The following is a 45,984-nucleotide window of genomic DNA, read 5'->3' as shown; positions in this document are numbered from 1 at the left end:
CAATTTATTGACGGTGGTGCAGACTTGTCGCCGTCAAGGTAAGTCTGTTGTTGATTTTTTTGCACAAGCTCTAATTGCTGACTCTAATAATTCTCAGTTTCGCCCTTCTTTACTTCCTCAATATTAGACCTGAATCCTTACGCAATGATGGCTAAAGCCAAAGATTATTTAGATGCACAAGTGTTGCGGGTGTGGGTGGTAGACAGTAAAGCTAGAAGTATTACTGTTTTTTTCCCAGATGCAGCACCACAGACATTTATGGGAGATGAAATATTTCAAGATTTCCTATTTCCAGGGCTGGAATTTACAGTTGAGCAGGTATTTCAAAAGGCGAAAATTCCCTTAAATTAATCATATTACAGTCAATAATTACTCGTAAACAACAAGATCCCCGAATTATTAAGAGCAATAAGAAGAAATGGTTAATCACATCAATGATCAGGTAGAGACTGTTATCCTAGTGTATGGATAACATGAAATGAGATAAAACCATAATACTCAAGAATTATTCCATGAAAAGATTCATTTGGTTCCCGATGATAGCTTCTTTATTGATGGGTGTGGGATGCCAATTAGCTTTTTCTCAAAATTCTAATCATGAATCACAAACATTATCTGAGTTAAATACAGTCAATATTGTGGAAGTTGCTGAAGTTACCAGAGAAATTGATGAAAAAACAGCCCTAAATTTAGTCTGGAAGTTGCCATTAGTACGACGCAAAGCCAGGGAAATTGAAAGGCTTTCTAAAGGTACTATCAAAGTGGGCGCAGTAGTTGATGGTTCTCCTAGTCCCCATGAACCTTACTATACAGTTCGCATATTTGAAAACCAACCAAACCATGATTCTACAATTTATTGGTTTCGTGTCTTCAGTACCAGTGGTATAATTGAAGTCCTCGATGTGATTGAAAATAAATATATCAGTTTAGATGAATGGCGAGAGCAATTAAAGCGGTAGAAAGATAATTATCAGGGATTTACAAGTAAAGTATAATTTTAGCGATCGCACTTGTCAGGTATAGTAACAGCAGTCAATCAATGATAAATTTGGACAAGTGCGATCGCATTCTGCAAAGAAAGTATTTATAGCAATCCTAAATTAATAGTAAATAAATGTATTACCTATTCCCTACCTCTAGGAGTAGGTTCATAAATCAAATAGATAGAAGTGCTACATTACTTTTTATTGGCAATTACAGTTTGCTCTTTATCTTCCATCTCTAAAAGTTCTGGAATAGTCACAAAACGGTATCCCTGCTTACGAAATCTATTAATAATTTCTGGTAAAGCTTGTACAGTTCGAGAGCGATTTCCACCGCCATCGTGCATTAGTACAATACCACCAGGTTTAGCCTGTCGAAAGACATTATCAATTAACTTCGGCACAGCAGGTAGGGAATAGTCTACAGAGTCAGATGACCACATAACAATGGCATACTTGGTATTTCTGGCATGGGCAGCTACTCCATTGTGCATAATACCTCCAGGTGGTCGAAACAAATTTGTTTTTATACCTGTAGTCTGATAAATTATTTCTGTTGTATGGTCAATTTCATAGGCGGCTGCTTGTTGATTCATGACATGATACCAGTGATGCCAAGTATGATTCCCGATTACGTGGCCTTCAGCACCTACCCGCTTGAGTAACTCTGGAAAATTCTTGACGTTCTGCCCAACGACAAAAAATGTTGCTTTGATATTATTTTGTTTGAGAATATCCAATACTTGAGCAGTACTTTCAGGCCAAGGGCCATCATCAAAGGTAAGAGCAATTACTTTTTGAGCTTGACTTAGTTTAGCTTCTTTAATTGTGGCTCCTTGAAAGCGTTTAGCTAAAGTATAACCAAGACCTTTAGCTTGTGCTTCTTGTTGCCAGCTTGTGAGCATTGTCGCCTTTAGCCCCTCAATCCGCTTTTGAGTACCAACTTTAGCAACTAAATTATTGTTTATATCTATATTTTGATTGCTTTGAGCTTCCGACGCGTTTGGCCTAAGAAGCATCATTACAGCCACGCTTAATGTAGCACCCAAGGCAAGCAAAGCAATTAATATACCTTGCGGCCACAGTAACGATTTATTTTGTTCCACTTCATAGCTCCTTCAAGGGTCGAACCATTATGGATAGTTCTGACGGTAATTTATAGCACACTTTCTTTTAAAAATTAGATCCCCAAATATTTTCCGATAATCCAGAAAATTTAATTCAGTTTCACAGAAGTTAATATTTTGGTTTTCCTTATATAGCCTAGGTTACGGTATGAGTAATCAAGCTGGGAGCGATCGCTAACTATAGTATAGTTGGCTACTTATAGAGAGCCAACTTTTTTGCAAAATTGCTACTTTCCATGCTGACAAGTAGGAAAATTCTGCCTTCATCTCGATACCAATCAATCTACCTTTGATACCGTTTCACTTTAAGTTTGATACAAGTAGGCCGCAGGGGGGCAGGGGGCAGGGAGCAGGGAGAAAGAATTAAAAACCATTAATTTGTATCAAGATTTTCGTGAATTGGTATGACAAGTCCTCTAGAAAACTTCTGTAAATGAGGAAAACTTCATTACCCACAACATTTTATCTGTAGTTGATTATTGTGTTGAGAGTAGGTTACTGACCTAAAGCATTCCTGATGAACTATGCAGTTTTTATTTAATATTGTATATTTTACTGCCAAAAAATATTTTTTTATTTGTAATAAAATATTAAATTTTTCGTTAAAAATTCGCTTTTCCATGCTTTTCATCAATTCATACTAATGGCAATCAACAAAAGCTAGTTTCTCATTATTAAGGAGTACTAAGTCGTTAATCTATATACTCTTTAGCCATTTAATTTTAAATAATATAAGGAGTTCCTAATTTTAACTATATCTAATAAATTTTTACTAGATAATAGTACACTTCATAGTGTATGTTTAACTTAAATTTTAAAGAAAATTTAATATTGATTAGTTGTATGTGTGTTATTGGAAATAGCAATAATTAGATTTGAACAATTTCTAATGACTTAAGTGAAGTGTACTCAACACATTTAGTTCTTTAGTAGATGAAATGTCACGCACCCTACAAGACCAGGCGATCTTACTTGTTTCAACAATTGCCCTTTCGTTGTAACCGTCAGTTTTACGCCACCTATTGGATATTATACGGAATTTTTCCGTTTTTAATTAAATTGCTTTATGGTAAAAGGTTACGGTTAAATAAAGGATTGAATTACAAGTTAAAGATGTTGATTTTGCTTAAAGTCAAATTTCTGTAAGCGATACTAATACCAATTTGAAGAATGCTCGCTACAGATGTAGGTTGGGTTGAGGGACGAAACCCAACGCCTTAAAACCTTGTAGATGTTGGGTTTCACTTCGTACCCTGCGGGAAGCAAGCTACTACCCAACCTACGCATCTGTCGCATTCTTTTTTTAAATTGGTATAAGTCCTAACAAAGTGTAAAAATTATACATCAACAAAATTTACAAACTAGCTTCTGACTCCTGAATTATGCTGTATTCATTTTGAAAAAAATTCGTCAGCCAGTCTTTCACGCTGCGTGTTGCGTGACAGTCATCTTCGTTATAGCGTTGGATAATTTCTAAGAAACTGCGATCGCCTGTCTCTAACCATTTATCATACCAGTAAATACACTTAGCACCACTAGCTTCTTTGTCGCGCCACTCAAACCCCAACCATCGCGCAATAACTTTGAGGGCGTAACTTTCTACGGGTAAGGTGACGCTTTGGATTAATTGTTCATAGATATCTACAAACCTATTTAGAACGGGATTTACTAAAGAATAAGGAGTGCGGTATAACTTAGCTAATCGTTTGACTGTATCAAATTCGTAAACACAAAAATGATAAATTGGCGCGTTGGGATATTGCCAAACTAAATCGAGAAATTGCTGCCAAACTAATTCTTCATCCGCTGGTGTTTCGGCTAAAAAAGAATAGAACTGTTGTGTATTTTTTTGCCTATCAACAACTAAAACGCCTAAAAGATAATCTAAATCTAAATCTGGCTGGGCTTCAATATCAAAATACAGTTCTACAGGAGCCGTAAATGTAATTTCTGCTTTTGGTAGAGAAGTTGGTAAAATCAAGGGACGTTTTTCGATGACAGATTGGGCTTGGATAACTAACTTGGTTGCTACTATGCTGTCAAAACCAGGTAAATCTTCCAGAGTAGTGGGACTTGTGTTAGCGAGAGATTCGAGTGTTGTTAAAGAAAGGGCTTGGAGTTGGGCGTAGCGGACTGGTGTGACTCCTGGTAATAATGAGAGATGGTTTTGTGATTGCGCGATCGCGTAACATTGACTATGCCAGTGACAAAGATTACACTTTTGCCGAGAAATAAACATCTCTGGTGCATCTGATACTTGCAACGCTTGAATGAACTCTTCCAGAATTTTTAGCATCTGTGGTGTCCATTTCGCTAAATCTACGGGATAACCACTGTCTTTGGTACGCAATAACAACCACGCTGTGTCTGGGGTTACTCCTTGCACGTTTGCTAATACTTGGGCGTGGAATGCAGCGACAGCTTGATATTCCTGCTTGGGACGCTTACCCAGTTCCATACTTGCTGGAACATACATCCAATCACCAAAACAGGACTGTCCTGGCTGTTTGATAAGTAAATCTGGACGGCTGAGGAGAGTGTATTTTTCACTGGCTGTATCTGTCCAATCTTGATAATTGCTTAACAGCACTCCATGATAAATATACTCAACTCCACGCTGCATTAATTCTAAAGTCTCAGCTTCAACGGCTTCTCTATTCCCTGGTGAATATTTTGGTTGTTCATAGGTAAACCCTGCCAAAATACCCCGATGATAGGCAATTTTATCTTGATGCAGTTTAGCCAATAAGTCATTAGGTGCATCTCGTTGGCTTTTGTCAGCATTAATATCTAAAACAGGTCGGCGTTTGCAGCGTTGGTATTGCAGTAGGTGTTCAGCATTAATCAACATTCATTTAAACTAACAATAATTATGGCTTTCTGGGATTCATTGATTTCAATTACACTCTCTCATAGATGGGAAAATAAGAGACTAAAACCGTAACAAGATTGACATTTGGCATTATTTATGACCAGTATTTCTGCTACACAAACAGAGTTGCATCACTATCGGGAAGAATTTCCAGCTTTAATGAATAAGATTTATTTTAACTATGGCGGACAAGGGCCGTTACCCAAAAAGGCAATAAATGCCATCATCGAAGCAGAAACTCATATTCAGCACCTAGGCCCCTTTGGCAATGAAGTTGGTCGTTGGATAGGTTCGCATACTCAAATTATCAAACAAGCGATCGCTTCGGAGTTAAACGCACCTCCAGAAACTATCACCTTGACCGAGAATGTCACAATCGGCTGTAATATTCCCTTGTGGGGTATTGATTGGCATTCTGGCGACCATCTGCTGCTTTCCGACTGCGAACACCAAGGGGTTATCGCCGCAGCGAAAGAAATTGGGCGGCGATTTCATGTAGAAGTTACCACTTGTCCTTTAATGGCAACTTTAAATGAAGGCGACCCCGTGGCGGTTGTTTCCGAAAATTTACGCCCCAATACCCGCTTAGTCATCCTCAGCCATGTCTTATGGAATACTGGTCAAGTTTTGCCCCTTGACAAAATTATAGAAGTATGTAGAAAAAACAATTCCTTAATATTAGTCGATGCTGCCCAGTCTGTGGGTTTATTGCCTTTAAACTTAAGCGAATTGGGTGTGGATTTTTATGCTTTTACCGGACACAAATGGTGGTGTGGCCCTGCTGGTGTAGGTGGTTTGTATGTCCGACCAGAAGCACTAGAAAAAATTGCGCCGACATTTGTGGGTTGGCGTAGCGTGATTAAAGATAGTCAAGGCCAGCCGATAGATTGGTGTCCCGATGGACGGAGATATGAGGTGGGAACATCAGCATATTCATTTTATGCTGGGTTAGTAGAAGCGATCGCACTTCATCAACAATGGGGTACAGCTGAGGAACGCTACCAGCAAATTTGCCACAATAGCGAATATCTCTGGCGCAAGCTATCAGCGTTACCTCAAATTAAATGTTTATGCACTTCCCCACCCGAAAGCGGCTTAGTCTCCTTTCAATTTACCCAGCATCATCCCCAAGCCAGTGTTAAATTAGTCCAGTTTTTGGAATCACAGAGAATATTCACACGCACCATTGCGAACCCCGACTGTATCCGCGCCACCGTTCATTACTTTACTTTAGAGTCAGAAATAGACCTTTTGGTAGAACAAATAGAGAGATTTGAAAATTGAGCTATCCAAAGAATAAATTATTTCCAAAAAATAAAATATAGAAAGCCTTCAATAGTACTCTAAATTAGATTGTGCTGTCGAGGGTTGGCTGATTTCTCTAATTGTCCGATACCTTGAAAGTATACGACATCTTTTTTCAATGGACTATTTTACCACCTCGTCAATGCGTAAGTCCTATATGCTTTTAAGTTCCAATATATTTCTCATAGTATACAAACGGCTTCACAAAGATATACTGTCTACATGATTGTAATTTTAATGGGAGTCGCTGGTTCTGGTAAAACCACGATTGGTCAAGCACTTGCAGCCACAATAGAGTGGGAATTTTGCGATGCAGACTGGTTTCACTCAACCACCGCCAAGGAGAAAATGAACAGAGGCGAACCACTAACTGATGTCGATCGCCAACCTTGGTTACAGTCGTTGCAAACAGCGATCGCTCAATGGTTGCAAGAAAAGAAAAACGTTATCCTGGCTTGTTCGACACTGAAAGCCAGCTATCGCCAGATTCTCTGCAACAATGATCCACAGGTAAAGCTAGTTTACCTACAAGGAAGTTATGAGTTGATTGAGCAAAGATTGCGCGATCGCCTTGGACATTTCATGAATGCCAATCTTTTACAAAGCCAGTTCGATACCCTGGAAGTCCCTACCGCGGGTGAAGCTATTTATATTGATATCTCCCAAGATTTAGAGGCGATCGTTCAAGAAATTAGAAATTTCCTCAGGGTTTAACCGCCTGTAGCAATATTTTTTACCACTATAATTTCCAATTTACAAATCTAGCGTAAATATATGCGATCGCTTCACTGATCACTACTCGCACTCCTTCACTAGAATTCCACCATTTTTTACAGTCATAGTTTTGGGTTTTTGCAGAAATAATTCCGACTTTAATTTTGGGAGCAAATATATTTTTAAATATTAACCAGCTTCTACGAGCATGAGCATCAGTTGTAAACACATTAATTGATTCTATTTGTAAATTCGTTTCTGATATGTGCTGCAATAATGCTATAGCAGAAGCATTAGTTCTATCCTTAACTACATCGGGGGTAGAAATAGCAATCAATTTTTCTTTTGGTATGCCCAATTTAGATAATGTAGTAGCAGCAATTTCGGCAAAATTTTTATATTCAGCTAAATAAAACCCTTGGCCTATTTTTGCTCCTATGGTAAATATTTGGCGATAAGAACCAGTTTTAAATTCGGCTGCTGCTTGTTCTAACGCATAATCTGATATCCAGCCATCAATAACTAACGCATCGGCTGATTTGATTGGAGAAGTTATGGCGAGGAATGGGTATAAATTATTAATTACAAAAAATATGCTAGAAGCCGAAGCCGCTAAAAATATAACCCATCCCTGTGCCGTAAGTGTCCAGATTTCTTGGCGCTTGATTAACCGAATTTCTGGAACTTTATGATCGTGCTGATTTTTTCGCTGCATTAAACCTTAGCTGAACTTTGGGCTTTTATATAAGCAAATACAGATTTATCACCAATATCTGCGGGAATTTCTTGGAAGAGTTTACGCAGAGCAAATACTAAAAAGAAAATTGCCCAAACTCCTAATAAAATCTGTTCTACTTGCATGGGTAAAATCCCTACCAAATGTCCTAATAAAAGCAAGGGAACAATGAAAGTTAAGACTTTAGTTTCTAAACGATCAAAACAAAATGCTTCTTTGAAATAAATTCCAGTTAACGCCGCAAAAGTAAAACCTACTCCTAAAATAGTGAGTGGGTATGTGTATACAGTCACAGAAAAAGGTTTGCTGTCAAAATGAGCGAAAAGAAACGAGGAAATACTACCAATCAGCCAGAAAAGCTGTAAAGTTCGGTGCAGAGGAGCCATATATATATGGATAGTCAGTAAACTAACACCGAGAGCTAGGCTGAAACAACTATACAAAGGGGTAATTGCTTGGATGGTGGTAGGGTTATTGTTGAACAACACCAAAGCACTACCGATTGCAAAGCTGAGTGCCGCTACCATTAAACCGGTGCGATAGATAATTACGCCAGTGCGATCGCTCTGATCAATGGTAAATTCCCCAAACTGGCCTTGATAAACTTCTGATGGAGATATCGTTTGTGTAGCCATAAAAAAAACAGTGATGAGTGAGTAGTAATCTCAGTTTCTAGTCTAATAACATAATGACTTCTAAAGCATCTTGCCAGTTTATCTGTAACTGTAAATGTGCGTTACCTCCGTTGATGGCAATTTCTACCCAGCCATGACTACCTACTAAGGCGATCGCTTCTCCCAGTTTGACATCACTATAAGTTTTGCACCCCGGTATAGTCAACCCAGCAGCTTGCACACACCAAGTTTGGTTCTGTACATAATTCCCTGGAATGTTGCTAATTAAGTTGCCAAAGTGGTCTATATATTGAATGCAGCCTAGTATACCAGTGGTTGTTTCTTTGTAGTTACCGATATCTAGTTGTAGCAAAGAAGCTGGATTGATTTCTGTGCCTAGTTGTTTGACGGAAACACCACTTGCAAGATTAGCTCCCACTGATGCAAATATATCTCTCCCGTGGAAAGTGCTGCTGGGGTGGGGAGTTAGCCAGTAAGCAGAGTTTGTTAGTTCAACGGCTGTTATTGCAGGAGTTTGATTTAACACGCCGCTAAATATACCATTATCCGGGCCTACTAGAAACCCATCTGCGAATTCTACTGCGATCGCCCGTCGTTTACTACCCACACCTGGATCTACCACTGCCACATGGACAGTTCCATCTGGAAAGTAAGGATAAGCATTTATCAAACAAAACCGCGCCGCCGCAATATTTTGTGGTGGAATTTGGTGCGTCAAGTCTACAACCCTGAGCATGGGGTTTATTTTGGCAATTATACCTTTCATTACCCCGACATAAACATCGCGATCGCCAAAATCGCTAAGTAAAGTCAGGAGCGATCGCTGCGTTGTTTGACTCTCTACCATAAGCTATTTATAAACATATGTTGAGACATATTTTTCTGTAGCAACAGCTACAAAATTTGTGTTATGTTAGGATTATTAGACATAAAAAAGCATAAAGAGGTAATTACTATGAGCCAAAATAGACTACAAGATATGAGACAAGCAAAAGAAGTACACAGACAGAACCTGAGAAAAAGCCTGGAACATCGCTTGGAAGTAGCTCAAGCTCAAGGCAATGAAAAGTTGATTCATCAACTAGAAGCAGAAATGAGATACATCGGTTAACGCTGCTCAAGCAAGAGTTGGTTGTTAATAGTTTTGTTGTATGGAAAACCCCGCCTTGGCGGGTTTTTTGTTGTTTACACTGCGATCGCTATGAGCCAGAATCAAAACAATAACATAAAGGGATTGTCTATTCTTAAATTAGACAACCCCTTTTTACTTGGCCTATACTCACTTGCTGTGAGACTTTCGTAATTACGAATTACGAATTAGCCTAACGTCTTTTTTCTCGAATATTTGGATCATCTTGATCGATGTCTAATTCTTCACGGCGAAGAGTTTCTTGAGCCTCGACTGTATCTCTATCAACAACCTTTTTGACTTTGACTTCTTCACGCAGTACTGCTTCTTTACGAATATCAGGCGTTTCCTCATAAACATCCATACGGGTTACTTCCTGATTGCGGAAATCTGCTTCACCTGGTGCAACTGTTCTACCAGCATCTGCTGGAGTAGTACGTTCAATCACTACTTGTTCTTTTTCAATTGGGACTGCGACTTGCGCCGTCTCGGTTTCGACATGTTTACCAACAGCCACCTCACCTGTCTTGATGCGAGATTTATTCGCCACTAACCGTTCTTCGTAAAGCTTGAGATTTTGATGATCTGGCTGGGTTGTACCATACAAATCTGGCTCATGTTCGTAGCTGTAGGTATTGTGATCGTAATTGATATTACGGGTGCGATCGCCACGAGCAGCTGATGTATCTACAGCAGTGTTTGTCATCGGAGTGCGATATACTCCACGTACCCGTTCTTCATAATCATAATCAACCCGTTCTAGCGCATCAAAATCAGGTAAGTTTTCTACCTGTTCTCGCGTCAACCCTTTAGCATAAACACGTCGAGAGGAATAGTTGATTTGAGAACGTCCAATTGGTAGCAATACTTTCTTGCCAAAAATCCAAAAACCAGTATCAACCACTAAATAACGAAAACGACCAGAATCATCTACTAAGATGTGTTTGACACTGCCGATTTTATCATCATCTATGTCTGAATAAACATCAAAATCATAGATGTTGTAGTTACTAAACTCATCATTTTGATAGTCGGCAGCGAACTCTTCTAACTGATAAAGAGCCATGTTATTCTATTGAATTCTACACACTTCTTATCCTAAAAATTGATAGCATTATTTCCTCTTTCTAGCGATTGACCTGTAATTAAAAATATTTAAGACCTATAGGGGATATACTTTTTAAGTATTCTGTTGCAATAAAAATATAATAAAGAGGAATTTTCGATGTTTAATTTATCTCATTTATTTTCCTTGAGTGCAAGTTTATTAACTCTATGATTGGCAGCAAGTACAACTATCCCAGTTAAAGCCCAAATCACCTGCTTTCATACATCAAAGTTTGGTTGCTTTAGACAAAATGGAACCGTATTGAGTTAGGTCGAGGGGGAGTATTATCTCCCCCTCGACCTAACTCAATACCTAATTGATTCATGTTTAGTAAATTATTTAGTTTTGTAGTCAGGTATTTTAAGGTAACGGCAAGGCCTGAGCGTTAGAAAGAATAAAAGTAGCCCTATCACACATCTTACAGTGATGACAAATAAATTTAACCAAATCTTGAGAAAATTCGGAATATTACACAGCAAAATTGTATAAAATCTCAGTATTAATCCTTAGTAACGCAACTATGCCGCCAGACTACTCCGGTCAAAATCTTCGTGGGCGCTCTTTTAAAGGTCAAAATTTGACTGGAGCAAACTTCAGCAAGGCAGATATTAGAGGTGCAAACTTTACCAATGCAATTCTTAAAGAAGCTGATTTTACAGGTGCTAAAGCTGGACTACAGCAACATTGGACAATTGGGTTGCATATAATCTCATGGCTTTTGTCGGGAATATATGGATTTTGGTCGGATTTCTTGGGCATATCGGTACCATCCATTTCAGCAAACAAAGTTACTGAAGACTTCATCTTAGGGATAGCCTTCTCAATAGGAGTGCTTTTGTTTTGTATTATTACCATTCGTAAAAGTTTAACAGCAGCTTTAGGAGCAATAGCCCTAGCTTTTAGCTTACTAATATTAGTAATAATCTTAGCTGTCGGAGCTGGAAGCTTAGTTTTTAAAGCCGAAGCCGGATTTAGCGAATACATTCAAGCTATGGTTTCATTCTTAACCAAAACCACAGCCTTTAACACCATTGCAACCTTTTGTGGAGCTTTAACCTTCGCTGGGGTTGCAGCCTTATTTCTAGCCTTCGCTGGAGCCTTAACCGGAGCTTTAGCCGAATTTAGAGCCTTAGCCGGAATCGTAGCTATAGCTGGAATCCTCGCCGGAGTTAGAGACCTAGCTAATCTCGTAGCTTTAGCTAAAGCTGAAGGGTTAGTCATAGACATCAACATTATGGTCATGATCTTCAGCTTTTTTGCCCTAGACTTAGCTAAAACTGTAGTTGAAGTTGTTGTTTTTACATTGTTTAGCACTTACATTGGCTGGCGTAGTCTAGCCAGAAAAAATGGAAAAGATTCTTGGCTAGGCTCATTCATCATTGCCTTTGCGGCCACAGGTGGAACTAGCTTTCGTGGTGCTGATTTAACTGATGCTGAATTTACAGGTGCAATTCTCAAAAATACAGATTTCAGAAAAGCTAACCTTACACGCACTCGTTTTTATGAAGCCAAAAAACTTGACTTTGCCAGATTAGCTGACACTATACTGATTAACCGAGATATTCTCAATTTGCTTGTCAGCTGCAATGGTAGAGGCAAATCATATCTTGGCGCTAACCTAAAAGGTGCAAATCTCATGGGTGCTGACCTGAAAGAGGCTAATTTTAAATATGCTGATATCACTGAAGCGACCTTTCAAGGAGCTTGTTTAGAGTGGTCAAATTTAACTCTAGCTCAAGCTGTGGGTACTAGTTTTACTAGCGCTCAAATGACTGGTGCTTGTGTAGAGGCATGGAATATTGAAAGTACAACTAAATTAGATAATGTTGATTGCCGCTTTATCTATCTTTTAGAAAATTCTAAGCCTCAAACCGATGATAGAGAACGCCGTCCTAGTAGTGGCGATTTTCAACCAGGAGAATTTACTAAATTATTTGAAGAAGTTTTAAATACTGTAGATTTAATTTTTCGCAACGGTATAGACTGGAAAGCTTTTGTTGCTACATTCAAAAAAGTACAAGAAGACAACGAAGACACAGATTTATCTATTCAGAGTATTGCTAATAAAGGTGACGGTGTAGTTGTCGTGAAAGTTAACGTGCCTGATAGCGCTGATAAAGAAAAGATTCATAGTGATTTCATGCAAAATTATCAAATAGCATTGCAAGCTGTAGAAGAAAAATATAAAGCGCAATTGCAAGCTAAAGATAATGAGATAGTTATCTATCGCCAACAAAGTGCAGATATGAAAGAAATCATTGGCTTGTTAGCCAATAAGCCAGTTAATGTTCAAGTTGATAATAAAGTAGAGAATAAAAATATGCCTAATGGTAATGATTCTAGCCGGAATTTTAATATTGGCAATATCGCTGGAGATTTTAATAATAGCGGCACAATTAATTTAGGTGAAATTAGCGGTACGGTGACAAATACTATTAACCAGTTACCACCTTCACCTGAACCTGACAAACCAGGAATCAGAGAATTATTAGAGCAGTTAAAAGCAGCGATAGATGCTGAAAAAGATTTAACTGACGAAGATAAAGCTGAAGCTTTAGAACAGGTACAAGCTTTAGCTGAAGCGGGTAAAAATCCTCAAGAGGGGGCGATGCAAAAGGCTGCGAAAACGGCGGTGAAAATTTTAAAAGGAACGATCGCTAGTTTACCCACTACAGCTACACTGGTTGAGGCAGGTAGTAAACTGTTGCCGTTGATTTCTAAGCTTTTCGGTTTGGGTTAAAAAAATGGGCAGGCAAGACTTGTACTGAGCTTGTCGAAGTTTGCCTACCCCACAAGACTTGATTAAATAAACATGTGAATTAATGATTACGAGGAGCGTTGAAGGCTTCCCAGGCGGCCTTGGCTGCACAATGGATGCGATCGCCAAAATCAGAGAATTCTTTCCAAAGTAAGTGCCAGTTTTTATCAGCTTCTTCTTGGATGACAGCCCAAGCATGTTCTAGGCGATCGCGTTCAATGAGTTTTTCACCTTCAATTGCTTCCCGTGCTTGGCGTACAGCATTTAAATAAGTTTCGCGGGTGAGGGTTCCGGCTGATTCTGCTTCAGCTTGGGCGCGTCTTTTGAGTGCTTCAATTAACGCTTTGGTTTCGTTCTTCACTTCGTCAGTTTCACCAGCCATTTCGGCTTCTACCATTTCGTTAGTTCGAGAACTAATTTCTACAACTACGGTAGATTCAAAAGATTCAAAATTGTTACCAGTCATAGTTAAAAACTCCTTTAGTTATTAATGAAAATTTCTGACTATTGACTCTGGACAATTAATATGATTTTGTTGACGATTGTTGTTCCAATTTCAGCAATTGTTCAACTCGCGCTTCTGTAGCAGGGTGACTAGAAAACAAGTTACCCAAAAACTTTCCAGAGATGGGGTTGATAATTAATAACGGTTCAAAAGCCGGATTTGCATCTAAAGGTAATTGTCGTGCTGTAGCTTCTAATCTTTGGAGGGCGCGGGCTAATGCACGGGGATTACCAGTTAATCTTGCAGAACCAGCATCGGCGGAAAATTCCCGTGTGCGGGAGATGGCTAATTGTATGATGGTGGCAGCTATGGGGGCAAGCACAACAGTTAACAGAATTCCTAACGGATTACCACCTCTATTGTTATCGCGTGAACCACCGCCAAACCACAAGCTGTAACTCAGCATTTGTGCCAAAAAGGAAATTGCACCAGCAACGGTAGCAGCTACGGCTTGAGTTAAAGTATCACGATTAATAATGTGAGTCAGTTCGTGAGCAATTACGCCTTCTAGTTCATCTTCTGGCAGAATATTCAAAATACCTTCAGTAACAGCAACAGCCGCGTGTTCTGGATCGCGTCCTGTTGCAAAAGCGTTAGCTGTTTGGCTAGGAACAATGTAAACTCCCGGCATGGGGATGTTAGCACGCGCGGATAATTTCTCCACCATGCGATAGAGTCCTGGTGCTTCAGCTTGACTCACTGGCTGGGCGCGGTATACTGCTAGGGCAATCTTATCTGATTGATACCAGGAAAATAAGTTTGTGACTGCTGCTAACCCAATACCTATAATTAAGCCGCTAGTACCGCCAATCACCCAGTAACTTATGGCAATTAGTAAACCACTGAGTGCAGCCAGTAAAGCAACTGTTTTAAATTGATTTCCCATATTTATGTTCTCCTATTTAATGCTGTATTGATTTTTTTAAGCTTTTCTAAATAACAGCATTACTTAAGCCTTACTTGCATTGTATCTACCCAAACATATATCTATCAGGTAGAAATTGCGCCCTAATTCAGTACGGTTTTCTCGCTCAATTTACTAACGAATGAAGAATTTAATAATTATGAATTCAGAATTAAGTCGATAGGGTGGATATTCCTAAATAAACGCCTTAATCAACGCAGAAGATAGTAGTTAATACTCATAATACATATACTAGGCAACACTAAATAATTGGTTATTTAACCCTTACTGCCATAATTGCTAAAACAGAAGTTGAATATCTTAGTATGTTGCAAGGCTTAAGTTTACATAATCCGATCGCAATTAGTTTAGGTGCGATCGCCTAAACCTTTAACTGTTACTACATAAGTATAAAACAGAATGAATTACACAAATTTTTGACTGTAACCTGTAACCGTTCGGCTGACGCTCACGGCGGAAGCCTTTAACCTGTGACCTATCTCCACCCATGAATTTTATTGTGTCCGACTACTTATGTCCAAATTTAGCTGAGTTTCATATGCTGGAGATAGACAGCAAGGAAAGCGGCATGACCAGTCAGAAAATTCAATCAAAAACTCTCAAAATTGCTGTAGTTGGAGATATTCACGACCAATGGGAAGTGGAAGATACCATTGCACTCAAGCATTTGGGTGTTGATCTGGTGCTATTTGTGGGAGATTTTGGCAATGAATCGGTAGAAGTGGTGAGAGCGATCGCTTCCCTCGATATCCCCAAAGCAGCAGTCATGGGCAACCACGATGCTTGGTACACTGCTACAGAATGGGGACGAAAAAAATGTCCCTACGATCGCTCTAAAGAAGACTGGGTACAAGAACAACTTGATTTATTGGGTTCAGCCCATGTTGGTTACAGCAAGCTGGATTTTCCAGATTGGAATTTAACTGTCGTTGGGGGTCGTCCTTTTAGTTGGGGTGGCCCAGAATGGAAATTTGCGGACATCTGCAAAGAACGTTACGGTGTCACAACTCTAGAAGAATCAGCCGCTAAAATTATGGCTGCGGTCAAAAGTGCAGCTGGTGATGCAATTATTTTTCTCGGTCACAACGGGCCGAGTGGATTAGGCGATCGCCCAGAAGACCCCTGTGGTAAAGATTGGCATCCCCCAGGCGGCGACTTTGGTGATCCTGATTTTGCCGAAGCGATTTCTCAGACTGTCACATCTGGTAAGGTTATTCCCCTCGTGACTTTTGGACACATGCACCACACTCTGCGTCACACTAAGAAAGTGTTACGAAAATCAGTGTTTAGAAGTCCAGAAGGGACAATCTATTTAAATGCTGCCAGTGTCCCCAGGATTGTGGAAAATGCCGGACAGAAGCAGCGCAATTTCTCCATTGTCAACTTAGAAGCGGGTGTAGTGACACAAGCTGCCTTAGTTTGGGTGGACAAAGATTTACGAGTAGCATCTGAGTCAATTCTATATGAGCATTCACCCAGTGCGTTGTAGACATTTACCTCCGGTAGTGCAACCTGCCAAGATGTAAGATATAGTATTATCTGTCAGCTTTTTTGCTAACCCACAAATATGCGGTTAGCAGTAGCTCGACGGTTTTACTGGAGAGGTGGCAGAGTGGTCGATTGCGTCCGACTTGAAATCGGATGAACCGAAAGGTTCCGGGAGTTCGAATCTCCCCTTCTCCGTTGTATATAAAAAAGATTAGGGTAGCAACAAGTCTCACTGTTAGCTACCCTAAAATACATTTATATTACTTAATTATTACGCAAAATTACTTAACTTCATTAGCAGGAAATTTCTCTACCTTACCTTTTTTCAAGGCTACAACTACATCAAAAGTAGAACAGTAAGAAAATGTGTAATCGGTGGCTTTGTTGTAAAGGTTAACAACAGTACCTGCACCACCGGGTTGAATTCCGATGGGTTGTAGGTCGCCAAAGAAGAAACGACGCAGCTGATCACCACCACCGAATACACCCTTACTCTTGGTAACCAAGTCAATTTTTTGTTGAGTAGACAAACCGGAAGGATCAGCAGCTGAAGCTGAAAGTAGTGAAATGGAAGGTTTTACAGCTTGAAATGAAATATTTCCAACTGTCAACAAACCAGCTATAGCAACACCTGTGAGTAATGAAGGGGCGAATTTCATGGGTTAATTCCTTATGTTTGAGCTTTGTAGCTATTCAGAGCATCTCAGATCCTACTGAAGCTCATCTGAAACTTAGCCATAAATTGTCTGAATTTATTCCTTGAGGAGATTCAGTTTAAACTCAGCATTTTCTCAGGTAATTGTGGTGTAAAGAAATCCTAGGGGTTTTAAGAATGTTTCCGGATTTTTATAACTAGACTTAAGCAAAGATTTTTAGTATTGTTGACATGACTTCTATTGCAACTGCAAGTGGTATTGTTGTGACCAGTCTGAGAGAATGGCATCGTTTTATTGAAAAAATTCCCAATCAAGCCTATCTCTGGCTCGCAATTGTCATTTTTGGAGCATCCGGGGCAGTTACCCGCAAATTGACAGAAATTGGTTCGCAAAACTTAATAAATGGCAGAAACCCGATTTCTCTGTGTAATGTTCTGTTCGTGGGCAACATCTGTGCCTTGATATTTCTAATCATCATATATAAGCGACAGTGGAACAAAACAACGCTGAATCAGATATCGGTGAATAAATGGCTGGTTTTGACAGTAGTAGCCATTTTATCAGGGGCGTTGGCTCCTGGCTTGATTTTTCAAGCACTAGCAATAACTAATGTCAGCAACGTGATTTTAGTTGGCAGATTAGAACCACCACTGGCTTTAGCTTTATCAATCTGGTTATTAGGGGAGAGAGTAAATCCTTGGGAAATTATGGGAGCGATCGCCGCTTTTTTGGGTGTTGCTCTCACTGTCTTACTCCAGCCTCCTGGGCAAGCCACAATGAATATGCCAGGTTTTAATTTGGGTACAGGTGAAATTGTTACTGCTCTGGCATCCGTAGCAACAGCAGTAGCGACAGTTATTGGTAAAAAATATCTCTCCTCTATCCCTCTAGGAATCTTCACTGTCTTTCGGACTGCGGTGGGGACTGTAGTATTTTTCTTTCTGGCTATGTTTTTGTATGGTAGCCATCACTTTGTGGAAGTATTTTCGCCTTTTTTGTGGCGGTGGATGTTGCTATACAGCGCAGTCATTGTAGTTCTAGGTCAGTCATTCTGGTTTAAGGGTTTGAGAACTTCTAAGGTATCTGTAGCTTACTTAATTGGCTCTTTTACTCCCATTGCAGGTGTATTAGCAGCGTATTTCATCCTAGATGAAGTTCCGACTCTGCCTCAATATATAGGTGGTAGTTTAATTATTATTGGGATATTAATCAGTCAAGTTGGAGTTATGCGTCAAACTCATCGCCCCACGGCTCCTGATGGAGTGAACTCTACACAAGTACAACAAGTAGAAGCAGAAATGGGATTTAAAGGTATTTAAGATTATTAACTTATGCAGATGTAGATTTCGGTAACATCTCTGCATCTTCACCTACAACCGCATTATTGGAATCAGTAGATAAATCAAAAGCATCTGCAACATCTTTAATAAAACCAGCCACGGGTACGGCTATGATTAACCCCAACACCCCAGCAACGTAAGTTCCTACTAATAAAGAAACTAACACCCAAATTGGTCTCAGCCCTGTGAAGCGTCCCAATAGCCGGGGAGCGATCGCTTGGTCAATTAACTGATCAATAATAATAGCTACTGCCAGCACTTTTACTGCTAACCAAAAGTCATGTGTGGCTACGATTAACGTGATCACAATCAGACTGAAAACATCTCCAAAGGGAATTAAGCTCAAAATTCCCACTCCCAAACCAAAAAGCAACCCAAATTGAACTTGAAACAATAAAAACATTAATGTTTGGGTAAGTCCCATAAGTAAAGCCAACGTCCCCTGACCAATCAAGTAGTTTTGAAAGTTTTGCTGGATAGACTCACTTACCTGTTGAGCAAAACTCCAAGGCAACTTCTTAAATATTCCTTGCCACAGTCGTGGCCCATCTAACAACAAATAAAAACTCAACACTACTGTAATTAATGCTCCAGAAACACTATCAATCGTGTCTATAATAATGCTTAAAAGTTTATCTGAAAGATACTCTAATTCATCAGGAACCTTATCAGTAATTTTGCTAAAAATTTGACTAAAGTCTATTCGGGTACTCTGGCTAAAAGCCCAATCATTTAAACCCTGCAATTTTGCTTCACTAGAATCAATCCATTGAGGAAGTAATTTAACCATTTCGTTAAATTGCTCAGAAACTATGGGTAATAATGTAATTCCTAAAGTTACCAGAATAAAAGTAGCCAAGATAAAAACTAGTGTTACTCCATAGTTGCGTTTAACTCCCTGTCGTTCTAGTAATGAAACAGGGTAGTTTAAAATAAAAGCAAATATAGATGCTAAGACAAGAATCGTTACTAAAGGTTGAAAATATTGAAAAAATCGCAATAATAACCATACATTGAGAAACACTAGCGGAAATAACAGCGTTAAAATTAGCCATTTCAGTAGTCGATTAACTGATAAATTCATAATTATTCCTAGCTTTGTGTAAAAGCTAAAAGTTGCTCATTATTGATCCGTTCTGTTTGATACAAAGTTGTGATGATTTGCGAAATAGTAAAAACTGCATGACCTCGATAACCATTTTCTAATAGTCTTTCTTGCACTCCCTGCTCATGATCAATTAAAACTACAATGTCATGCACATTTAATCCAGCAGATTTTAACTTTTCTGCTCCTTCTACTACACTTTTTCCGCTGATGAGAATATCATCTACTACTACTACTATTTCACCAGCCGAGAAATTTCCTTCAATTACCTTGCGAGTTCCATGTGCTTTTACTTCTTTACGCGGAAAAACCATTGGACAATTCAGACGCAAAGCTAAACCAGTAGCCGTTGGCAGAGAACCGTAGGGAATACCTGCTAATCTATCAAAAGTCAGGTTTCTTAAAATTTTTTCATAGGCACTAAGAACTTGATTAAAAACTTGGGGATTGGAAATAATTTTGCGTAAATCTATATAATAGGGGAATGTTGCTCCTGATGCTTGGACAAAGTTACCAAACATGATGCAACCAATATCATAAAGTTGCAAAATTAAATCATTGCTAGTTTGCCGATGCCCAAAACGAACATCAGGTAACCATACAGAGCAGCTAGAAGCATCAGAGGTAATCTGAATTTTTGTTTGATTAATTTCTGCGCGTAAAGACTGGATTTCCTGTGATAACTTTGGGTTTGCCAACATATCCTGAGGTACAGGAATCAGCAACCCATCACCATTAGTATTCAAACCAGCTTCTAGGATTTGCTTGAGTTTAATACCTTCAGCCCAAATGCTACGTGCCATTATAGTTCGCTCCGGTGCAACTGCCCGAATTAACCCCAAAACCTCAGGATTTGTAGTTCCCACCTCTAAACCTAATTTTTCTGGCGTTCCCCAGTTTTTTGCTTCTTTGACAACCTGTAAATAAAGAGGCGAATCATTAGCAGGATATTGTTGTAGAGTTTCTGCCCCGGGATTAGAAGTACAGCATAAAATAAACACGGCTTTATCAGGATAAACCAAAAACGGTGCAACATGATCTTGCCCTGTATATGGGCTGAGAGTGATTGCATCCACTTGCCATTGGGTAAATACAGTGTGGGCAAAGATACTGCTAGTATTTAAATCACTATGTTTAGCATCTAAAATAATTGGAATATGACTGGGTATAGCAGTTAAAGTTTGATAGAGCAGTTCTAAGCCAGGAATACCTAAAGCTTCATAAAAACCGAGTGTTGGCTTATAAGCACAGACAAAATCAGCAGTTTCAGCAATAATAAATTTTAACCAATTCCCCAAACCAGTAATAACATCTTGAGACTGGTAGTGAGTAGGCATCATCTCTGGATTCGGATCAAGACCTACAAATAGTAAGCTTTGGTTTTGCGAAATATTTGTACATAACTTATCAAAAAACTGCATAATCTATTTGTAAAAATTTCAAAGAAAATATATAAGTAAATCATAAAATTAATCAGTGATCATATCAATTCATTCTGCTGCTATTTAATAGAACATACGCACAGGGGCGCAATAGCAATATATTGCGCCCCTGTTGATTGTTACTCAGTAGTCAAAAAACTCAAGAGTAGCAGTATTAACGAAGAGTGGTGAGCGGCACACCTAACCACCCAGCAAAATTTTCTTTCTGGATGGGATCAGGATTGTTGACTGGAACTACCTGATACTTACTGGGATGAGGTGCAGCGAGTGTGACAGAACAAGTACGCAGTTCATCTTGATGAAAAACTGTCACCTGAATGGTGTCATTTGGTTGGTAATCTTTTAAGCGATCGCTTAGTTGATGAGATGTGACTCTGATTCCGCCAATCGCAAGTAACTCATCACCTGCATCAATTCCTGCTAATTGTGCAGGCGAACCAAATTCGACAAACTTAACAATTTCCCGTCCATTCTCGGTATTTAACCTCAAACCACAGTAAGGTTCTTCTTCTCTATCCGCAACCACCTGTAGTCCAAAAGGTTCTAGGTACTGATTAAAAGGCAATTCTTCCGTGCCATCAATGTAGCGGTTAAAGAAGTCAGTCAAATCCATTTCTGCTACAGATTCAATTACTTCCTGTAATTGTTCTGGAGTGTAACCAATTTCTTGTTTGCCAAATTTGCGCCACATTTGTCGCATTACATCATCAAGAGAACGCTGATTTCCAGACCGTTCTCTGATCAGCAAATCTAGCAATAAAGAAACCATTTCTCCTTTTAAATAGTAGGAAATTTGGGAATTATTGCTATTGGTATCTGGGCGATAGAGTTTAATCCAAGCATCAAAACTCGACTCAGCAAGGGATTGTACTTTACGTCCTGGTATGGTGAGGAATCGAGAAACTTCCTTACTCCAATTATGAAAATATGACTTAGCATCATAAATTCCTGCTCGCAAAGGAATCAGCAAATCATAGTAACTGGTAGTTCCTTCACAAAACCACAAAGAAGATGTATAGCTTTCGCGATCGTAATCAAAAACTTCTAAAGCTTTTGGACGAATGCGTTTAACATTCCACAAGTGAAAGAACTCGTGCGCCACCAATTGGATGAAGCGATCGTATTTATCTGGTGAGCTAAAACCAAAACGCTGATAAATTAAGGAGCAACAGTTTTTATGCTCCAAACCACCATAAGCTTGGGCAAATAAATGCAGCACAAACACATATCTTTCGTAAGGTAAACCGCCAAACATCTGTGCTTCTACCTGAATGATTTTTTGAATGTCAGCAATTATTCGTTGTGCATGATAATTCCCCTGTCCCCAGATAGCCAATTCATGAGGTTTTCCCAAAACTTCAAAGTGATATAACTCGTGATAACCAATTTCAAAGGGACTATCTACAAGAGTATCAAAATCGGCCGCATAAAAGGTATTAGACTGTCCATCAACTGATGGTAAGGCAGTGGTGACCCGCCATTCAGGATGCGGTGGCACAATAGTGATTTGAATTCCTAACCCTTCGCAACCCCGTAATCTAAAAAAAAGTGCTGCTCCGTTGAAATAACCGTGAGTGCTATCCAAATGGTTTGTTCGTACCGATAGCTCATTGGCAAATATACGATAACGTACAGTTAATTCAGAAATACCGTTTGTGTTTACCTGCCAGTGGTTTTTACTGATTTTACGCCACGCCAAGGGCTGCTCTCCAGCAAAAGCAGCAAAATCTTGTAAATTTTTGGCGTATTCCCGCACTAAGTATGAACCTGGTGTCCAAACAGGCATTTTCAAGTCCAGTGTTGGGGATGAGTGATTAACAAGTTGTAAGCTCACCTCAAACAGATGTGTTTCTGGTTGGGGCATTGCTACCAGGTAATGAATCGTCGGTACGGTTTCCTGAATGCCAATTTCGAGACGAGGTGCTGTTGCTTCAGTCATTTGTAGTAGTAGACAGGAGTTATGAGTTTATAGTTATTAGTCAATAGTTAATAGTCAATAGTGGGACTTTGTAAAGAAGTAGGAATAAAATAGTCTTAAAGTTAGATTTTATAAAAATTTACAATTAATTCATATTTTATAGTTGATGCCAAAATTTGCAGATGCGGTTTCTGCCTTTAAGAACTTCGTCAGGGGTGATTTGACACAGGAAATAATAGCTAGAGAGTCTTTGAGCTTTGGAACAACTTCACTATTGAAGTGCCGTAGTTTCCCCAGAGTCTGAACTTCGATGACCCTACACTCAATACAAAACTAGACTTTACCGGCCAAATTCATCAATTGTTTGAAGTTAATCAGGTAAATGATGTTATTAACATTATCAATTGCTATCCACCCTTTTTCATGTAGTTTTTCCATGATTTTAGTAGTTTCTTCGACTCCGATTTCTGTCACTTCTGCCAAATCCTTAAAGGGAATATTAAAAATTTCCTTGCCTTGATCTGATTCTTGTCCATAGCTTTCGCCCAAACTGACTAATGTGTGAGCCAGTTTAACAGCTGGTGGTGAAGTGCGAATCTGTAAGCGCTGGTTAATTTGCCGCACTCTTCTCACCATTAGTTGCAGCATCCGATGATGTAATTGTGGGTCTTTAAACAAAATTTGAATAAAACGCTCTCTGGAAATACTGAGTAACTTCACAGGCGAAAGGGCAATTACATCAGTAGAACGGGGAGATTCATCTAAAATCGCCATTTCTCCAAAAAAATCACCCCGACCCAAAATTGCTATAGCAACAGAATCATCTCCAGAGGTACGGCGGACTTTAACCCAGCCAGATACCACGAAGTAAACTGCGTTACCCCAGGCATCTTCCATTAACACGGCTCGTCCTACAGGATATTCGTGATCAATTGCAACATTGAGCAGCCATTCTAAAGTCTGTGGATTGGCTGTACTCAGCAAGGGGAAAAGTTCACTAAAAACCTCAGTCTGCATGAATGAAATATTTGTAAAAAATGAATTCAATAACAGAAAATTAGGCTGACTACTATAAGTTTTAAACTTGCTACCATAGTATTAATACATATAAAAAATGTAAAAATTTAAACTAAATTTTTATAGTATACCAGTCTAATGTTCCATTACAACATAACAATTATGCAAGGGATCGAAATCAGCGGTTTTACTGACAGAATTGTGATTTATTATTTGCCCACTGAATCACCATTTGCTGTGAGTATTTTGACTTGTTGCTCTAGATTTTCTACTATGCGATTTAAAACATCTACAGCATCTGATTGCTCTGGTGTAAGGCTAGAGTTGAGTAGTAGTCGTTGATGTAGTTCATGCAATTTATAATTTAGTTGTTGAGAAATGCCCAAGACATCGCGGCTCAGACGGGTTAATTGTTGTTGTTGATAGAACTTTAAGGCTGCTCCCCGTAATACTTGTAGTGTAGCTTCTTCACCATAAATTCCCGGCATTACTCGCAGGCGTAATAACAAACGGTCTTGTTGATACAAGCATTCTTTTTCTATTTGTTTTGGTTCTGCAATTGTGGTAACAGGAAGGCCAGCAAATCGCTTTAATTCATTAAGTACTCCTTGAAAAACCGAGAGAGGCAAATTATCTAATACAGACTGCAAAACACCATTATCACTCCAGAGTATCCTACCCTTATAAGGTTGTCTTTCTAAATACAAGCGACCTATTCCCCCACCGAGAACTCTTCCTAGTAATTCTTCTAGTAGTTTTTTAGGTGGGAGTGATGCTAACACTTCTACAGGAGTGGATAGTTCTGGGGTAGGTACTGGCAGAATGGTTAAATTCGTTGTGCGTGCTGCTTCGATAGTTTCTTCTTTGATATTTTGTGCTAAAGCAGAAAGGTTGGGTTCTGAGAGTGGGTGAAAATCTGTTAATTGTCGAGCGTATTGAGGAGTTTCTATTTGTGCCACCATTGATGTTGGTGGTTGCGGTTGCGGTTGAGATGAGGTGATGTCGGAGTGATTTAGTTGTTCTGGTTTTAGGGCAAAGTCTGCTTGATGATGATTGACTGCTTTAATATCTGAGCTAAATGTATTTTTATAGTTGAGGTAGGCTGAGAGTATGCTGCGGTGACTATCAGTAGCAATTTCTTGAATAACCATCGTGCATTTGATATAAGACAAGATGCGATTCACGTAATCTAGTGCGCCGCTGTCTTGTGGATGTACCATCCCTAGGAGTAATTTGTTACCTTCTAATCTGAAGGGCAAAATTTGATGGTACAGGCAAGCTTCAAAGGAAAGGAGACTATCAATTAGCTGAAATATCTGTTGACGATCGCTTTCTTGGTCTAAGTTTATTAGTGTGTTCGATAGTACTTGCTGACCACTTGCTCCGGTATCATTTGGTTTGTCCTCGGAAGACAACATAGGTTTGATTATTTAAAGTTTCCTTATATTTTATTTTGCTCTAAGTTAGTTGGCAGTCAATAAAGATACTTTGTTACTTTGTTAAAATTTAAATTAATTACTTTCAGTAAGATGATGCTCAGTTAAATGGGTAAGGGAGCAGGGGGAAAGGTTGCTCTCCCAAATGCGTCCCGCAAAATCCCAAATCAACTGCTTTTTGCTTGATGATAGTGGTTATGGGTATTGATTGCGGCGATCGCTATGCTCCTTACTCTTCGGTTCTCAATGATTGGGCTATGAGATAGATTTTTGTCCATTCTCCCATTGCCTGATGGGTTTTGAGCTTTAACTGTTCGGCGATCGCTTCAATGGAATCGCCTGCTTTGCGTAAATCTAACACCTGCCGCCCCAGGGGTGTTAATTTTTCATCAAGTTGCTGCCATTGGCTGGGTGTAAGTCCCAAATTATGCTCTTGCAAGGAAATTGATAACCAGCTATTGACGAGTTCTGGTTTACCTTTGAGGGCAAAGACGCGGACTGCATGGTAGCTGATTTTTTCTCGTAGGCGGTAGATTTCCCGAATTGGCTTTTTTAGTTGCTTGGCAATCTCATCTTGAGATTTACCTTGGAGATATAGCCGCAGCCAATCTACTGCTTCTTGTCCCAGGTTTTCTTGTAGGTAGTCAGCAAATTCTGTTTGTACAGATTGTCGCAGTGATTGTTGTTCTTCTAGTTGTTGGGCTTCTTGATATTCGGCGATCGCTTGCGTGTCTACCAAGTTGACGCGATTATCACTGTCATCGGTGAGAATTTCTTCGGAAACTAGTTTCACCCTGTCACTACTTGGTACTTGAGTTAAGCCGCCACGCTGAGTCCGACGTAAGTAATTGACAAACCTATAAACGAGTAGTGGTTGATTGCGTACTGGTCGCATAGCATACTCTTCTACACTGGCAAACAATAGCGTATCTTGCAGTCGTCTGTCGGTGGTAAATTCTGCAATGCAAGCCATTTGCTGCTGCATGTAACTATCGCTTTGGAGTAATTCTTGGATGACTTCTTGTAATACATCCATCACACTACGTTGGCGATCGCGACTTAGAGCTACCCAAGTTTGAATTTTATTGCGTAAGCTAACTAAACTCCCCAATCGCGTAATTAAGTTGCGATAAGCACGTTCTCTACCGATTCCCAAGTAGCGTTGACGTAAAATTTTCCAACGATACTCCATCGCTTGTTTGGCAATTTCAAGTTCTTTGGGTTCTAATAATTCAAACCGTTTTAAGTCTCTTCCTAACAGCCACAGAACAATACTCTCCCTAACAGATGCACTTTGTTCTGGAATCTCGACAGCTAGGCGTTTATGCCAATACTGCGCCAGTTTTTCTGCATCTTTTGCCATAGTGAGATTGCGCTCCTCAAAACCCTGTCGTAAAGTTTGCATCACAACCCCCATTTGTCACTATTAACTATGTTGGCTGACAGTTGTCCATAAATTGGTCACTTTCATGAGGACATCTCAGCGATTCTATTCTTAATTACGTTTTTATTCACGAATTTTATGCAGAAGTTTTCACAATTATGGTTTTTGCTTTTATTCTCTGAGGGCAATAAATTCTAGTATGGAGAAATTTGTTGCCATATCTAGAACATCTTAATTTTTGTAAACTTGCAATTGAGAGATATAAAAAGCATGTTTATCCAAAACTGCTCAGAAGAAACTTGTGATTCTGTTAATACAGCAGTTTGTAACTTAAGTGATTTACAGAACTGAAGTTTTAAAGCTACTACACAGCTTGTTTTTCTTCTGATTCTTGTCGTACCAGGTGCATCTGTACTCCTGAGTTATGTTATAAAAGTAAAAAGGTTACATCTGTATCAAATAACTAGTGAGATTTACTTATGTCGAGACGTGAGCGTAATTAAATAAGTTTCGCCTACTAAAATCTTTTTCTGGAAATTGGGGAAGATGTAATTTTTCTTATCAATTCCGACTAGTTTATTTAAACTACTTTATAGCTTTCACATCTGAAAACCAAAAGCCACTTTTATACATTTAGAAGTTGTTTTGAGAACTCACAGCGATTCGCCAACACAACAGTTTTCTAAAAGCACAATGCTATAAATGACAAGATTTTTCTAAAAATTTATTAAAAATTGACAATGATCCATACAAATACTTAATCCTTAGTTAAGAGACCCCATAAAGAGCCTGAAAACACACTGTCTGCTAACACCTATCAAAATTACATAAACTCAAATTTCGTTAACATAATTTGCAAAAAGTCAATAGTCTAGTCTCAATTATTAATCATTGATTAGCACTTAGACTTTTGACTTTTGACTTTAGCTTTTTGATGAATAGCCGATGAATCTAACTCTATCGTCCGTTAGAAGACCTGATGATCGGATTTTCTACAGAGTCTCGATACTGTTGCACAGCTTCGGTGTAAGCGATTGGAAAAATAGCCTCAACGTTTTCATGGGGACGGGGAATGATTACCCAAGATTCTAATGTTCCACCATGAACATTTTCTGCTGCTTCCACACCGGCCGCCATCGCGGCTTTAACTTCAGATACATCCCCGCGAATATTTACTGTAAAACGAGCGCTACCAACTCGGATATAACCAACGAGAGTAACTCTTCCCGCTTTTACCATAGCGTCTGCTGCTGCAAGTACAGCAGGAAAACCCTTAGTTTCCAGCGAACCAACCGCCTGTAGTGACATTAACAATCTCCTGATATGAATAAACTTAGGTAGCGTACAAAATTAATTGTAGAAAGCTTCGTTACAAATTTTAATGACGAAACTGTTTAGAATGTCTGGAAAGGCTCAGATTTTTCGGTGAAGTGGATAGGTAGAATTGTCTCCACATTTTCCGGAGGATTGGGAACTATGTAATGGGTGATAACTTGACCACCATATGCTTGTTCTCCAGCTTCGATTCCAGCCTCAACGGCTCGTTGGACTTCAGTAACGTGTCCCCGGACAGCCACTAACATACGAGCGCTTTCCGCCTGACCATAATACACAATTGTGACTGCGGCAGATTTTACCATTGCATCTGCTGCGGCTAACACAGCAGGAAAACCTAAAGTTTCGACTACGCCAACCGCCATTGGCATGGCATTAGCTCCTGAGACACTAAAATATAAGTGATATTTATTTTACGAGGGTTTTGACCCAATTGTGACATTGAGGACAGTTTTTTCAGTAGGCTGAGTGATCATCTGGTAAATCAGCACTATATTTGGTAGTTGGGTGCTGTAAACTGTAACTTATGTTTCCAAGCTTTCTACCTGCCGCAGTTGGGCAATTAACAGAACCGGAATCGATCGCACTAGCTCGCAGTATTCAAAGTCTAGCGATCGCTACTCCTTTAACTAATCAACCAATTACCACAACCTATGTTCAGCAAGGTAGTGGTGGTACACCGATCTTATTAATTCACGGCTTTGATAGCTCTGTCTTAGAATTCCGGCGACTGTTACCACTGCTGGCAGAAAATAATGAAACTTGGGCAGTGGACTTATTGGGTTTCGGCTTTACCGACAGACTCGCAGGTATCCCATTTAGCCCTATTGCCATTAAAACCCACTTATATTATTTCTGGAAAACCCTCATTAAGGAGCCTGTAATTGTGGTAGGTGCATCGATGGGTGGTGCAGCTGCCCTTGATTTTACTCTCACTTACCCAGAAGTAGTAAAAAAACTAGTATTAATTGATAGTGCAGGGTTGAGGGCGGGTTCAGCGTTGGCTAAATTCATGTTTCCGCCGCTAGATAACTGGGCAACTCAATTTTTGCGTAGTCCTAAAGTCCGCGATCGCGTTTCTCGTGCTGCATATAAAAATCCTAGTCTAGTTACCCTTGATGCCTCATTTTGTGGCGGATTACATCTAGAAATGCCCAGTTGGCATCTAGCTTTAATTGCCTTTACCAAAAGTGGTGGTTACAGTGCTTTTAGATTTAAAAAACTGGCAGAAATTTTTCAACCAACATTAATTCTTTGGGGTGATTCAGATAAAATTTTAGGCACTACAGATGCCAAAAGATTTAAACGGGCAATTCCTAACAGTAAACTGATTTGGATTCAAAATTCTGGTCATATCCCCCATCTAGAACAACCACAAGTCACTGCCAAACACATCCTAGAATTTCGAGATCAATCATAACTTTCCGATGGTGTGTCAAAAATCAAGTTATATCAGCACAAAAAAATAGGGTGAAAGGAACATCACCCCATCATTTTTATTGATTTCCTACTAAGCAACCGAGATGTGCGATCGCTTAAACATTCACCTTTGCTTTTGACCAAACGCCATTCTCATCTTCATCAAATTGTTGATGAACAGCGTCCCAAGCGGCTTGTTCAGCGTTGAATTCGTCACTTGTTTCGTTTAACACGGCATTATAGCGCCCAATGAATGTGCGTTGAGCTTCTTCAGAAAGATGAGCGCGAACCTCAGGAGATAAATCCTCTGGGCTGTTACATGGGCCAGGGCAAGGATGAGCTAATATTTTATCCATCGTGCTAAGTTCTTCAGCACCAGCACTTTCTAAAAGCAGTTGAAATTCGCCAGTGCGATCAGCTGGAATTTCTGCCATTAAGAGGAATTCACCAGCTTGTAAGCGGGTTTGGTAGATTGCGGCTTTATCTTCTGGCATTCCCCAAGCGGTGAAAACCGACACTAAACCAGCACCAGCACTACCTGCGATCGCACCACTTGCTGCCCCTAACAATAATGCACTAATTGGCCCAGCAGCTACAATGGGTCCAACAAAGGGAATAAACAGTACACCTACACCAGTGAGCAAGCTTAGGAAAGAGCCGAACAAAGAACCAAAAATAGCCCCTGTTCTCAGCCCTCCCAAAATTACATCCCTTTTAGTAATGAAACCTGCAATTCTAGTTTCCGACTGGAAATTTCGACCCATAACCGAAATATGATCTCTGGGTACGCCTCTATCTAATAACCGTCGAATCACATCATCAATTTGCTTCTGTTCTTTAAATACAGCTGAGATAGTACGTTCTGCTTGATAGATTTCTGGCACTTGAATACTCCTTAAAATCTCGTTTTTTGTATCAGACTGACGAAAGAAGCAAACGCGGAAAAATATAAGTAGTTAAACAAAATTAATTACACAAATTTTGACCTGAAACCCTTATCCAGTCTAAAAATTCATGTGTAAATATTTCTGTCCGATTACTTAAAAAACTTTTGACCCTATCACCTGTCACCTGTTACCTACTTTTAACTACACACCTACAGGGGTTTTTGTTCCTGTCGCTGGTTGTGTTCCATCTGGCTGCAATTCTTGTCCTTCAATAAATGAGCGCAGCATCCAAGCCATCTCTTCATGCTCTTCCATGAGGCCAGTTAAAAAGTCAGCAGTTCCTTCATCATGGAACTCCTCACTGGATTGATCCACATGCTCTCTGAGATTGCGAATAACCTGCTCATGATCTTCCACAAGGTTAGCCACCATTCCTGTGGCTGTGGGAACATCACCTGAATGTTCTTTGAGGGTAGTAATATTGAGAAATCCCTCCATAGTGCCAACAGGGTAACAACCTAAAGCACGAACTCGTTCTGCTAAAGCATCAATATTTTCAGTCAGCTTTTCGTAGTGTTCTTCCCAAAGCTCGTGCAGACTACGAAACTGAGGGCCAACAACATCCCAATGATATTTTTTGGTTTTTACTAGAAGTAAATAGGCATCTGCTAAATCTTGATTTAACAGATTTGCTACACCTTGACGTTGTTCTTCTGTCAAACCAATGTTTATCGTACGCATTGAATTTAATTCCTAAGTAGACTTATTTATTAAGTTCACAAAAATCAAACATAATTTACATCAACCATAGGAAAGATTGCACTAGCATAATTAATTACAACTTACGGTTATATGGATTTATGCCCTATAACAGAAAAAATAATTTACTAATCATTAATAAGTAGAAATAGACACCTTGATGACAGTGATCAAACAAGATGTCTAAGTTGAGTCAACAGTATATAGAAATGACGGAGGATGAAGAGTATTGATCTTAACCAGTCTTTGATTACAAAACTGGATGTTGATTACTTCTGATCATTAACATCATTACTTTTTGCCTGTTACTTTTTCCAACAAATTTTGGACTTCTTCTTCCACTGACGTTGCATTTTGGGAATTTTCAGGACGCTTCATTTTATCAATATCAGCATCTCCCTGAACCTCATTAAGACCTTTATTAGACTCTTCTTGCACTTTATTCAGTCCAGGCGGTGCAGAGCGAGCGAGTTCGTCGGTTTTACGTTGAGTTTCTAGAAGTTGTGTTGTAGCGTCGGTGGGCTTGCTTTTAGAGGCTTCGATCGCAAAGGCAGGAAAAGCATTAGATATAAGCAATAATGCACACGTAAAAGCTATGATCAGAAAACGCAGGGGACGTAATAGAGATACACCAAAATTCATATTCTTCATTGGAAATCCTCAAAAAAACGTTAAGAATGTATAAATTATATTTTTCAGGTAAGCAATGTTTTACCCTCATTAAGTAAAATTTGGGTGCAAAAAAATTATTAAGCGATGCTTTACCCTTAAATTATTTCAAGGCAAATATTTGAAGAAAAATATTATTGTGTAAGTGCTTTAATTATGGCAATAGGCAAGCTTATATAGCTTGTGCTTCACAATGATTTTCTATCAAATTTCACCTAACTTATATTTACTTTGAATCATCCTACTTTCGGATCGACCTGTAGAGTGAAGTTTATCGATTCTGCGTTAGAGATAAAATCAATCTGTGGGTAGAGTGGCTAAATATCTATAAATTTGGCAGTTTATTGCTCTTATTGGAAGCTGAGAGCAAAAATCAACCCTGGAGTTTGACTCTATTAGGAAATACACCATCAATTCGAGCGATCGCCGTTAGTAAGTTTTGGCAGTTATTTTAATTCAAGTATTTATTCTAGAAAAAGTGTTATGTCTCTTTAAAAAAAAAGAACTAAAATCGCGCTTATTTTGCATATTTACGCAAATAAGACTTATTAAGCCTGTTAATTTAGTCCTTTGCAAGAATATGCTACAAAACGCAGGCTTTTATCGAATAAATTGATAGTAATTGTTGATTAGGTTGAGAAATATACCACAACTTACTATTTACATCCTATCTCTCAAGGTAGAAAATAATGTTTAACTTAAAGGTGGGCAACCTAAGGAAAATTATATCCTAGGGATGTTTCCCAAAAAGAGCCTGTCTAATTTATCTCTAGTGCAACTGAGGTCAAATGACGCAATCATTCAATCCAGTCCAAGAGTGGGAGCAACGTCGTGATCAAGCAACCCGCTACTACAAGCAAGGTAAACTTCAAGAATCTCTCGCTCTGGCAACTGAGAATTTAGAATTAGCTAGAGTAATTTCTGATCGAGCTAAAGAAGGTTATACATTAAACGACATTGGTTTAGCTCACCTTGGTTGTTGGCAACCTCAAAGAGCATTAGAGTGTTTTGAACAGGCGCTCTCGGTTGCTCAAGATTTAGGTAACGTACGAGCAGAAGCAACCGCTCTCAGCAATTTAGGATCTACTTACAGCCGTCTAGGAAAGTTTTCGCAAGCGCTAAAATATCTCGATCAAGCCCTGGAAATATTTAGAAGATTGCAAGACACTCAAGGCGAAGTTTCAACTCTCAATGATGTAGCGCTGATTTATACCAAATTGGGAGAGCCAAAGCGATCGCTGTTGTTACAACACCAAATTCTCCCAATGCGGCGATTTTTAGGAGACTTTTCTGGTGAAGCCACAACGTTAAATGGTCTTGGGTTTGCTTACAGTGTTTTAGGCAAGTATGAGCAAGCTCTAGAATTTTTACAAGAAGCACTTTCTATTCAACGAGCAGTCAAAAATTTGGTTGGTGAAGCCACTACATTGAATAATATTGCTTCTGTTTATAGTGATTTAGGACAACCTAAACAAGCGTTACTACTTTACTATCAAGTCCTTTTGTCTCGTCGGCTACTCAAAGATCGCTCTGGTGAAGCAACAACCCTGAATAATATTGGTTATACCTACAACGTTTTAGGAAATAACTGGCAAGCAATGAAATTCTATAAACAAGCGATCGCAATTTATCAGATACTAGGCGATCGCGTGGGAGAAATTTCTACTTTGCTAAATATGGGCAACTTGTACGCCTCAACAAAACGCAAAAAGATGGCGCGATCGTGCTACCAAAATGCTCATGAATTATCTCAGCAACTCGAATATCAGCCGCTATCAGAGAAAGTACAGCAACACATAGATTCTCTGTAGAGATTGATTGAAAGTGGGTGGTAAAGGAATCGAACCTTTCTGTTGCCGATTAAAAGCTCGCTGCACAGCCGCTATGCCAACCACCCATACTACAAAGTAAAACTACAATCTTATGATTGGCTGAATACTTGGAAACCTGATATAACAGATAAAAAGTTCAAGCGACAAAGATATTTGGTGTTATGGCGATCGCCTTCTGTGTAACTGCTTGTAGCACACCAGCAAAGTTAGAGACTCAGCAACCAATAAGTAAAGATTAGAAGTCTGAAATTTTATTTTTCAGACTTCAGACTTCACACTTCATACTTCATTACTCGCTCATCACAGAGGCGCAAGCTTGAGCTTCTTGCCAAAGTTTGTGCAGAAAGAACTCAGTGCGATCGCTCATTGTGGTGATGAACACACCCACAGCATCCTCAGCACCATTAGTTAACCAAGAACCCCGCAGAGTCACTTCCAAATACTCACAATCGCAGACACACAAAGCTAAAACTTCCCGATCATCTCGTTTCACCTCAGCTTTGAGTGCTTCTACTCCTGGTAAATCAACAGGGAGCAAAAAGGAAGCAGTACTTGGTTCAACATACAGATTTTGTCCAAGGCGCATGGCGAAAATAACTCGCTGCGCTACCCAATCCTCTAGTGACTGAGGAATACACTCTAAACAAAAGCTCCTTTCGGTGTAAGTTAATTTCAGCATTCCTTATGCTCTCCTGTTATTCCAGGCTTGCTTGCACATTTGTCCAAAACTGTTCAGCAAAAGCGATCGCCGGGTGGATTGGTGCTTTCGGTAGTTTCCGTAGCTGCATCCCAGTCTCATACAAAGAGTAATCGCCTTTACGAGAGTTACATCTTTCACAAGCTGTAACGACGTTATCCCAAGTGTGTAAACCACCTTTAGATCGTGGAATCACATGATCCAACGTCAGGCGTTTGCTGCAACCGCAATATTGACAAGTGTGATGATCCCGCCGCAAAACCTCCCGCCGGTTTACTGGTGGTACTTTCCATGTACGCTCATTAGAGCCAATTTTCAAACGGATGTGTTTTGGTACATCAATTACTAAACTGGGTGAATGGACTCGCCATCCACCTTCTGAAGTAAAACCTAGCGGTTCTGCTTTGTTTGTTACTAACAGCACAATCGCTCGCTTGATATTTACACGACACAGTGGCAAGTAATTTTGCGAAAACACCACCACGGATTGCTCTAACACTTGCATTATGCTTGTCACAGCTTCACTCCTTATTAAAAAACCCCCGCTTCTTGTCTAAGTAAAGCGGGGGTTAGAAATTTATCAAAAACTTCCTGGTTTTATATCGGTACAGCATCCTCTTATCTGTACCTCCCGCTTATTTGGTTCAGTTGTGGTTTTGCATTCAGCACGCCTATGCCGAGATATCTAAAATCATAATTCTCCTCTGTGATTAGCCCATGAATTTGGCTATCATCGCCCATAAATAAATACTCCACTCCCACAGCTGCTAATTCCCAACTAAATCGGCAGTTGGTAGCACACAAGGAAGTAGAGATGGGGTAAATGGATTTCACAGAAAATTTCACCTATTGAACATTCCTTTAAACATACTACACTTGTATTACTATCCTGTCCATACCTTTAAGGAGAAAATCATGCACACAATTACTCGCACCCCAACAACCGATATGGAAGTTACCAGCATTCGCCTGGAAAGAGAACTCAAAGACAAACTCAAAGATATAGCTGGCAATCAGGGGTATCAAGCCTTAATCCGCGATATTCTCTGGAATTATGTCCAGCAAAAATCTGGTGAGTGGAAACCGCGATTTTCACGCGCCGATATTCGAGCTAGTATAGCCGCCACTGCTCAACAGGAAGAACGTTGTGTACTTACAGGTCAATTGATTCAACCTCAACAACCCATGTTATTAGGACTAACGAGGAATGGCGATATGGTTCCTCTCAGTGTCGAGAGTTTAGCTGGATAGTTTTTATTCAATCGAAGGCAGCTTAGTTATTCATCATAGTAACTGGGCTGCTGTTAACTTTTAGCTACAACCCAGACCAAATCAGAGTTTCTTAATTACGAATTACGAATTACGAATTAATATAACCTGTCCCCTATCTCTACCCATGAATTTAATTGTGTCCAACTACTTATCAGAGTTTTTCCAGAGGTTCTGTCATAATAGAACTTAATTTTTGGCAAACCCTTAGAAATGTACTTAGCACGAGAAAAATATTTAGCAATAATTTTTACAAAATTTAATATAATCAACAGTACTAATGCGGTAATTCCTTCTAGAGTTTTGGTCTGAATTCCAGAGAAATTACGGTTTATGTATAGTTACCGACAAGCTATCCTAGGCCAAAGTTAGTAAATTAGGTCTGCTTCAAAGCCCAAAATCAACTCTAAGCAGCACCTTTAGTATATTTTAGATTTTCATACTCGTGTATAAATTAGTTTAATATACCAGTGACTTGTTCATCTGCAAGAGAAAAGGGCTATAACAGGTGAGAGAAAGTCTTGATAAAAGATTTGCCACTCATTAGGGTGCAGTGACATAACTAATGGTGAATAACATGCCAAGAAATTGGGTGCATACGATATGAGGTCATTATCAAAGAGCGTGTCAGGAATGAAAAAGCATTTATCATTGCCGCCACATTGTCCAAATGACCTAGAACGACTACAATCATACCCAGTCAAGCTGATGCAGCATCAGAAAGAACCAACTCTTCAGTTGGTGCAAAAAATTAACTACATCATTGCCAATAACTCAGCAACAACGTTGATGCTGCAAGAAATTGCTCGATTTCTAGGAGAAGCATTCAAAGTTGATTGTTGTTGTTTAGTTACAGTAGCCGATGAAGCATCCAATGAATCACATGAATCAATAGCTGTGCATTGGTGTTCTGATGAATATCTGGTAATACCACACCCAAGTGAATTGTTCTTATCGGAACATTTATTGATGGAATTACCTGTAGTGCAATGTGCGGCTGAACCATTCACCATTGAAGATATTTCTACTATCCAAAATAGTTTGGTGCTTGGATGCCAAAACCTGCCATTACCAATCAGATCCGTTTTAGCAATCCCTACCCGATTTTTAGGGCAAAATAACGGTGTGATTAGTCTGATCAAATTCCAACCCTATGATTGGAGTGAGACAGAAAAACAACTGTTAAATTTGGTTGAGTCATCTTGTGCGATCGCTTTTTCTCAAGTGGCACAAGCACAGTTAGTTGCTTCACAACAAGAGCATCTGCAAAAAAGCGTACAGCATCAGCACTTGATCAAGCAATTAACTATATTAAGTCGGACTAATTTAGAGCTAAATCAAATGCTCCAGTTAGCAATTTCTTCCACTGCCGAATCTTTACAGGCAGACAGAGGCTTGCTAATTTTACTCAAATATACAGATCCTTTATTTAGAACTCAACCTAAAAAACAAATTCCCAAGGCCAAAGCAACTGTAGCAGCTGAGTGGAACCGAGATACACAGAATTCCACCAGCAAAACAAATGTTGAGCCTCAGTCATTTTTGATTTCTGAGTGTGGTTTGTGCCAACGTATGTTCACCGATGCAGGAAAACCATTAATTATTAATGACTACAGAGACTTACAGGAAGTTTGGACAGCTTCGCAATTATTTGCAGTTGATGTCCTACCTGCCGTACTGTTAGTACCGTTAGAAAACCAAGGTAAAATTTTAGGGTTTCTGGTGTTACAGCAAACGACAGCACGCAACTGGCAACCACCAGAATTAAATCTTGTGGAAATGGTCTGCGCTCAAATGAGCAATGCCATTATTCAATCACAAACATTGCGGCAAGTACAGACTTTGGTAGACGAACGGACAGCAAAACTCCAAAGCAGTCTGGAATTGCAAGCGAAGTTGCATGAAAAAACGCGGCAATATGTTGAACAACTGCGAGAACTCAATCATCTCAAAGATGAATTCTTGAGCAATATGAGCGATCGCTTGCGCTACCCATTGACAAATATGCAAATGTCTATCAGAAACTTGCGTTTGCCGGGAATCCCGCCCGACCGACAAGCAAGATACATGGATATTTTAGAGCAAGAATGTACGAAAGAAATTAACTTAATTAATGATTTGCTGACACTACAGAAATTAGAGTCTAAGCAAGAACGTCCGCAATTTGAAACTATAGATTTAAATACTAAAATTCAAGGACTAATAGCCAATTTTGAGCCAAAACTCACAGCCAAAGCCTTAAGCATCAATCTGGATTTACCACAGGATTCGTTGAAAATTCAGACTGAACTAGAAAGTTTTAACCGTATCCTGCAAGAATTGTTCACAAATGCGTGTACATACTCAGAGCATGACACGGTAATTCATGTACAAGCCTTTCACCAAGTTGAGCAGCTTGTCGATCAAGTTATCATTAAAGTGACTAATACAGGACGAAGCATTTCCGAAGAAGAAGCGACCTACATATTTGATCGCTTCCGTCGTGGTAAAGGTGGAAGATGGACTCCTGGGACGGGTTTGGGACTTGCCTTAGCCAAGTCTCTGGTGCAGCATTTAAATGGGGCGATCGCTGTTGAAAGTACTCAAATTCCAGATTCTCAACAGAGCCAAGTTTGTTTTACCCTCACCCTGCCACAATTTTCGGACGAAAGCAAAATATAATTTAGATCGTGACTGAAGAACACAACTCCACATTAAATCCCAATCCTAGCGCCGCTGATGATGACACGAGCCGAGAAGACAACTTGGTTGTCAACACAGCTAATTTGCCGCCTGTGGCTATCCAAATCGAAAGAATAGCAGAGCGACAGCGGCAAATTTCTGCTAAGATTCATATCCCTCATCCCATAGAACGTATATGGAAAGTGCTGACAGATTATGAAGCTTTGGTTGACTTCATCCCTAATTTAGCTAAAAGTCGTTTACTGGAGCATCCTGACGGTGGTATTAGGCTTGAGCAAGTAGGTTCTCAACGCTTATTGACTTTCAATTTTTGTGCGCGTGTAGTTTTAGATTTGGAAGAATATTTTCCCAAAGAAATAACTTTCTCAATGGTTGAGGGAGATTTTAAAGACTTTTCTGGTAGTTGGAACCTAGAACCTTACTCTCTTGATGGAATCATAGGAACTAATCTTTGCTACACAATCCAGATTTGGCCAAAATTAACTATGCCTGTTACCATCATTGAACGTCGTCTGAGTAAAGATTTACAGTTAAATCTTTTAGCGATCTACCAGCGTGTAGAACAGTTGGCATAGTAAAACTTTTGATCAAGCTTTTCTGATTAATTAACAGCAAACAGGAAAGCTTGACTTTTAAAACTATATCTATTGAATTAACCCATATTCCGCACTTCAAAATGTATTATCTTGATTTTCAAGAATTATTCCTAATAACCCCCAAGCTTTTAAGAATAAGTACTGAAAATAATCTGTGGTTTTTGTTGTTTATTTAACGATTATCAGGTAGATTTTGGAAATCTACGCGTATTACACGGTGAAGTGCGGAAAGTCGGAATTAAAGTACCCCCAGGGGAATTCGAATCCCCGTCGCCTCCGTGAAAGGGAGGTGTCCTAGGCCTCTAGACGATGGGGGCATAAGACTTTACTCAGCAAATAAGCTGTATAAAAATGAGTTGGTTTGACCAAGCCTTGTTTAAGTACCCCCAGGGGAATTCGAATCCCCGTCGCCTCCGTGAAAGGGAGGTGTCCTAGGCCTCTAGACGATGGGGGCATTTCAATCAAACCTTTTACAGGTTAACTAATTTTTCAAGTTATGTCAACAGCTTTTACAAAAAACAATTTTTATTGCAGATTCACTAAGATCCAGGAAGAAAAGGGAGGGCGCAGGGGGGAGAATAAAAATGACTATTGATGATTAACAAACTACCACTTTCTTGGGAACTAGAGGACAATAGAGTATCGTACAAAACCGAGTATGAAAGAAAATCGCAATCTAATCAGGTACAAAGAGTTTAATGTTGTACTCTGTAGAAGTAATCTTTACACTTCTTTACAAGAGATTTTGAAATTTATTCCTCAAAATCTAGAACATGGAAGCATCTCTTGAAATCACCTTACAGATGGTGATCGCTGTCGTAGCAGGTATTAGCTCTCAAGTGATGGCTGCATACTTGCGTTTACCTAGTATCGTTTTGTTGCTAATGTTGGGCATTCTCCTCGGATCTGATGGTCTGGGGTTGTTGCACCCACATTTGCTAGGTATAGGTTTAGAAGTGATTGTTTCCCTAGCGACGGCTATCATCCTGTTTGAAGGTGGACTAAATTTAGATTTGCGAGAATTAGGCAGGGTTTCAGTTAGTCTGCAATTACTTGTTACCCTAGGAACGCTGATCACCCTACTAGGGGGTAGTATGGCGGCTCATTGGCTGGGTGAATTTCCTTGGAATATAGCTTTCCTCTACGCTTCCATCGTCGTGGTAACAGGCCCCACGGTGGTTGGGCCTCTGCTCAAGCAAATTAGCGTAGATCGACAAGTTGCAACGCTTTTAGAAGGAGAAGGAGTTTTAATTGACCCAGTAGGAGCTATTCTTGCCTTCGTTGTCTTAGATACAATTGTTAACGGTGATGCTGACCCAGTTAACGCCATTGTTGGTTTGCTGATGCGTTTGGGGGTAGGTGCAGGAATTGGTGCGATCGGCGGCTACCTGATGAGCTTGATTTTCAAACGTGCTAGTTTGCTGTCCTTTGAGTTGAAAAACCTTGTTGTGTTGGCAATACTCTGGGGTTTGTTTTCTCTCGCACAGACGATTCGTACTGAATCGGGAGTAATGACAACAGTAGTAGCAGGAGCAGTTTTTGCCAACTCTTCGGTACCTGAAGAACGCCTGTTACGCAGTTTTAAAGGTCAGTTAACAATTCTCAGCGTTTCCGTACTCTTCATTCTGTTAGCGGCTGATTTATCCATTGCTAGTGTGTTTGCTTTAGGTTGGGGTAGTGTGTTGACTGTTTTAGTGTTGATGTTCGTAGTTCGTCCAATTAACATCCTGGCCTGCACCTGGAACAGTAACCTCAACTGGCGACAGAAATTATTTTTAAGCTGGGTGGCTCCTAGAGGAATTGTTTCTGCTTCTGTTGCTTCATTATTCGCAATTTTACTAACGCAGCATGGGATCAATGGTGGCGATGCCATTAAAGCTTTAGTGTTTCTGACCATCATCATGACGGTAGTTTGTCAAGGTTTAACAGCTGGCGGAATTGCACAGTTATTGCAAATCACCTCCAAAGATGCAACTGGGGTGGTGATTGTCGGCTGTAATCCCTTGAGTTTGTTAATTGCTCGTTTATTTCAAGAACGGGGGGAATCTGTTGTGATGATTGATACAGACCCGGAACGTCGTGAAAAAGCAGCAGAGCAAAATATTCGAGTGATTGCTAGTAGCGCTCTTGACACTGGAGTTTTGGAAGAAGCGGGACTGGCTTCTATGGGAACTTTTTTAGCAATGACAAGTAACGGTGAGGTAAACTTTGTCTTGGCGCAACGTGCGGCTGAGGAATTTAACCCGCCGCGTGTATTAGCCGTTTTTCCCCGTGATCCGCAAACGAGCAATTCTGCCAATCAAAACACGGTTAACCAAGCTTTTGCTGCTGATTTAACAATTAAGATGTGGAATGAGTACTTAAATGAGGGAAGCGTAAAGTTGGGGACAACTACATTGGATGCAGATGAGTTTGATAGCCAACAAGACCGCATACAAGAAAAGATTCGGACTGGGGTATTAATACCGCTGCTATTAGAACGAGAAGAACGTCTACAAGTTATGCCAGCGAGCCAAAACTGGGAAATAGGCGATCGCATTATCTATTTATTACATGACCCCAGACCAAATCTCTTAAAACGCTTATCTGGTGCTAGTCAATCTACTCTCTTAGCTGTAGAAAAGTTACCGGAGGTAGAAGAATTGCCTGTACCAACTTTGGCTCAACTCTCTACCAGTGAAGTTTCTGGAAGTTGATGCAATTTTTGTGCTGTATAAATTTGCTGTTCTTGCCAAAGTAGAGCAAGTAAATGCACTACAGCCAGAATTAGGGTTGCAGCAGCAATAACATAACTGTGGATGGTGTAAAGATGTTCAACTGTCAGGCTGTTAATGGCTCCACCACCAGTTAGGATATTTCGTAATTGCCCACCAATCAAGGGAATTGCTTCGATGGTTCCCAACTCAATGCTGAAACGCCAGTATCCCTCTTGTGTCCAATCGAGGAGCATTGCTGTCCAATCTAACCCGATCGCACTGAGGGTGAGTAAAATTCCACTAACCCAAGCAATTAGCCAACTCTTACTAAATTGTCGCCCTAAAAACATCACCACAATTTGCACAAGAGCGATCGCAATTACAGCATTACCCGCAATCTCATGGGTTCTGTAAAACAACCAGCCGTATGGTATTTGGATATTAATCATTTTTAGAGAATTGTAAGCACCACCAGCTGTTGGTTCGTAGTAAAAAGACAGCAAAATGCCAGTGGTGGTATAAATCAAGCACAGGGTCAGAATTACGACTGATAATATCGTTGCGAGTCGCTGCAAAATTCTCCCGAATTGGGTGCTTTGCATGGTTCACCCCTCCTGTTATTTGTTAAATATGTATTTTTATTACATTTTACCCATTAAATATAAATATTTTTTGCATTAATCAAATAAATATAAAATTTTTAAATCAAATATTTTACCCAAACTTTTAGCGGTTCTGGCGAGCCGTACCAAATTCTGGGGCTTCTGGGCGAGTGTCTCACGCCTTCAATGATGAGATTCTCTGCCCCTGCTAGATGGGCTGATGCAATAGGGGTAATTCCATCTCCCCAAGTGTTACCTTGACCACAAGTTAACTGATAACTGCTGTAGGCTAACCAACTACCAGGCCGCCGCTCGCCAAAGATGGTTTTGCCTGCGACACATACATAGCGCACATTTTTGTAAAATGCTCCTGGGTAGTTATTTGTCACAAAGTCTAGATTCCAGCGTGTCCAGCGTTCTTGACTGATATGAGGTGTGCCAAGGGTAATCACAGAAGCAACTAAAGGGTGAGCATTCCAAACAAATGGGTTAGTTTGACCGGGTGCTGAGTAAGGCTTTTCTCCCAAATAAATCCGGGAAATCCAACCACCGGCTGAATGTCCTATTAAGTTGATTTGATTAGCTTGATATTCCTGCAATATTTTTTTAACAGTGAAGTCTAGCTGCTGCAAAATTGGTGTGACAGGTCTGCCACCTATCGTAGGTAGCCAGTCGCGCCTTCGCAGTGGTACTGTAACTGTGGGAAAACCCAACTGTTTTAGGGATGTTTCTAGAGGGAGGTAGGCGATCGCACTTTCCAAATATCCAGGCACAATAACTGTAGGTAACAGCATTTTGAAATTTAAATAAAGAGTTTTTAATTGGAAATGATGTCACAAAAACATCAGGAAACCTGGATGGCTTGTTTGTCATCATCTATTACAGAAAAAGCCAATTTGGCCACAATTTATAACTAGCTGATGTGATAATATGTCATTTGTATGCAATTTTTTGCAACCAGCGAGCTAAACATCTACTACAAAATCTAAGATGACTGAAAAACACTTAGACCAATAGTTTATTCCGGTAATATCTTAGATGGATATATCTTTAGACTGATGCGTTCAACTTCATTGGCAACTAACGTAATTGTCAGCTTGGATTGTGTAAATATATCGGAAAATAGCACTTAGTCAAAGTGATAACTATCTCCTAGATTGATTTGCAAGTGCCACCTAAAAAGACAAGATTGCGTCATTTAAAAATTAGAACTTTACAAAAAATTTAACTCTTACCATTTTGAGTTCTACCCAGGAAGTTATTATCTTTAAAAGGACGCATTTGTGACATCAAAATAATATTGATTTGCCAATAAACTGCAACTGAGCCGAGTGAACGATAATAGCTATGTCTTACATCTCCCTACTAAAAAATATACCAGAAATTTTAAGCCAGCCAACTGGCATAGCAGCTATAGCCTCAATTGGTATTCATGGCGCTATTGCATTGATTGTGCCATTAATGCCTGTAGATCCTAATAAACCTAAAGAAACAGCGTCTTCAAAATCAGTTGGCATTTTAGAATTGAGCCAAGCTGATCAAAATCGTTTACCTCAAACTCCAGGTACATCTCAATTTGCTGTTCAACCACAACTACCAAGATTTCCGCAGCAACAGCAACTAGCCCTACAACCACAAGTACCACCACCTAGTTTATACACCCAGTCAACTGTACTGCCTCCGTTACCACCGTCTAGTTATACGCAGCCAGTACTACCATCTTTACCTACAACCTCTAATAACTACCGCGTTTCTTCATTACCTACAAGACAGTCTTTACAGACTCCCAAACCAGATTTTCAATTTGACAATTCTGGTTTTAAAGCTGATAGCCAACAATTTACTTCATCAGTTCCTAATTTTGATGAAAAGCCGATAATTCCAGAGAGATCACAACAACTACCAGTAGAAAAATTACCAGAACTACCACCGGCGAAAATCCCTCCAGAATTGCTGAATACGCCAATTCCCAATCCGGCTTCTAACCCAAATATTACAACCGCAAATAGCAGAATTATTCCACAATCCATACAGCCTGAGAATGAGAATAATGTATCAGTTATTCCAAACCAGACTTCAGAAACTGATATCGCTCAAACTCCCAAAGCTGGAGATAATACGACATCATCAACGGCAAGTCAGCCTAATTTACAGCCAATAAATACACCCAACTTGCCTGAATTGCCCACAAAAACAGCCAACCAGACACTGATAGCCCAAGTAAAATCTTACGAAGAACTAAGACAAGCACTCCAGCAGCAGTACCCCAATTCGGAAGAAAAAGGGGTGATTCGAGACACTGTTTCTGTGAGTAAAGCGGGTGTGGAAGGTACGGTTTTAGGCTTTTTAGTAATAGATCCAGATGGCAAAGTCTTAGATATCAAATTCCAAGACAAATTACTTTCTCCTGCACTGCAATTAAAAGCAAGGCAGTATTTCAATGGCAAATCTCTGAAGGGAGATAAAAAAATTAGCCGTTATCCATTTAGCTTACGTTTCCAAGACAGTAGCACAACTGCTGGAGAGACTCCAGAGCCGACACAAACACCATCAGTCACGACTCAACCATTATCTAAACCCACAACAGGTAGCCAGCCTGTTATTATACCAGCAGGTAATAGTAATCAGCTAAAACCTACGCCATCAACGACTGCTAAACCATCGTTCACACCAGCAACCAATAACCTTCAGCCAACACCAACACCGTCAGCAACCATCAAACCATCAGCTACACCGATAACTAATAGTAATCAACTATCGTCGTCTAAAGAACCTGATCGTCAACTAATCCAAAAGTTACGCGAAGTAAAGGAAGAAAGAGAAAAATCTGATCAAGAAAAATAAAATTGCGAGGTATTACAGCAGATTTCTGGGATAGCGATCGCTCTAATGTCATAGCAGCAAAACAGAAAGACTATAATACCATCAATGCCAACTATCTAAACTTATGTTATGAAGAGACGCGAAATTTCGCGTCTCTTGATTTAGCATTTTATTTTGAAGAAGTCACTGGGAGAGATGAGTTTGCCTTGGGATAAGCAACGAGTCACTGAAGATACTGAGGTGCATGAGGTAGCAGAAAAATTTATTCTAGCGAATATTGACGATTCCTCACTCATACTGAAATGATGCAAATTAACGCACATCATTTGAGCTAATTCATGCTTTTTAATCATTCTTTAGAACATCAACTTCAACAGTGGAACGATATGATCCACAATCAGCCTAACAATCCCAAAGCTTATATTCGGCGAGGTATGATTCAATTTCAGTTAGCCAAAATTGACGAATCTATTCAAGATTTTGATACAGCAGAAAAGCTAGATTCTAGACTGAAGTCATACCTTTGGCAACGTGGCTTATCGTACTATTATGCTGAAAGATTTGCCGAAGGCGCTCAACAGTTTGAAATTGATTTAACTGTAAACACTAATGATGTAGAAGAAACAGTGTGGCGATATATTTGTATGGCTCGTTTAGTAGGTACAAATGCAGCATCAAAATCCCTATTAACAGTGAAAAATGATCCTAGACGTGTAATGCAATTTGTCTATGATTTATTTGCTAGAAAGTGTACACCAGATGAAGTTTTAAAGGTTGGTCAATCAGAAGGAATTCGTGGTCAGTTTTATAGTCATCTTTACGTGGGATTATATTATGAATCTGAAAGCAATCTAAACTTAGCTCAAGAATATATAGTCAATGCTGCGGATAAATATCAAATTGATGATTATATGTGGTATTTGTCCAAGGTACACAAAAAGTTACGCGCGTGGCTGTAGTTCAGTAGAGTGCGTTAAGGTTAATTTCGACTAAGTAGGTCGGTGTTAGCCCTCTTCTGTCACTTTCCGGAATAAGCAAGTAGTTCAGGAGCTAAATCATCCAGAAGCATAAAAGGGTTTAAATTGATTCATGGCTGCAATTAAATGATTGAATCCCAGTAACAAATGTGAATTAG

Annotated in this window: 41 protein-coding genes, 4 tRNA genes and 1 pseudogene; 18 read left to right on the top strand and 28 right to left on the bottom strand. The window is 39.6% G+C overall.

Features of this window, described 5'->3' with window-relative positions:
• Positions 1–144 precede the first annotated feature (144 nt).
• Together IQ259_RS17925 and IQ259_RS17920 are read left to right on the top strand one after the other, a co-directional pair.
• Positions 145–351, top strand: a pseudogene (locus IQ259_RS17925) (Uma2 family endonuclease); the annotation flags it as partial.
• A gap of 161 nt (positions 352–512) precedes the next feature.
• Entirely contained in the window at positions 513–959 is a 447-nt protein-coding gene (locus IQ259_RS17920; protein ID WP_193887187.1) for a hypothetical protein, read from the top strand.
• A gap of 218 nt (positions 960–1,177) precedes the next feature.
• Here IQ259_RS17920 and IQ259_RS17915 read toward each other — a convergent pair whose 3' ends face one another.
• Together IQ259_RS17915 and IQ259_RS17910 are read right to left on the bottom strand one after the other, a co-directional pair.
• Complete coding sequence (locus tag IQ259_RS17915) at positions 1,178–2,089, bottom strand: polysaccharide deacetylase family protein (protein WP_193887185.1); 912 nt, start codon at positions 2,087–2,089, stop codon at positions 1,178–1,180.
• Positions 2,090–3,464: 1,375 nt separating this feature from the next.
• Positions 3,465–4,961, bottom strand: coding sequence for a TM0106 family RecB-like putative nuclease (locus IQ259_RS17910; protein WP_193887183.1), 1,497 nt, complete (start codon positions 4,959–4,961; stop codon positions 3,465–3,467).
• 117 nt (positions 4,962–5,078) lie between these two features.
• Here IQ259_RS17910 and IQ259_RS17905 point away from each other — a divergent pair, with 117 nt between their 5' ends.
• Complete coding sequence (locus IQ259_RS17905; RefSeq protein WP_193887181.1) at positions 5,079–6,266, top strand: aminotransferase class V-fold PLP-dependent enzyme; 1,188 nt, start codon at positions 5,079–5,081, stop codon at positions 6,264–6,266.
• Positions 6,267–6,509: 243 nt separating this feature from the next.
• Positions 6,510–7,001, top strand: a complete 492-nt coding sequence (locus IQ259_RS17900; RefSeq protein ID WP_193887179.1) for a gluconokinase — start codon at positions 6,510–6,512, stop codon at positions 6,999–7,001.
• 25 nt (positions 7,002–7,026) lie between these two features.
• Here IQ259_RS17900 and IQ259_RS17895 read toward each other — a convergent pair whose 3' ends face one another.
• From IQ259_RS17895 to IQ259_RS17885, 3 genes are read right to left on the bottom strand one after another with little or no spacing between them, the layout of a single operon-like run.
• The gene (locus tag IQ259_RS17895; protein ID WP_193887177.1) at positions 7,027–7,716 is read right to left on the bottom strand and encodes an ElyC/SanA/YdcF family protein; all 690 of its coding nucleotides are present in this window, start codon (positions 7,714–7,716) and stop codon (positions 7,027–7,029) included.
• Positions 7,716–8,372, bottom strand: a complete 657-nt coding sequence (locus IQ259_RS17890) for a DUF2301 domain-containing membrane protein (RefSeq protein ID WP_193887175.1) — start codon at positions 8,370–8,372, stop codon at positions 7,716–7,718. Before IQ259_RS17890 ends, IQ259_RS17895 begins: the two co-directional genes overlap by 1 nt.
• Positions 8,373–8,409: 37 nt before the next feature.
• Entirely contained in the window at positions 8,410–9,219 is an 810-nt protein-coding gene (locus IQ259_RS17885; RefSeq protein ID WP_193887174.1) for an S-adenosyl-l-methionine hydroxide adenosyltransferase family protein, read from the bottom strand.
• Positions 9,220–9,327: 108 nt separating this feature from the next.
• Here IQ259_RS17885 and IQ259_RS17880 point away from each other — a divergent pair, with 108 nt between their 5' ends.
• On the top strand, positions 9,328–9,483 hold the full coding sequence (locus tag IQ259_RS17880) for a hypothetical protein (RefSeq protein ID WP_193887172.1): 156 nt from the start codon (positions 9,328–9,330) through the stop codon (positions 9,481–9,483).
• 211 nt (positions 9,484–9,694) lie between these two features.
• Here the strand turns inward: IQ259_RS17880 and IQ259_RS17875 are convergent, their stop codons facing one another.
• Entirely contained in the window at positions 9,695–10,567 is an 873-nt protein-coding gene (locus IQ259_RS17875) for a DUF2382 domain-containing protein (RefSeq protein WP_193887170.1), read from the bottom strand.
• A 562-nt stretch (positions 10,568–11,129) separates the two neighbouring features.
• Between IQ259_RS17875 and IQ259_RS17870 the strand changes: the two genes are divergently transcribed.
• Entirely contained in the window at positions 11,130–13,349 is a 2,220-nt protein-coding gene (locus IQ259_RS17870; protein ID WP_193887168.1) for a pentapeptide repeat-containing protein, read from the top strand.
• A gap of 79 nt (positions 13,350–13,428) precedes the next feature.
• Here the strand turns inward: IQ259_RS17870 and IQ259_RS17865 are convergent, their stop codons facing one another.
• Positions 13,429–13,833 carry a hypothetical protein gene (locus IQ259_RS17865; protein ID WP_193887166.1) on the bottom strand — a complete coding sequence of 135 codons (405 nt, stop codon included), beginning with the start codon at positions 13,831–13,833 and terminating at the stop codon, positions 13,429–13,431.
• Between the two features lie 55 nt (positions 13,834–13,888).
• Positions 13,889–14,758: a zinc metalloprotease HtpX gene (locus IQ259_RS17860; RefSeq protein WP_193887164.1), complete on the bottom strand. Its 870-nt coding sequence runs from the start codon at positions 14,756–14,758 to the stop codon at positions 13,889–13,891.
• Between the two features lie 607 nt (positions 14,759–15,365).
• Between IQ259_RS17860 and IQ259_RS17855 the strand changes: the two genes are divergently transcribed.
• Positions 15,366–16,286 (top strand): TIGR04168 family protein, encoded by a 921-nt coding sequence (locus IQ259_RS17855; protein WP_193887162.1) that lies wholly within the window; start codon positions 15,366–15,368, stop codon positions 16,284–16,286.
• Positions 16,287–16,395: 109 nt separating this feature from the next.
• Positions 16,396–16,480, top strand: a tRNA-Ser gene (locus tag IQ259_RS17850).
• An 86-nt stretch (positions 16,481–16,566) separates the two neighbouring features.
• Here IQ259_RS17850 and IQ259_RS17845 read toward each other — a convergent pair.
• Positions 16,567–16,944, bottom strand: a complete 378-nt coding sequence (locus IQ259_RS17845; protein WP_193887161.1) for a hypothetical protein — start codon at positions 16,942–16,944, stop codon at positions 16,567–16,569.
• A gap of 227 nt (positions 16,945–17,171) precedes the next feature.
• On the opposite strand from IQ259_RS17845, the gene IQ259_RS17840 reads away from it, so the two are divergent.
• A complete protein-coding gene (locus IQ259_RS17840) occupies positions 17,172–18,260 on the top strand; it encodes a DMT family transporter (protein ID WP_228014610.1) in 1,089 nt (362 codons plus the stop codon).
• Positions 18,261–18,270: 10 nt separating this feature from the next.
• On the opposite strand, the gene IQ259_RS17835 is transcribed toward IQ259_RS17840, so the two are convergent.
• The 8 genes from IQ259_RS17835 to IQ259_RS17800 all read right to left on the bottom strand — a co-directional run bounded on the left by IQ259_RS17835 (position 18,271) and on the right by IQ259_RS17800 (position 28,289).
• On the bottom strand, positions 18,271–19,365 hold the full coding sequence (locus tag IQ259_RS17835; RefSeq protein ID WP_193887159.1) for an AI-2E family transporter: 1,095 nt from the start codon (positions 19,363–19,365) through the stop codon (positions 18,271–18,273).
• An 8-nt stretch (positions 19,366–19,373) separates the two neighbouring features.
• Positions 19,374–20,807, bottom strand: coding sequence for a bifunctional orotidine-5'-phosphate decarboxylase/orotate phosphoribosyltransferase (locus IQ259_RS17830; protein WP_193887157.1), 1,434 nt, complete (start codon positions 20,805–20,807; stop codon positions 19,374–19,376).
• A 175-nt stretch (positions 20,808–20,982) separates the two neighbouring features.
• Positions 20,983–22,767: a M61 family metallopeptidase gene (locus IQ259_RS17825; protein WP_193887155.1), complete on the bottom strand. Its 1,785-nt coding sequence runs from the start codon at positions 22,765–22,767 to the stop codon at positions 20,983–20,985.
• A gap of 312 nt (positions 22,768–23,079) precedes the next feature.
• Entirely contained in the window at positions 23,080–23,763 is a 684-nt protein-coding gene (locus IQ259_RS17820; protein ID WP_193887153.1) for a Crp/Fnr family transcriptional regulator, read from the bottom strand.
• A 209-nt stretch (positions 23,764–23,972) separates the two neighbouring features.
• The gene (locus IQ259_RS17815) at positions 23,973–25,181 is read right to left on the bottom strand and encodes a pilus assembly protein PilB (RefSeq protein WP_193887151.1); all 1,209 of its coding nucleotides are present in this window, start codon (positions 25,179–25,181) and stop codon (positions 23,973–23,975) included.
• Between the two features lie 247 nt (positions 25,182–25,428).
• A complete protein-coding gene (locus IQ259_RS17810; protein WP_193887149.1) occupies positions 25,429–26,616 on the bottom strand; it encodes a HetZ-related protein 2 in 1,188 nt (395 codons plus the stop codon).
• 924 nt (positions 26,617–27,540) lie between these two features.
• Entirely contained in the window at positions 27,541–27,891 is a 351-nt protein-coding gene (locus IQ259_RS17805; protein WP_193887147.1) for a carbon dioxide-concentrating mechanism protein CcmK, read from the bottom strand.
• Positions 27,892–27,977: 86 nt separating this feature from the next.
• Positions 27,978–28,289 (bottom strand): carbon dioxide-concentrating mechanism protein CcmK, encoded by a 312-nt coding sequence (locus IQ259_RS17800; RefSeq protein WP_193887144.1) that lies wholly within the window; start codon positions 28,287–28,289, stop codon positions 27,978–27,980.
• A gap of 155 nt (positions 28,290–28,444) precedes the next feature.
• Between IQ259_RS17800 and IQ259_RS17795 the strand changes: the two genes are divergently transcribed.
• Positions 28,445–29,338, top strand: coding sequence for an alpha/beta fold hydrolase (locus tag IQ259_RS17795; protein ID WP_193887142.1), 894 nt, complete (start codon positions 28,445–28,447; stop codon positions 29,336–29,338).
• A 115-nt stretch (positions 29,339–29,453) separates the two neighbouring features.
• Here the strand turns inward: IQ259_RS17795 and IQ259_RS17790 are convergent, their stop codons facing one another.
• The 3 genes from IQ259_RS17790 to IQ259_RS17780 form a co-directional block, all read right to left on the bottom strand.
• Positions 29,454–30,221 carry a ChaB family protein gene (locus tag IQ259_RS17790; protein ID WP_193887140.1) on the bottom strand — a complete coding sequence of 256 codons (768 nt, stop codon included), beginning with the start codon at positions 30,219–30,221 and terminating at the stop codon, positions 29,454–29,456.
• Between the two features lie 204 nt (positions 30,222–30,425).
• The gene (locus IQ259_RS17785; RefSeq protein ID WP_193887139.1) at positions 30,426–30,965 is read right to left on the bottom strand and encodes a Dps family protein; all 540 of its coding nucleotides are present in this window, start codon (positions 30,963–30,965) and stop codon (positions 30,426–30,428) included.
• A 309-nt stretch (positions 30,966–31,274) separates the two neighbouring features.
• Positions 31,275–31,634 (bottom strand): hypothetical protein, encoded by a 360-nt coding sequence (locus IQ259_RS17780; RefSeq protein WP_193887137.1) that lies wholly within the window; start codon positions 31,632–31,634, stop codon positions 31,275–31,277.
• Between the two features lie 806 nt (positions 31,635–32,440).
• On the opposite strand from IQ259_RS17780, the gene IQ259_RS17775 reads away from it, so the two are divergent.
• The gene (locus IQ259_RS17775; RefSeq protein ID WP_193887135.1) at positions 32,441–33,463 is read left to right on the top strand and encodes a tetratricopeptide repeat protein; all 1,023 of its coding nucleotides are present in this window, start codon (positions 32,441–32,443) and stop codon (positions 33,461–33,463) included.
• 14 nt (positions 33,464–33,477) lie between these two features.
• Here the strand turns inward: IQ259_RS17775 and IQ259_RS17770 are convergent.
• The 4 genes from IQ259_RS17770 to IQ259_RS17755 form a co-directional block, all read right to left on the bottom strand.
• A tRNA-OTHER gene (locus IQ259_RS17770) sits at positions 33,478–33,549 on the bottom strand.
• 224 nt (positions 33,550–33,773) lie between these two features.
• Positions 33,774–34,163 (bottom strand): alr0857 family protein, encoded by a 390-nt coding sequence (locus tag IQ259_RS17765; RefSeq protein WP_193887133.1) that lies wholly within the window; start codon positions 34,161–34,163, stop codon positions 33,774–33,776.
• Positions 34,164–34,179: 16 nt separating this feature from the next.
• Positions 34,180–34,686, bottom strand: coding sequence for an HNH endonuclease (locus IQ259_RS17760; RefSeq protein ID WP_193887189.1), 507 nt, complete (start codon positions 34,684–34,686; stop codon positions 34,180–34,182).
• 113 nt (positions 34,687–34,799) lie between these two features.
• Positions 34,800–35,027, bottom strand: a complete 228-nt coding sequence (locus IQ259_RS17755) for a hypothetical protein (protein WP_193887131.1) — start codon at positions 35,025–35,027, stop codon at positions 34,800–34,802.
• A gap of 69 nt (positions 35,028–35,096) precedes the next feature.
• On the opposite strand from IQ259_RS17755, the gene IQ259_RS17750 reads away from it, so the two are divergent.
• The 3 genes from IQ259_RS17750 to IQ259_RS17740 all read left to right on the top strand — a co-directional run bounded on the left by IQ259_RS17750 (position 35,097) and on the right by IQ259_RS17740 (position 38,707).
• Entirely contained in the window at positions 35,097–35,432 is a 336-nt protein-coding gene (locus IQ259_RS17750; protein ID WP_190700578.1) for a hypothetical protein, read from the top strand.
• A 651-nt stretch (positions 35,433–36,083) separates the two neighbouring features.
• A complete protein-coding gene (locus IQ259_RS17745) occupies positions 36,084–38,111 on the top strand; it encodes a GAF domain-containing protein (RefSeq protein ID WP_193887129.1) in 2,028 nt (675 codons plus the stop codon).
• An 8-nt stretch (positions 38,112–38,119) separates the two neighbouring features.
• Entirely contained in the window at positions 38,120–38,707 is a 588-nt protein-coding gene (locus IQ259_RS17740; RefSeq protein WP_193887119.1) for an SRPBCC family protein, read from the top strand.
• Between the two features lie 265 nt (positions 38,708–38,972).
• On the opposite strand, the gene IQ259_RS17735 is transcribed toward IQ259_RS17740, so the two are convergent.
• Together IQ259_RS17735 and IQ259_RS17730 are read right to left on the bottom strand one after the other, a co-directional pair.
• A tRNA-Glu gene (locus IQ259_RS17735) sits at positions 38,973–39,045 on the bottom strand.
• 64 nt (positions 39,046–39,109) lie between these two features.
• Positions 39,110–39,182 (bottom strand) — tRNA-Glu (locus IQ259_RS17730).
• Positions 39,183–39,501: 319 nt separating this feature from the next.
• On the opposite strand from IQ259_RS17730, the gene IQ259_RS17725 reads away from it, so the two are divergent.
• Positions 39,502–41,424, top strand: coding sequence for a sodium:proton antiporter (locus tag IQ259_RS17725; RefSeq protein ID WP_193887117.1), 1,923 nt, complete (start codon positions 39,502–39,504; stop codon positions 41,422–41,424).
• Here the strand turns inward: IQ259_RS17725 and IQ259_RS17720 are convergent.
• Positions 41,391–42,026 carry a cytochrome b N-terminal domain-containing protein gene (locus IQ259_RS17720; RefSeq protein ID WP_193887115.1) on the bottom strand — a complete coding sequence of 212 codons (636 nt, stop codon included), beginning with the start codon at positions 42,024–42,026 and terminating at the stop codon, positions 41,391–41,393. The two genes, IQ259_RS17725 and IQ259_RS17720, sit on opposite strands and share 34 nt — an antisense overlap.
• A 98-nt stretch (positions 42,027–42,124) precedes the next feature.
• Positions 42,125–42,820: a triacylglycerol lipase gene (locus IQ259_RS17715; RefSeq protein ID WP_193887114.1), complete on the bottom strand. Its 696-nt coding sequence runs from the start codon at positions 42,818–42,820 to the stop codon at positions 42,125–42,127.
• A gap of 553 nt (positions 42,821–43,373) precedes the next feature.
• Between IQ259_RS17715 and IQ259_RS17710 the strand changes: the two genes are divergently transcribed.
• From IQ259_RS17710 to IQ259_RS17700, 3 genes are all read left to right on the top strand, one after another.
• The gene (locus IQ259_RS17710) at positions 43,374–44,870 is read left to right on the top strand and encodes a hypothetical protein (protein WP_193887112.1); all 1,497 of its coding nucleotides are present in this window, start codon (positions 43,374–43,376) and stop codon (positions 44,868–44,870) included.
• A gap of 2 nt (positions 44,871–44,872) precedes the next feature.
• A complete protein-coding gene (locus IQ259_RS17705; protein ID WP_193887110.1) occupies positions 44,873–45,064 on the top strand; it encodes a hypothetical protein in 192 nt (63 codons plus the stop codon).
• A 123-nt stretch (positions 45,065–45,187) separates the two neighbouring features.
• Positions 45,188–45,808 carry a hypothetical protein gene (locus IQ259_RS17700; RefSeq protein WP_193887108.1) on the top strand — a complete coding sequence of 207 codons (621 nt, stop codon included), beginning with the start codon at positions 45,188–45,190 and terminating at the stop codon, positions 45,806–45,808.
• The last annotated feature ends 176 nt before the right edge of the window (positions 45,809–45,984 follow it).

This window comes from Fortiea sp. LEGE XX443 (assembly GCF_015206815.1).
Classification (GTDB): Bacteria; Cyanobacteriota; Cyanobacteriia; order Cyanobacteriales; family Nostocaceae; genus Nostoc_B.
This window is presented reverse-complemented; position numbering and strand designations above follow the sequence as displayed.

What these genes read in the sequence shown, in the direction of transcription:
- IQ259_RS17920 (WP_193887187.1), top strand. Translation starts at nt 513, where the DNA reads ATGAAAAGATTCATTTGGTTCCCGATGATAGCTTCTTTATTGATGGGT.
- IQ259_RS17910 (WP_193887183.1), bottom strand. Translation starts at nt 4,961, where the DNA reads ATGTTGATTAATGCTGAACACCTACTGCAATACCAACGCTGCAAACGC.
- IQ259_RS17905 (WP_193887181.1), top strand. Translation starts at nt 5,079, where the DNA reads ATGACCAGTATTTCTGCTACACAAACAGAGTTGCATCACTATCGGGAA.
- IQ259_RS17900 (WP_193887179.1), top strand. Translation starts at nt 6,510, where the DNA reads ATGATTGTAATTTTAATGGGAGTCGCTGGTTCTGGTAAAACCACGATT.
- IQ259_RS17895 (WP_193887177.1), bottom strand. Translation starts at nt 7,716, where the DNA reads ATGCAGCGAAAAAATCAGCACGATCATAAAGTTCCAGAAATTCGGTTA.
- IQ259_RS17890 (WP_193887175.1), bottom strand. Translation starts at nt 8,372, where the DNA reads ATGGCTACACAAACGATATCTCCATCAGAAGTTTATCAAGGCCAGTTT.
- IQ259_RS17885 (WP_193887174.1), bottom strand. Translation starts at nt 9,219, where the DNA reads ATGGTAGAGAGTCAAACAACGCAGCGATCGCTCCTGACTTTACTTAGC.
- IQ259_RS17880 (WP_193887172.1), top strand. Translation starts at nt 9,328, where the DNA reads ATGAGCCAAAATAGACTACAAGATATGAGACAAGCAAAAGAAGTACAC.
- IQ259_RS17875 (WP_193887170.1), bottom strand. Translation starts at nt 10,567, where the DNA reads ATGGCTCTTTATCAGTTAGAAGAGTTCGCTGCCGACTATCAAAATGAT.
- IQ259_RS17870 (WP_193887168.1), top strand. Translation starts at nt 11,130, where the DNA reads ATGCCGCCAGACTACTCCGGTCAAAATCTTCGTGGGCGCTCTTTTAAA.
- IQ259_RS17865 (WP_193887166.1), bottom strand. Translation starts at nt 13,833, where the DNA reads ATGACTGGTAACAATTTTGAATCTTTTGAATCTACCGTAGTTGTAGAA.
- IQ259_RS17860 (WP_193887164.1), bottom strand. Translation starts at nt 14,758, where the DNA reads ATGGGAAATCAATTTAAAACAGTTGCTTTACTGGCTGCACTCAGTGGT.
- IQ259_RS17855 (WP_193887162.1), top strand. Translation starts at nt 15,366, where the DNA reads ATGACCAGTCAGAAAATTCAATCAAAAACTCTCAAAATTGCTGTAGTT.
- IQ259_RS17845 (WP_193887161.1), bottom strand. Translation starts at nt 16,944, where the DNA reads ATGAAATTCGCCCCTTCATTACTCACAGGTGTTGCTATAGCTGGTTTG.
- IQ259_RS17840 (WP_228014610.1), top strand. Translation starts at nt 17,172, where the DNA reads ATGACTTCTATTGCAACTGCAAGTGGTATTGTTGTGACCAGTCTGAGA.
- IQ259_RS17835 (WP_193887159.1), bottom strand. Translation starts at nt 19,365, where the DNA reads ATGAATTTATCAGTTAATCGACTACTGAAATGGCTAATTTTAACGCTG.
- IQ259_RS17830 (WP_193887157.1), bottom strand. Translation starts at nt 20,807, where the DNA reads ATGCAGTTTTTTGATAAGTTATGTACAAATATTTCGCAAAACCAAAGC.
- IQ259_RS17825 (WP_193887155.1), bottom strand. Translation starts at nt 22,767, where the DNA reads ATGACTGAAGCAACAGCACCTCGTCTCGAAATTGGCATTCAGGAAACC.
- IQ259_RS17820 (WP_193887153.1), bottom strand. Translation starts at nt 23,763, where the DNA reads ATGCAGACTGAGGTTTTTAGTGAACTTTTCCCCTTGCTGAGTACAGCC.
- IQ259_RS17815 (WP_193887151.1), bottom strand. Translation starts at nt 25,181, where the DNA reads ATGTTGTCTTCCGAGGACAAACCAAATGATACCGGAGCAAGTGGTCAG.
- IQ259_RS17810 (WP_193887149.1), bottom strand. Translation starts at nt 26,616, where the DNA reads ATGGGGGTTGTGATGCAAACTTTACGACAGGGTTTTGAGGAGCGCAAT.
- IQ259_RS17805 (WP_193887147.1), bottom strand. Translation starts at nt 27,891, where the DNA reads ATGTCACTACAGGCGGTTGGTTCGCTGGAAACTAAGGGTTTTCCTGCT.
- IQ259_RS17800 (WP_193887144.1), bottom strand. Translation starts at nt 28,289, where the DNA reads ATGCCAATGGCGGTTGGCGTAGTCGAAACTTTAGGTTTTCCTGCTGTG.
- IQ259_RS17795 (WP_193887142.1), top strand. Translation starts at nt 28,445, where the DNA reads ATGTTTCCAAGCTTTCTACCTGCCGCAGTTGGGCAATTAACAGAACCG.
- IQ259_RS17785 (WP_193887139.1), bottom strand. Translation starts at nt 30,965, where the DNA reads ATGCGTACGATAAACATTGGTTTGACAGAAGAACAACGTCAAGGTGTA.
- IQ259_RS17780 (WP_193887137.1), bottom strand. Translation starts at nt 31,634, where the DNA reads ATGAAGAATATGAATTTTGGTGTATCTCTATTACGTCCCCTGCGTTTT.
- IQ259_RS17775 (WP_193887135.1), top strand. Translation starts at nt 32,441, where the DNA reads ATGACGCAATCATTCAATCCAGTCCAAGAGTGGGAGCAACGTCGTGAT.
- IQ259_RS17765 (WP_193887133.1), bottom strand. Translation starts at nt 34,163, where the DNA reads ATGCTGAAATTAACTTACACCGAAAGGAGCTTTTGTTTAGAGTGTATT.
- IQ259_RS17760 (WP_193887189.1), bottom strand. Translation starts at nt 34,686, where the DNA reads ATGCAAGTGTTAGAGCAATCCGTGGTGGTGTTTTCGCAAAATTACTTG.
- IQ259_RS17750 (WP_190700578.1), top strand. Translation starts at nt 35,097, where the DNA reads ATGCACACAATTACTCGCACCCCAACAACCGATATGGAAGTTACCAGC.
- IQ259_RS17745 (WP_193887129.1), top strand. Translation starts at nt 36,084, where the DNA reads ATGAAAAAGCATTTATCATTGCCGCCACATTGTCCAAATGACCTAGAA.
- IQ259_RS17725 (WP_193887117.1), top strand. Translation starts at nt 39,502, where the DNA reads ATGGAAGCATCTCTTGAAATCACCTTACAGATGGTGATCGCTGTCGTA.
- IQ259_RS17720 (WP_193887115.1), bottom strand. Translation starts at nt 42,026, where the DNA reads ATGCAAAGCACCCAATTCGGGAGAATTTTGCAGCGACTCGCAACGATA.
- IQ259_RS17715 (WP_193887114.1), bottom strand. Translation starts at nt 42,820, where the DNA reads ATGCTGTTACCTACAGTTATTGTGCCTGGATATTTGGAAAGTGCGATC.
- IQ259_RS17710 (WP_193887112.1), top strand. Translation starts at nt 43,374, where the DNA reads ATGTCTTACATCTCCCTACTAAAAAATATACCAGAAATTTTAAGCCAG.
- IQ259_RS17700 (WP_193887108.1), top strand. Translation starts at nt 45,188, where the DNA reads ATGCTTTTTAATCATTCTTTAGAACATCAACTTCAACAGTGGAACGAT.